The 55,258-nt window shown below is 68.9% G+C and carries 53 protein-coding genes, 1 pseudogene and 1 riboswitch (1 of these 55 cut by a window edge); of the genes and pseudogenes, 22 read left to right on the forward strand and 32 right to left on the reverse strand.

The window, feature by feature from the left end:
* Window positions 1–416: 416 nt before the first annotated feature.
* Window positions 417–2,183, reverse strand: coding sequence for a phosphoenolpyruvate--protein phosphotransferase (ptsP, locus tag VFY73_RS29105; protein WP_329725093.1), 1,767 nt, complete (start codon window positions 2,181–2,183; stop codon window positions 417–419).
* A 307-nt stretch (window positions 2,184–2,490) separates the two neighbouring features.
* Here ptsP and VFY73_RS29110 point away from each other — a divergent pair, with 307 nt between their 5' ends.
* The gene (locus tag VFY73_RS29110; RefSeq protein ID WP_414654564.1) at window positions 2,491–3,246 is read left to right on the forward strand and encodes a GNAT family N-acetyltransferase; all 756 of its coding nucleotides are present in this window, start codon (window positions 2,491–2,493) and stop codon (window positions 3,244–3,246) included.
* 25 nt (window positions 3,247–3,271) lie between these two features.
* Here the strand turns inward: VFY73_RS29110 and VFY73_RS29115 are convergent, their stop codons facing one another.
* From VFY73_RS29115 to VFY73_RS29125, 3 genes are read right to left on the reverse strand one after another with little or no spacing between them, the layout of a single operon-like run.
* Window positions 3,272–3,541, reverse strand: coding sequence for an HPr family phosphocarrier protein (locus tag VFY73_RS29115; RefSeq protein ID WP_329725095.1), 270 nt, complete (start codon window positions 3,539–3,541; stop codon window positions 3,272–3,274).
* A complete protein-coding gene (locus VFY73_RS29120) occupies window positions 3,510–3,971 on the reverse strand; it encodes a PTS fructose transporter subunit IIA (protein WP_329725096.1) in 462 nt (153 codons plus the stop codon). Before VFY73_RS29120 ends, VFY73_RS29115 begins: the two co-directional genes overlap by 32 nt.
* Before the next feature lie 28 nt (window positions 3,972–3,999).
* Entirely contained in the window at window positions 4,000–4,512 is a 513-nt protein-coding gene (locus VFY73_RS29125; RefSeq protein ID WP_329725097.1) for a hypothetical protein, read from the reverse strand.
* On the opposite strand from VFY73_RS29125, the gene VFY73_RS29130 reads away from it, so the two are divergent.
* The 3 genes from VFY73_RS29130 to VFY73_RS29140 all read left to right on the forward strand — a co-directional run bounded on the left by VFY73_RS29130 (window position 4,505) and on the right by VFY73_RS29140 (window position 6,731).
* Window positions 4,505–4,669 (forward strand): hypothetical protein, encoded by a 165-nt coding sequence (locus VFY73_RS29130; protein ID WP_329725098.1) that lies wholly within the window; start codon window positions 4,505–4,507, stop codon window positions 4,667–4,669. The two genes, VFY73_RS29125 and VFY73_RS29130, sit on opposite strands and share 8 nt — an antisense overlap.
* Window positions 4,662–5,369: an alpha/beta hydrolase gene (locus VFY73_RS29135; RefSeq protein WP_329725099.1), complete on the forward strand. Its 708-nt coding sequence runs from the start codon at window positions 4,662–4,664 to the stop codon at window positions 5,367–5,369. The genes VFY73_RS29130 and VFY73_RS29135 overlap by 8 nt, the downstream gene beginning before the upstream one ends.
* Window positions 5,370–5,600: 231 nt before the next feature.
* Window positions 5,601–6,731 carry a hypothetical protein gene (locus VFY73_RS29140; RefSeq protein WP_329725100.1) on the forward strand — a complete coding sequence of 377 codons (1,131 nt, stop codon included), beginning with the start codon at window positions 5,601–5,603 and terminating at the stop codon, window positions 6,729–6,731.
* A gap of 45 nt (window positions 6,732–6,776) precedes the next feature.
* Here VFY73_RS29140 and VFY73_RS29145 read toward each other — a convergent pair whose 3' ends face one another.
* Entirely contained in the window at window positions 6,777–7,475 is a 699-nt protein-coding gene (locus VFY73_RS29145; protein WP_329725101.1) for a DUF4197 domain-containing protein, read from the reverse strand.
* A gap of 13 nt (window positions 7,476–7,488) precedes the next feature.
* On the opposite strand from VFY73_RS29145, the gene VFY73_RS29150 reads away from it, so the two are divergent.
* Window positions 7,489–8,004 carry a TlpA disulfide reductase family protein gene (locus VFY73_RS29150; protein WP_329725102.1) on the forward strand — a complete coding sequence of 172 codons (516 nt, stop codon included), beginning with the start codon at window positions 7,489–7,491 and terminating at the stop codon, window positions 8,002–8,004.
* Between the two features lie 75 nt (window positions 8,005–8,079).
* Here the strand turns inward: VFY73_RS29150 and lipA are convergent, their stop codons facing one another.
* Together lipA and lipB are read right to left on the reverse strand one after the other, a co-directional pair.
* Entirely contained in the window at window positions 8,080–9,084 is a 1,005-nt protein-coding gene (lipA, locus tag VFY73_RS29155) for a lipoyl synthase (RefSeq protein ID WP_329725103.1), read from the reverse strand.
* A gap of 10 nt (window positions 9,085–9,094) precedes the next feature.
* Window positions 9,095–9,778, reverse strand: coding sequence for a lipoyl(octanoyl) transferase LipB (gene lipB / locus VFY73_RS29160; protein WP_329725104.1), 684 nt, complete (start codon window positions 9,776–9,778; stop codon window positions 9,095–9,097).
* A gap of 97 nt (window positions 9,779–9,875) precedes the next feature.
* Between lipB and VFY73_RS29165 the strand changes: the two genes are divergently transcribed.
* Window positions 9,876–10,541, forward strand: a complete 666-nt coding sequence (locus VFY73_RS29165) for a tetratricopeptide repeat protein (RefSeq protein ID WP_329725105.1) — start codon at window positions 9,876–9,878, stop codon at window positions 10,539–10,541.
* Window positions 10,542–10,551: 10 nt separating this feature from the next.
* Here the strand turns inward: VFY73_RS29165 and VFY73_RS29170 are convergent, their stop codons facing one another.
* The 7 genes from VFY73_RS29170 to VFY73_RS29200 all read right to left on the reverse strand — a co-directional run bounded on the left by VFY73_RS29170 (window position 10,552) and on the right by VFY73_RS29200 (window position 15,723).
* Window positions 10,552–10,827, reverse strand: a complete 276-nt coding sequence (locus VFY73_RS29170; RefSeq protein WP_329725106.1) for a YbeD family protein — start codon at window positions 10,825–10,827, stop codon at window positions 10,552–10,554.
* 86 nt (window positions 10,828–10,913) lie between these two features.
* On the reverse strand, window positions 10,914–11,813 hold the full coding sequence (locus VFY73_RS29175; RefSeq protein WP_329725107.1) for an aminotransferase class IV: 900 nt from the start codon (window positions 11,811–11,813) through the stop codon (window positions 10,914–10,916).
* A gap of 67 nt (window positions 11,814–11,880) precedes the next feature.
* Window positions 11,881–13,041 carry a D-alanyl-D-alanine carboxypeptidase family protein gene (locus VFY73_RS29180; RefSeq protein WP_329725108.1) on the reverse strand — a complete coding sequence of 387 codons (1,161 nt, stop codon included), beginning with the start codon at window positions 13,039–13,041 and terminating at the stop codon, window positions 11,881–11,883.
* 55 nt (window positions 13,042–13,096) lie between these two features.
* Window positions 13,097–13,720, reverse strand: coding sequence for an alpha/beta hydrolase (locus tag VFY73_RS29185; RefSeq protein ID WP_329725109.1), 624 nt, complete (start codon window positions 13,718–13,720; stop codon window positions 13,097–13,099).
* Window positions 13,721–13,739: 19 nt separating this feature from the next.
* A complete protein-coding gene (locus VFY73_RS29190) occupies window positions 13,740–14,066 on the reverse strand; it encodes a (2Fe-2S) ferredoxin domain-containing protein (RefSeq protein ID WP_329725110.1) in 327 nt (108 codons plus the stop codon).
* Between the two features lie 58 nt (window positions 14,067–14,124).
* Window positions 14,125–15,267: a VanZ family protein gene (locus VFY73_RS29195; RefSeq protein ID WP_329725111.1), complete on the reverse strand. Its 1,143-nt coding sequence runs from the start codon at window positions 15,265–15,267 to the stop codon at window positions 14,125–14,127.
* Between the two features lie 15 nt (window positions 15,268–15,282).
* Entirely contained in the window at window positions 15,283–15,723 is a 441-nt protein-coding gene (locus VFY73_RS29200) for a CopD family protein (RefSeq protein ID WP_329725112.1), read from the reverse strand.
* Between the two features lie 288 nt (window positions 15,724–16,011).
* Between VFY73_RS29200 and hemB the strand changes: the two genes are divergently transcribed.
* Both hemB and VFY73_RS29210 read left to right on the forward strand, forming a co-directional pair.
* Entirely contained in the window at window positions 16,012–17,010 is a 999-nt protein-coding gene (gene hemB / locus VFY73_RS29205) for a porphobilinogen synthase (RefSeq protein ID WP_329725113.1), read from the forward strand.
* A 23-nt stretch (window positions 17,011–17,033) separates the two neighbouring features.
* Complete coding sequence (locus VFY73_RS29210; RefSeq protein ID WP_329725114.1) at window positions 17,034–18,137, forward strand: magnesium transporter CorA family protein; 1,104 nt, start codon at window positions 17,034–17,036, stop codon at window positions 18,135–18,137.
* A 99-nt stretch (window positions 18,138–18,236) separates the two neighbouring features.
* Here the strand turns inward: VFY73_RS29210 and ybeY are convergent, their stop codons facing one another.
* Together ybeY and VFY73_RS29220 are read right to left on the reverse strand one after the other, a co-directional pair.
* A complete protein-coding gene (gene ybeY, locus VFY73_RS29215; protein ID WP_329725115.1) occupies window positions 18,237–18,701 on the reverse strand; it encodes an rRNA maturation RNase YbeY in 465 nt (154 codons plus the stop codon).
* Window positions 18,698–19,678, reverse strand: a complete 981-nt coding sequence (locus VFY73_RS29220) for a PhoH family protein (protein ID WP_329725116.1) — start codon at window positions 19,676–19,678, stop codon at window positions 18,698–18,700. Before VFY73_RS29220 ends, ybeY begins: the two co-directional genes overlap by 4 nt.
* 61 nt (window positions 19,679–19,739) lie before the next feature.
* On the opposite strand from VFY73_RS29220, the gene ruvA reads away from it, so the two are divergent.
* Window positions 19,740–20,312 carry a Holliday junction branch migration protein RuvA gene (ruvA, locus tag VFY73_RS29225; RefSeq protein ID WP_329725117.1) on the forward strand — a complete coding sequence of 191 codons (573 nt, stop codon included), beginning with the start codon at window positions 19,740–19,742 and terminating at the stop codon, window positions 20,310–20,312.
* 45 nt (window positions 20,313–20,357) lie between these two features.
* Here the strand turns inward: ruvA and VFY73_RS29230 are convergent, their stop codons facing one another.
* Window positions 20,358–20,804, reverse strand: a complete 447-nt coding sequence (locus VFY73_RS29230) for a copper chaperone PCu(A)C (RefSeq protein WP_414654559.1) — start codon at window positions 20,802–20,804, stop codon at window positions 20,358–20,360.
* Window positions 20,805–20,970: 166 nt separating this feature from the next.
* Window positions 20,971–21,354: a DUF2946 family protein gene (locus VFY73_RS29235; protein ID WP_329725119.1), complete on the reverse strand. Its 384-nt coding sequence runs from the start codon at window positions 21,352–21,354 to the stop codon at window positions 20,971–20,973.
* Between the two features lie 62 nt (window positions 21,355–21,416).
* On the opposite strand from VFY73_RS29235, the gene ruvB reads away from it, so the two are divergent.
* From ruvB to VFY73_RS29265, 6 genes are all read left to right on the forward strand, one after another.
* Window positions 21,417–22,490 (forward strand): Holliday junction branch migration DNA helicase RuvB, encoded by a 1,074-nt coding sequence (ruvB, locus tag VFY73_RS29240; RefSeq protein ID WP_329725120.1) that lies wholly within the window; start codon window positions 21,417–21,419, stop codon window positions 22,488–22,490.
* Between the two features lie 164 nt (window positions 22,491–22,654).
* Window positions 22,655–23,206 (forward strand): hypothetical protein, encoded by a 552-nt coding sequence (locus VFY73_RS29245; protein WP_329725121.1) that lies wholly within the window; start codon window positions 22,655–22,657, stop codon window positions 23,204–23,206.
* A gap of 143 nt (window positions 23,207–23,349) precedes the next feature.
* On the forward strand, window positions 23,350–23,937 hold the full coding sequence (locus VFY73_RS29250) for a sigma-70 family RNA polymerase sigma factor (protein ID WP_329725122.1): 588 nt from the start codon (window positions 23,350–23,352) through the stop codon (window positions 23,935–23,937).
* A 69-nt stretch (window positions 23,938–24,006) separates the two neighbouring features.
* Entirely contained in the window at window positions 24,007–24,549 is a 543-nt protein-coding gene (locus VFY73_RS29255) for a carboxypeptidase-like regulatory domain-containing protein (protein WP_329725123.1), read from the forward strand.
* Window positions 24,488–27,400: a CHAT domain-containing protein gene (locus VFY73_RS29260; RefSeq protein ID WP_329725124.1), complete on the forward strand. Its 2,913-nt coding sequence runs from the start codon at window positions 24,488–24,490 to the stop codon at window positions 27,398–27,400. Before VFY73_RS29255 ends, VFY73_RS29260 begins: the two co-directional genes overlap by 62 nt.
* 111 nt (window positions 27,401–27,511) lie before the next feature.
* Window positions 27,512–28,828, forward strand: a complete 1,317-nt coding sequence (locus tag VFY73_RS29265) for a S8 family peptidase (protein WP_329725125.1) — start codon at window positions 27,512–27,514, stop codon at window positions 28,826–28,828.
* Window positions 28,829–28,898: 70 nt separating this feature from the next.
* On the opposite strand, the gene VFY73_RS29270 is transcribed toward VFY73_RS29265, so the two are convergent.
* The 4 genes from VFY73_RS29270 to VFY73_RS29285 all read right to left on the reverse strand — a co-directional run bounded on the left by VFY73_RS29270 (window position 28,899) and on the right by VFY73_RS29285 (window position 32,696).
* Window positions 28,899–29,285, reverse strand: coding sequence for a hypothetical protein (locus VFY73_RS29270; protein WP_329725126.1), 387 nt, complete (start codon window positions 29,283–29,285; stop codon window positions 28,899–28,901).
* Between the two features lie 134 nt (window positions 29,286–29,419).
* Entirely contained in the window at window positions 29,420–30,535 is a 1,116-nt protein-coding gene (locus VFY73_RS29275) for a sterol desaturase family protein (protein ID WP_414654560.1), read from the reverse strand.
* A 74-nt stretch (window positions 30,536–30,609) separates the two neighbouring features.
* Window positions 30,610–31,932 (reverse strand): HAMP domain-containing sensor histidine kinase, encoded by a 1,323-nt coding sequence (locus VFY73_RS29280; RefSeq protein ID WP_329725127.1) that lies wholly within the window; start codon window positions 31,930–31,932, stop codon window positions 30,610–30,612.
* Window positions 31,932–32,696 (reverse strand): response regulator transcription factor, encoded by a 765-nt coding sequence (locus VFY73_RS29285; protein ID WP_329725128.1) that lies wholly within the window; start codon window positions 32,694–32,696, stop codon window positions 31,932–31,934. The genes VFY73_RS29280 and VFY73_RS29285 overlap by 1 nt, the downstream gene beginning before the upstream one ends.
* A gap of 156 nt (window positions 32,697–32,852) precedes the next feature.
* On the opposite strand from VFY73_RS29285, the gene VFY73_RS29290 reads away from it, so the two are divergent.
* Both VFY73_RS29290 and VFY73_RS29295 read left to right on the forward strand, forming a co-directional pair.
* Entirely contained in the window at window positions 32,853–33,287 is a 435-nt protein-coding gene (locus VFY73_RS29290; RefSeq protein ID WP_329725129.1) for a DUF2147 domain-containing protein, read from the forward strand.
* The gene (locus VFY73_RS29295) at window positions 33,284–34,453 is read left to right on the forward strand and encodes a cytochrome c biogenesis protein DipZ (RefSeq protein WP_329725130.1); all 1,170 of its coding nucleotides are present in this window, start codon (window positions 33,284–33,286) and stop codon (window positions 34,451–34,453) included. Before VFY73_RS29290 ends, VFY73_RS29295 begins: the two co-directional genes overlap by 4 nt.
* Before the next feature lie 56 nt (window positions 34,454–34,509).
* On the opposite strand, the gene VFY73_RS29300 is transcribed toward VFY73_RS29295, so the two are convergent.
* The 4 genes from VFY73_RS29300 to VFY73_RS29315 form a co-directional block, all read right to left on the reverse strand.
* Complete coding sequence (locus VFY73_RS29300) at window positions 34,510–35,148, reverse strand: histidine phosphatase family protein (protein WP_414654561.1); 639 nt, start codon at window positions 35,146–35,148, stop codon at window positions 34,510–34,512.
* A gap of 150 nt (window positions 35,149–35,298) precedes the next feature.
* Window positions 35,299–35,619 (reverse strand): DUF1840 domain-containing protein, encoded by a 321-nt coding sequence (locus VFY73_RS29305; RefSeq protein WP_329725132.1) that lies wholly within the window; start codon window positions 35,617–35,619, stop codon window positions 35,299–35,301.
* 68 nt (window positions 35,620–35,687) lie between these two features.
* Window positions 35,688–37,805 carry an EAL domain-containing protein gene (locus VFY73_RS29310; protein WP_329725133.1) on the reverse strand — a complete coding sequence of 706 codons (2,118 nt, stop codon included), beginning with the start codon at window positions 37,803–37,805 and terminating at the stop codon, window positions 35,688–35,690.
* Window positions 37,805–39,106 carry an HD-GYP domain-containing protein gene (locus VFY73_RS29315; protein ID WP_329725134.1) on the reverse strand — a complete coding sequence of 434 codons (1,302 nt, stop codon included), beginning with the start codon at window positions 39,104–39,106 and terminating at the stop codon, window positions 37,805–37,807. Before VFY73_RS29315 ends, VFY73_RS29310 begins: the two co-directional genes overlap by 1 nt.
* A 235-nt stretch (window positions 39,107–39,341) precedes the next feature.
* On the opposite strand from VFY73_RS29315, the gene pcaF reads away from it, so the two are divergent.
* On the forward strand, window positions 39,342–40,544 hold the full coding sequence (gene pcaF / locus VFY73_RS29320) for a 3-oxoadipyl-CoA thiolase (protein ID WP_329725135.1): 1,203 nt from the start codon (window positions 39,342–39,344) through the stop codon (window positions 40,542–40,544).
* Window positions 40,545–40,551: 7 nt separating this feature from the next.
* Here the strand turns inward: pcaF and VFY73_RS29325 are convergent, their stop codons facing one another.
* Both VFY73_RS29325 and VFY73_RS29330 read right to left on the reverse strand, forming a co-directional pair.
* The gene (locus VFY73_RS29325) at window positions 40,552–42,570 is read right to left on the reverse strand and encodes a putative bifunctional diguanylate cyclase/phosphodiesterase (protein ID WP_329725136.1); all 2,019 of its coding nucleotides are present in this window, start codon (window positions 42,568–42,570) and stop codon (window positions 40,552–40,554) included.
* Window positions 42,571–42,774: 204 nt separating this feature from the next.
* Entirely contained in the window at window positions 42,775–43,689 is a 915-nt protein-coding gene (locus VFY73_RS29330) for a helix-turn-helix domain-containing protein (protein WP_329725137.1), read from the reverse strand.
* 98 nt (window positions 43,690–43,787) lie between these two features.
* Here VFY73_RS29330 and pobA point away from each other — a divergent pair, with 98 nt between their 5' ends.
* From pobA to VFY73_RS29345, 3 genes are all read left to right on the forward strand, one after another.
* The gene (gene pobA / locus VFY73_RS29335) at window positions 43,788–44,960 is read left to right on the forward strand and encodes a 4-hydroxybenzoate 3-monooxygenase (RefSeq protein ID WP_329725138.1); all 1,173 of its coding nucleotides are present in this window, start codon (window positions 43,788–43,790) and stop codon (window positions 44,958–44,960) included.
* Between the two features lie 248 nt (window positions 44,961–45,208).
* Window positions 45,209–46,273 carry a homocysteine S-methyltransferase family protein gene (locus VFY73_RS29340; protein WP_329725139.1) on the forward strand — a complete coding sequence of 355 codons (1,065 nt, stop codon included), beginning with the start codon at window positions 45,209–45,211 and terminating at the stop codon, window positions 46,271–46,273.
* Window positions 46,270–46,803, forward strand: coding sequence for a cysteine hydrolase family protein (locus VFY73_RS29345; protein ID WP_329725140.1), 534 nt, complete (start codon window positions 46,270–46,272; stop codon window positions 46,801–46,803). The genes VFY73_RS29340 and VFY73_RS29345 overlap by 4 nt, the downstream gene beginning before the upstream one ends.
* 19 nt (window positions 46,804–46,822) lie before the next feature.
* Here the strand turns inward: VFY73_RS29345 and VFY73_RS29350 are convergent, their stop codons facing one another.
* Window positions 46,823–48,028, reverse strand: coding sequence for an HD-GYP domain-containing protein (locus tag VFY73_RS29350; protein ID WP_329725141.1), 1,206 nt, complete (start codon window positions 48,026–48,028; stop codon window positions 46,823–46,825).
* A gap of 188 nt (window positions 48,029–48,216) precedes the next feature.
* Window positions 48,217–48,882: a hypothetical protein gene (locus VFY73_RS29355; RefSeq protein WP_329725142.1), complete on the reverse strand. Its 666-nt coding sequence runs from the start codon at window positions 48,880–48,882 to the stop codon at window positions 48,217–48,219.
* A 93-nt stretch (window positions 48,883–48,975) separates the two neighbouring features.
* Window positions 48,976–49,091: riboswitch (S-adenosyl-L-homocysteine riboswitch) on the forward strand.
* A gap of 72 nt (window positions 49,092–49,163) precedes the next feature.
* Between VFY73_RS29355 and metH the strand changes: the two genes are divergently transcribed.
* The gene (gene metH, locus VFY73_RS29360) at window positions 49,164–51,941 is read left to right on the forward strand and encodes a methionine synthase (RefSeq protein ID WP_329725143.1); all 2,778 of its coding nucleotides are present in this window, start codon (window positions 49,164–49,166) and stop codon (window positions 51,939–51,941) included.
* A 56-nt stretch (window positions 51,942–51,997) separates the two neighbouring features.
* Here metH and VFY73_RS29365 read toward each other — a convergent pair.
* Window positions 51,998–53,107 (reverse strand): annotated as a pseudogene (locus VFY73_RS29365) (capsule biosynthesis protein); the annotation flags it as partial.
* Window positions 53,108–53,500: 393 nt separating this feature from the next.
* Window positions 53,501–55,258: the 3' portion of a capsular polysaccharide biosynthesis protein gene (locus tag VFY73_RS29370; RefSeq protein WP_329725144.1), read on the reverse strand. Its footprint extends 369 nt past the window's final position; 1,758 of the gene's 2,127 nt are visible here — the last part of the coding sequence; its start codon lies beyond the right edge, outside the window; the stop codon is at window positions 53,501–53,503.

Raw genomic sequence — 55,258 nt, forward strand, 5'->3', positions numbered from 1 at the left:
CTTCAGTTCGATCTTGAATTTCGCTCAAAGAATTGAAGTGAACTTCACTTCCATGAGCATTTAAAGTCTTGCGACTCGCTTGTAAACAAGCAAGCACTCGCCTTCAAACACCCACGCTTATCGGCTGTTAGTTTTTAAAGAACTTGTCGTCGGCTTCTGCTTTCGACTCGTTGCAGATCAGTGATCAGCAAAGAAGGAAGATTTTGACTTGTTTTTAAAACCTTGTCAAGCGCTCAACCTTTCGCGCTTTTCGCCGCACCTTTCGGTTTGGCCGCTGATTTTGCGAATCGACCGAAGCCTTTTGCTTGTCAGCGTCTGCCTGCGTTTGCGAGCAGCGAAGCCCACGACTATAGCAGTCTTTCAAACTGCATTGCAAGGGCGTTGCGGAAATTTGTTGAATCGCCCGCCTGCCCTGCTCAGTTCGGGCGCGACTTCAACAGCGCAACGCACGCTTCCTGCGGCGAGTCTGCTGCCAATACGGCGCCGATCTGCGTCCGCAGTGCCCGCACGTCGGCGCGCAACACGCGCTGCTTGATGGATGCCACCTGCGCCGGGTGCATGGAGAAGCTGCGCAAGCCCATCGCCAACAGCAGCTCGGTGAATGCCGAATCGCCTGCCATTTCGCCACAGACGCTGACGCCCTTGCCGGCCTCATTGGCGCAGGCGATGGTGCGTTCGACGAGTTGCAGCACCGCTGGGTGCCACGGGTCGTATAAGTGAGCAACCGCCTCGTCCGCACGGTCGATGGCCAGCGTGTACTGGATCAGGTCGTTGGTCCCGATCGAGACGAAATCGAAGTGCCGCATCAGGCTTGGCATCATCAGTGCAGCAGCTGGCACCTCGATCATGGCGCCCAGTTCGACCTCGGTGTAAGCCACGCCATCCGCACTTAGCTGTGCCTTGGCGCGGTCCACCGCCTGCAAAACCTGTTGCACCTCGCTCATGTGCGCCACCATCGGCACCAAGATACGCACCCTGCCGAAGGCGCTGGCGCGAAGGATCGCTCGCAGCTGCCGGCCGAACATCTCCGGCTCGGCCAGGCTCCAGCGGATTGCCCGCAGGCCCAGCGCCGGATTCAATGAGTGCTCATGACGCAGCTCGTGGGCCGACATCCGGTCCAGCGGCTTGTCGGCGCCTACGTCGACGGTGCGGATCGTGACCGGCATGCCCGCCATCGCCTGGACGACTGCGCGGTAGGCCTCGAACTGCTCGTTCTCGTCGGGCAGTTGCCCGTTGCGATTCATGAAGAGGAACTCGCTGCGGAACAGGCCAACGCCGACAGCACCGGCTTCGATCGCCGCCGCCGCGTCTGACGGCAGCTCGATGTTGGCCAGCAGCTCGATCACCTGACCATCCAGCGTGACCGATGGCGTGTGCCGCAGCCGGTTCAACTTGGCCCGTTCGAGCTCGATCTGGCGTTGGCGGAAGCGGTATTCCTCGAGCACGATCGGCGACGGGTTGACGATCAGCACCCCCGTGTCGCCGTCGATGATGATCCAGTCGTCCTGGCGCACGATGCGGCTGGCCTCGCGCGCACCCACCACGGCCGGAATGTCCATGCTGCGGGCGACGATCGCCGTGTGCGAAGTCCGCCCGCCGACATCGGTGACGAAACCGGTGAACACGCTGCGCTTGAACTGCAGCATGTCGGCTGGGGAAATGTCGCTGGCCACCAGGATCAGCGGATCCTCGCCAGCGAAGTCTCGCGCGCCGCTTCCAGCCGCCTGGCCATTGGGCGCCGTCTGCCGAGCCAGCGCCTTCAGCACGCGTTCCACGACCTGCTCGAGGTCGGCCTTGCGTTCGCGCAGGTATTCGTCCTCCATCTCGTCGAACTGGCGCGCGATCACCTCCAGCTGGGCCGACATCGCCCATTCGGCGTTGTAGTGACGCTCGACGATCCATTGCTTGGTGGCGTCGGACAGCATTTCATCGTGCAACAGCATCAGGTGCACATCCAGCAGCGCCACCAGCTCGGCATGCGCTTCTTCGAGCACTTCGCTTTTCAGCGCGCCCAGCTCGGCCGCCACCTCGTTGCGCGCGTCGCGCAGGCGGGCCACTTCGGCCTCGACCTGGTCGGTGTCGATGAAGTAGTGCGCCACGTCGACCCGGCTGGAGGCGACCAGCACCGCGCGGCCGATCGCGACGCCGCGCGACACGGGCTGACCGAAGACCTGGATGCTCATGGCTTCACTGTAGCAGCCGGTCCTTCAGCGCGTGGGTGGTCTTCGCCGCTGTCACAGCAGCGTCACCCGCCGGTCATGCACGGGTCATCGCGAAGCCCGAGCATTTGCGCCAACGCCAAGGAAAGACGCTGTCATGAAAGAACTGCCGAACCCCACGCTGCCGCTGCTCAGCCTGATGGACTTCCGCTTCGGCCGCGCCCGCCGCGCCATGCCGAGCGACGCACACGGCGCGCGCGAAGGCCGGGCCTCGCGCGACATCAACGTCGGCACCACCTGGCGCGCCGGGGCCGACACGCTTGCGCCGACCATGCCCACCCCGTCCCGCGAGCCGGACTTCGAAGTGCGCTGGGCTCGTCACGCCGACGAGGTGCGCGCCGCGCAACGCCTGCGGCACGCGGTGTTCGTCGGCGAGATGGGCGCCCGGCTGACGCTGCCGCCCGGCGCCCCCGCCGGTCACGACGTTGACCTGTTCGACGACTTTTGCGAGCACCTGCTGGTGCGTACGCCGGCGACCGACGACGCGCCGGCCCAGGTGATCGGCACCTACCGGGTGCTGACACCCGCCGCCGCGCGCCGCGCCGGCGGCTACTACAGCGACACTGAATTCGACCTCACCCGCCTGCGTCCGCTGCGCGACCGCATGGCCGAGCTGGGCCGCTCGTGCGTGCATCCACAGTTCCGCTCGGGCGGCGCGATCCTGGCGCTGTGGGGCGCGTTGGCGGAGTTCATGAGCAGCAATAGGCTCGACACGATGGTCGGATGCGCCAGCATCGGCATGCGCGATGGCGGCCATACCGCGGCCAGCCTGTGGGTGCGGCTGCAAGCCAGCCACCTCGCGGGTCTGGAATACCAAGTTCGCCCGCGCCTGCCGCTGCCGGTGGACGAGCTCGACCAAAGCCTGGACGTGGAACCGCCAGCTCTGATCAAAGGCTATTTGCGCTGCGGCGCCAAGGTGCTGGGAGCCCCCGCCTGGGACCCTGACTTCAACACGGCCGACCTGCCGCTGCTCCTGCGCTTGTCGGACCTGCCTGCGCGTTACCGCAAGCACTTCCTCGGTGCCTGAGCGACAGCCTGCCCGGAGGCTGCCTTTACTGGCCTTCGCCGAACTTGTCGTCGATCAGTGCAACGATGGCGTCCATCGCCTGCTGCTCGTCGGCGCCTTCGGTCTCGATTTCGACCTGGCTGCCCATACCGGCAGCCAGCATCATGACGCCCATGATGCTCTTGGCGTTCACACGACGGCTGTTGCGGCTCATGAACACCTCGCACTGAAAACCGCCCGCCAGCTTGGTGAGCTTGGCCGATGCGCGGGCGTGCAGGCCCAGCTTATTGCTGATGGTGACGGTGCGTCGGATCATTCGGCTGCGAGTTTAGTGGCTGGTCCTGCGGTTTCTGTGGCGACGCCGGCATGACCCCCTGCGAGCCGCCCACGAGCGCGCGCTCGACCAAGGTGTCGATCGGCTGCTGCGCATAGGCCAGCGCCCGCCACAGCATCGGCACGTTCAGGCCCACGACCAGGCGCACGCTGCCACCATCGGCCACCCGCTGGGCAGCGTTGCACGGCGTCGCGCCGAACACGTCGGCCAGGATCAAGACCTCGCCCCCCACCACGCCGGATGCCGCCTGGGTGACCGCGGTGCGGATTTCCTGTTCCGCCGTCTCCGCCGACCAATCGGGCCAGACGTCCACGATCACCAGCGCCTCGCTGCGCTCGGCAAACACATGTCGGGCGACGGCCTGAAAGGCAGTCGCCAACGGGGCGTGCGCAACGATCACCAAACCGGCCATGGCGTCATTATTGGCGATGCGCCCGGGTTCACGGCGCGAAGCGCAGCCCGTCGAAGAACGGGGTGCTCGCGCGCTCGTCGGCACGGGTTCCGATCACAGTGGCCTGGATCACCCAGGTGCCACGTGCGAACACCGCCGTATCCAGGCTGAGTGGCGAGCCGTCGGGGCGCTGGCTGTTCAGTTGCCAGCGGCCTGCCGCCTGTTGGGGCGTTGCGCCGATCAGGCCCCAGCCGGTGGGGGGTGCCGTCACCGTGGGGCTGGCCAGCTTGCCGAGGCTGGCATCTCGCAGCGCCGACAGGGCCGGGCCGACGGCGGCAGGGTCCTTCACGTCCGCCACACTGACCGCGAACGTACCGCCCCCGGCCTCGCAGGCCTGCATCTTCATCGTCACCGCCGCGCCGGCCAACTCGATCTGGCGGCTCTGGCCGACGGGCCGACAAGGAAACATCGCGGCCAGGCCGGGCCCATCGATCTGCGCCTGGCGCCAGTCCAACGCCGGTGAGCAGGCCAACAGCCAAACCGCTGCGCCCGCCGTGGACACGCCCCTCGCCCAAGCCGCCCGCCGCAAGGTGTTCCAGGCGTTCTGCAGAGAAAAAGAAGTGGCGACAGCGTGCATTCGGCGCATTATCTCGGCCGACCCGTCACGCCACCAGGCCAGCGGGCAGTTGTTGAATGACAAGGAGGATGCCGATGGCTGATGTGGTTCTGGTCCACGGAGCGTGGCACGGCGCCTGGTGCTGGCGCAGGCTGTTGCCCGGCCTATGGCAGGCAGGGCACCGGGTCTTCGCGGTCGATCTGACCGGCCTGGGCGCGCGGCGCCATCTGTTTCGGCCCGACATCGGCTTGACCGACCACATCAACGACGTGGTCGCCACCCTGGAAGCCGAAGAGCTGCAGCAAGCGGTCGTGGTGGGCCACAGCTATGCCGGGATGGTCATCACCGGCGTCGCCGACCGGTGCGCCGCCCAACTTGCCGCGCTGGTCTACCTTGACGCCGTGGTGCCGGAAAGCGGCGAAAGCTGGTCCTCCACCCACACCGCTGCGACCCAGGCCGAGCGTCGGGCCCAGATCGCCGAGCACGGCGGGCTGGTGCCGCCAGACCCGTCGGCCTTCGGCTTGCAAGGCGCCGACCGCGACTGGGTCCTGCGCCGCCAGAGTCTGCATCCGGGCGCCTGCTATGACGAGCCGTTGCACTTCAATGCCGCCCGCTGGTCCGGCCTGCGTCGGCATTTCATCGATTGCCAGTCCCCCGCCTTGCCGACCATTGCCGCCAGCCGGCAGCGTGCCCAGACCCAGCCGGGCTGGCGGCTCGACAGCCTGCAAACCGGCCACGACGCGATGATCTCGGCCCCCGACGCGCTCGCTTCTTTGCTGTCGACGCTGTTGACGGTCGACTGAAGCGCGAACAAATTCACGAATGACAGCAGCTCGGCGCCCTTCCCCCCGACAACCGTGGGATGGACCCAGCCGTCACAAACAGACACCATTCAAGGCAGGAAATCACGCCCCGGTTGAACCGATCGGGCTCTCCGCTGCCAAATATTTCTCGGCCGGCTCGCCGGTCGCCAGGGAGGGTCCGTGATCGGCGAACACATTGCCATGAACGCGCCAGACAGACTCCCTTCCACCATGCGTGCCGCGAATCCGACCTGGCCGCCCGAGGGCCAGGAAGAACACTACCGCGCGCTGATCGCCCAGATCGGCAGCGAAATCGGTGTCTCACTGTCGAGTGCGCTGGAGCGAGTGACGGCGCTGGCCACCACCGGCAAGATCGACCGCCCCGGCCTGAAGGCACTGCGCGACGAGATCGAGCTGGCCCGGCGCATCGGCATGATGGGCCAGCAATTGGCGCGCTTTGCATCGGGCCGCATCCGCCAGTCTCCCGAAGCCTTGAGCCTGACGCAGATGACGCGCGACGTGCTGGTGCAGCGCGGTCGAGAGATCAGCGCCCGCGGCATCGACGTGCGGCAGGCCATGCGCCCGATCGACGTGATCGTCGACGCCACCTTGCTGCACGCGCTGCTGCAGGCGCTGGTCGACTGGACGATGGAACACGCCCAGGCCAACCTCGAATTCCGCATCGACCTGCGGCCCTGGCCGCCCCACGCGCGGTTGAGCTGCCACTTCAGCCATCGCCCGCCGGCCGAGGTCAATGGCGACGCGTTCACCCACACCGACGGCGACACGCCGATCGACCAGCTGGACACGATGAGCTGGCGCCTGGTGCAACAGATCGCCTGGGCCCTGAAGCTCGGGCTCGAACGGGTCGATGGCCCTGAAGGCATCGCCGCGGTGACGATCGAGTTCCCGCAGACGGTGACCGACCAGATGGAAGGCGTCACCGCGATCGAGATCGACCAGGGCTTTGGTGTCTCGGACAACTCCAAGCCGCTGGCCGGGGCCCAGGTGCTGGTGCTGGCAGGCCGGCGCGATCTGCGCTCGGACATCCGCGAAGCCACTCGCCACATGGGCCTGGTGGTCGACTTCGTCAGCTCGGTCGACGAAGCCGAAGAGTTCTGCCGCGACGCGCTGCCGCAAGCGGTGATCTACGAATCGGCGCTGGCCGGCCAGCGCTTCGACCGTCTGCGCAGCAGCATCGAAGTCGATGTGCCGCACTTCGTGTTCATCGAGATCGCGCAGGAGGGCAACACCTTTGCGCTGTCCAACGAAGGTGACCGCCAGCACGCCACGCTGGGCCGAGAGGCGGTGCTGGCCTCGCTGCCGTCGGCGTTGATCTTCGAGTTGTCACGCACGCTGTAGACCGACTGAAAGGGCGGCAGGCCGCCGCCCCGCCCTCGGCTCGACTCAGCCTTGGCCAAACACCTTGCTGAGGATCTCGCTGCCGGTGCCTACCGGGTCCTTGCGGATCTTCTTCTCCTCTTCGCCGATCATCCAGTACAGCCCGTCCAACGCCTTGCGCGTGACGTAGAGTTGGATATTCGCGTCTTCCTTCTTCATCAGCCCCAAGCCACTGGCCTTGCCGGCCACGGCGTTGTATTTGTCGGCCAGCGACACCTTTTCGGTCGCCTCGGTCACGATCGGCAGGAACTTCTCGCTCAGCGGCACCCGGGTCTTGCTGGAAAAGTACTGGGTCACCGAGGTGTCGTTGCCACGCACGATCTTCACTGCGTCGGCCACGCTCAGCGTCTTCACCGCATCGAGCAGCAGCACCTGGGCCTCGGGCACTGCAGCTTCGGCGGCCCGGTTCATCGCGGTGACGAGTTCGTCGACTTTTTTCTGCTGGCCGGTGAACTTCAGGATCTGCGCCGCGTCTTTCATGAAACCCGGTAGCGGAATCATCACCTTCGGGTTCTTCAGGAACCCGTCCGTGCGGCCCAGCAGGCTGACCGCCGAAGTGGCACCGCGCTCAAGGGCGGTCTTCACGCCCAGCGAGGCGTCCCCCTCGCTGAGCCACCCGCCCACCGCAGCGCGAACCGCCGGGCTGAGCCCCAAGCCTGCCCACAGCAAGCTGCCGGACACCGTCGTAAACTGCCTGCGCTGCATCGCCTGATCTCCCATGGACTTTGAACGCCGCCGCCATCTTGCACGCTCCCTGAGTCTGGTGGCAACCGCCCCGCTGGCTTCGCTGGCCTTGAGTGCCTGCTCGGCTCGCGAACGCGCGCCCGACGTCGGGTACACGCTGCTGAACGGCACCACGGCCCAACTCAAGGCCCAACAAGGCAAGGTAATGTTGGTCAACTTCTGGGCCACCAGTTGTACGACCTGTGTCGCCGAGATGCCGCAGATCGTCTCCACCCACGAGAAGTTCAAGGGCCGTGGCTACGACACGCTGGCGGTCGCGATGAGCTACGACCCACCAGCCTACGTGGCCAGCTTTGCCGAACAGCGAAAGCTGCCTTTCGGCGTGGCGATCGACAACACCGGCGCCGTGGCCAAGGCGTTCGGCGAAGTGCGGCTGACACCCACCACCTTCTTGCTCGACAAGAAGGGCGGCATCGTCAAGAAGTACGTGGGTGCGCCAGACTTCGCCGCGCTGCACGGCCTGATCGAAGACCTGCTCAAGGAAGCCTGAGCCCCAACGGGCGCGATGCGCCCATCTCACCAATCTCACCAGTACAGAGCCGAGCGTCGGCTCAGGCGTTGAGGGTCAAGCGCTGGCGGCAACCGCGCCGGTGACGCCGGCCTCATGCGCCTGCTGGTCGGCGTGGTAACTCGAACGCACCATCGCGCCGACGGCGGCGTGGCTGAAGCCCATCTTCTGCGCCTCGGCCTCGTACATCTTGAAGGTGTCCGGGTGCACGTAGCGGCGCACCGGCAGGTGGTGGCCCGAGGGCGCCAGGTACTGGCCGATGGTCAACATGTCGACACCGTGCGCGCGCATGTCGCGCATCACGTCGAGGATCTCTTCGTCGGTCTCGCCCAGGCCAACCATCAGGCCGCTCTTGGTCGGCACGTGGGGCACCGCGTCCTTGAAGCGCTTGAGCAGGTTCAGGCTGAACTGGTAGTCGGAGCCCGGGCGCGCTTCCTTGTACAGACGCGGTGCGGTCTCGAGGTTGTGGTTCATTACGTCCGGCGGCGCGGCCTTCAGGATGTCCAGCGCGCGGTCCATGCGGCCGCGGAAGTCGGGCGTCAGGATCTCGATCTGGGTCGCCGGCGACAGCTCGCGCACCTGGCGGATGCAATCGACGAAATGGCCGGCGCCGCCGTCGCGCAGGTCGTCGCGGTCGACGCTGGTGATCACCACGTACTTCAGTTTCAGCGCGGCGATCGTCTTGGCCAGGTTGATCGGCTCCTCGGCGTCCAGCGGGTCGGGCCGGCCGTGGCCGACGTCGCAGAACGGGCAGCGGCGCGTGCACTTGTCGCCCATGATCATGAAGGTCGCCGTGCCCTTGCCGAAGCACTCGCCGATGTTCGGGCACGAGGCTTCTTCGCAAACCGTGTGCAGCTTGTGCTCGCGCAGGATCTGCTTGATCTCGTAGAAACGGGTCGTCGGCGAGCCGGCGCGCACACGGATCCAGTCCGGCTTCTTCAGCACCTCGGCCGGCACGATCTTGATCGGGATGCGCGCCGTCTTGGCCTGAGCCTTCTGCTTGGCGTTGGCGTCGTAGTCGGCGCCGGTCTTGGCTTCGTGGGTGGTGTTCAGCGTGGCCATGGGATCCAGTTCAGCGGCTCAGGTGCACGGACAGCCGCTCGGCCAACTGGCGCGCGACAACTTCAGGGTTTGCACGGATGCCCAGTGTAACGAGGTCGACCGTCCGCAGGCCTGCGTAGCCGCACGGATTGATGCGCTCGAAAGGCTCCAGATTCATGGCCACGTTCAATGCGACACCGTGATAGGTGCAGTGGTTGCTCACTTTGACGCCCAGCGCCGCAATCTTGCCCAGCCCATCGAACGGGTCCTGTCGCGGCCCCGCCGGCAAGCCGGCCTGCAGCGGGTCGGCCAGGTTGACGTAGATGCCCGGCGCCCCCGTGACCCGAAAGCCGATCACGCCCCAGGCGTCGAGCGTCTGGATCACCGCCGCCTCGAGCCGGAAGACGTATTCCTTGATGTAGATCCCGAGCCGCTTCAGGTCGATCAGCGGGTAGGCCACCACTTGGCCGGGGCCATGAAACGTGACTTGGCCGCCCCGGTTGCTGGGCACGACCGGGATGTCGCCTGTCGCCAGCAGGTGCTCAGGCTTGCCGGCGATGCCTTGGGTGAACACCGCCGGGTGCTCGACGATCCACAGCTCATCTGGCGTGTCGCGCTGCCGCTCGGCGGTGAAGCGACGCATCGCGTCGTAAGTTTTGTCGTAGGGCTGCCGACCCAGGAACTGCAGGCGCGGCGCGCGAAGCGTGTCGTACATGGGCGAATTGTCGGCCAGGCCCGGGCATTGCCCCGGCCCCCAGCGTGGCCGGCCCTTCGGCGTATGGTGGGATCCGGGCCAGCCAGGAAGTAGAGCGATGAGCAAGTTTTCGATCGGGTTGCTGTTGGCAGCCACCGTTCTGACCGGCCCTGCGGCCGCGGACGAGATGAACCCGGCCGAGCGACATGCGGCCCTTGGCGAAGCGGTCGTGATGTACCAACGGGGCGACCACGAAGGCGCCGAGTTGCGCTTCACTGCACTCGTGGCGGCGGGCGAACCAGCCGCGGCCCACAACCTGGCCGTGATGCACCTGCGCGGCGAATTGCCCAACGCCAGCGTCGCCCGGGCCCGCGAGTTGCTGATGCAGGCGGCCGGTCAGGGTTTCGTCACCGCGCAACTCGCCCTGGGCGAGTTGTACGAAAGCGGCCGGCTCGGTGCGCCGGATCTGCCGCAGGCGCTGGCGTGGTACGAACGCGCCGCGCTGTCCGGCAGCGTCGACGCCCAGGTCGCTGCCGGCACGGCCTATTTCATGGGCCGGGGCACGCCGGTGGACGCTGCGCAGGCGGTGCATTGGTACCGCCAGGCGGCCAACGGCGGCGATGTCGGCGCCCAGTACATCCTCGGCTCGATGTACGAGAAGGGCGATGGTGTCTCAGCCGACCTGCGGCTGGCGCGCTACTGGTACGCCGCCGCCGCGCGACAGGGTGACGAAGCGGCACCGGCCAAGCTCAAGGACATCGACGCGCGGCTCACCGCGCAGTGACCCCACGTGGTTACAGCACGACTTTGACCATCGGATGGGTCGACAAGGTGCGGTACAGCTCGTCGAGCTGTTCCCGGCTGGTCGCCGTCACGGTGATTGTCACGCCCAGGTAGTTGCCGGCCTTGCTGGGGCGCGTCTCGACGGTGCTCGCATCGAAGCCCGGATCGAAATGCAGCGCGACCGCCACCACGGCGTCGACGAACCCTTCGACGTGCGCACCCATCACCTTGATCGGGAAGGCGCTCGGGTATTCGATCAACGATTGTTCGGGTGGGATCTCGGGCATCTCGAATCGGACTCAAATGGCGGGCTCGGGCGACAGGAACGTTGGGGCACCTTGTCTACCTTCAACCCTGCGGCCAGGCCACTCACTCAGATCGACTGCTCCCGCTTGGCCCGCTGGTAGGCCTCGTACAGCCGGCCGTAGACGGGGCCCGGTTTGCCGCGCAACGCGCCATGGCCGACGAGATCGCCATCGAGCTTGGTGACGGCCAGCACCTCGCGGCCGGAAGAGCTGAGCAGCAACTCGTCGGCGGCGCGCACGTCGGCCTCGCTGATCGGGCGCAGGTTGTAGGCAATGCCCTCTTCCTCGCACAGCTCGCGCAGCAGCGCAACACGGATGCCCTCGAGCACATGCTCGTTCATCGGCGGGCCCAGCAGCGCGCCCTCGTGCACGACCCAGACATTGCTGGACGAGCCCTCGGTCAACCACGGCCCGCCATGCGCGCCTTCGCGGAACAGGATGGTCTCGGCCGCGCCTTGGTCCACCGCTATCTGGCGCGCCAGCACGTTGCCCAGCAACGAGGTCGCCTTGATGTCGCCACGCTCCCAGCGGAAGTCGCGCGCACTCACGCACGCCACACCCTGGTGGCGCGCTTCGGCCGGCACCGGCTTGTACGGATTGCTCATGATGAACACCGTCGGCGCGATGTCGGTCGGCATCGCATGATCACGCATCGCGACGCCACGGGTGATCTGGATGTAGAGCATCTGGTCTTCCGCCGGCTGAGCGGCGATCACGCGCCGGACGCGCTCCAACCAGTCAGCCGGGCTGCGCAGCCCCGGCGGCGGCGCGATGCGCAGCTTGTCCAGGTTGCGCGCCAGGCGTGCCATGTGGTCGTCGAAGCGAAACAACCGGCGGCCATAGACCGGGATCGCCTCGTAGAGGCCATCGCCGAAGATGAAGCCGCGGTCGAGCACGCTGACCTTCGCCTGCGACAGCGGCAGCAGCTCACCGTTCAGATCGCACAAGGTGTCAGGCAGGGCGCTCATCAGGACCTCCAGGGGCGGGACCAGTGCAGGAACCAGCGATGCGGGATTTCCCGCACACCTGCGGAGATTACTTGATCCACAGGCGAATGGCATCCCAGGCACGGCCCCAAATGCCGGCCTGGGGCACCTCTTCGGCCACCACCAGCGGCAGCGCCGCCACCGGCGCGCCGCCTGCCGTGGTCACCTTCAGCGTGCCGACGCGTTGGCCCTTGGTCAGCGGGGCAACCAGCGGGTCGGTGCGTTCGATCGTCGTCTTCAGCTTGTCGCCTTCGCCGCGCGGCACGGCCACGAACAGCGGGCCTTCGCCGACCAGCCTGGCCTCGTTGACCTGGCCTTTCCACACCGGCACCGTGGTCACCGGCTTGCTGTTGTCGAACAGGCGCACCGCATCGAACGCGGTGTAGCCCCAGTTCAGCAGCTTCTGGCTCTCGTTGGCGCGGGCCTGCATCGAGTCCGTGCCCATCACGACCGACAGCAAGCGCCGTTTGCCATTCGGGAAATCGCGCTGAGCCGACGAGACCAGGCAGTAGCCGGCCGCGTCGGTGAAGCCCGTCTTCATGCCGTCGACGCTTGGGTCGCGGCGCAGCAGCAGGTTGCGGTTGTCCTGCCGGATATTGTTGAAGCTGTATTCCTTGATCGAGTAGTAGGGATATCGATCCGGGAAGTCCAGGATGATGTGCTGCGCGATCACCGCCAGGTCGCGTGCGGTGCTCGAGTGGCCCGGCTCGGTCAGGCCGGTCACGTTCTTGAACGAGGTGTTCTTCAGGCCCCAGGCCTGCGCCTGGCGGTTCATCATCGCGACGAAGTTGTCGACCGAGCCGCCGACGCCTTCGGCCAGCGCCACCGACGAATCGTTGCCTGAGACGATGATCGTGCCGCGCAGCAGCTCATCCACCGTCGGCGTCATCTTCGGGTCGATGAACATCAACGAACCGCCGCCCTTGCGCTCTGCCCACGCGCGCTCGGACACTGGCAGCCGTTGCTCCAACGTCAGCTTCTTGTCGCGCAGCGCGACGAAGGTCAGGTAGGCCGTCATCAGCTTGGTCAGCGATGCGGGCTCGGCCGGTGCGTCGGCATTGCGCTCGGCCAGCACCTGGTTGGCCGTCATGTCGATCAGCAGATAGCCGCGGGCGGCGATCTCGGGCGGCTGCGGCGCCTGCGCGGCGGCATGCAGGCTGAAGGCGGCAGCCGCGGCGGCGAGGCAAAGGGAACGGAGGAAGCGGGTCATCGAAACGGTCACAGGGAACGAGATGTAGGAAGGGAGTCGCCCGCGGCGCCGGGGTTCACCGGTGCCAGTTGCGGACGATGATGGATTTCAACAGCGTCAGTTGGCCGTGGAAGAAGTGCCCGACGCCAGGCATCACGATCACCGGCAGGTGCTGCGGGCGGGCCCAGTTCAGCGTCGCGGTCAGCGGCACCACGTCGTCGACCTCGCCGTGCACGACGATGGTGTCGGCCGGCACCGGCGCGACCTCGAAGTTCTGCGTCGCCGGCCCCACCAGCACCAGCCGCTCGGCCGGCGCACCAGTGTCGGCCAGGCGTTTGGCGGCTTGTGACGTGACGTAAGCACCGAACGAGAAGCCGCCAAGTGCCAAGGGCAGCGCGGGCTCGCGCTGCGCGGCGATCACGGCCAGCGCATCGTCGATCTCGCCGCGGCCTTCGTCCCAGTGGCCTTCGGACGCGCCGGTGCCGCGAAAGTTGAAGCGCACGGCGCGGTAGCCCAGTTGGACGAAGGTGCGCGCCAGCATCTGGGCGACCTTGTTGTCCATCGTCCCGCCGTGCTGCGGGTGCGGGTGGCAGATCACCGCCACGCCGCGCACCGGCGTGTCGGCCGGCGGCAGGTCGATCGCGATCTCGATCGCGCCAGCCGGCCCGGGGATGCTCTGCCGCAGGGTGTTGCTGTTCATGCGGTCGACGTGGCCCGGTTCAACGGCCGACGTTCGGCGGCAGCAGCAAGCGCTCGACCGGCTGGCCGTTCTTCAGGTGCGATTCGACGATCTCGTCGATGTCGTGCTCGTCGACGTAGGTGTACCAGACCCCTTCGGGGTAGACCACCGCGACCGGCCCGCCGGCGCACCGGTCCAGGCAGCCGGCCTTGTTGACACGCACGCCGCCGGGCCCGGCCAGCCCCGCCGCCTTCACCTGCGCCTTGCAGTGCGCGAACCCCTCCTGCGCGGCATGCTGCATGCAACTGGCTTCGCCGTTGTCGCGCTGGTTCAGGCAGAAGAAGACGTGGTGCTTGTAGTAGCTCATCGCTGAATTGTAAAAGTCGGCTTCGTGCGCACCGCCGGGGCCCACGCGCCACGCGGGGTCATGCGCCGCCGGTCGCATCGCGCGAGCCGAGGTGCGCGGCCAGCCACAGCAGCGCCGCCACCGGCCAGAGCCAGCCCAGCCACTGCGCCAGGCCGTGGAAATGGATGAAGCGGCCCTGTTCCCAGCCCTGCAGGCTCAGCGCGAAATAGGGGTCGGACGGCGCTTGCGCGACCAGCATCAGGCTGGCCGACAGCGTGGCCACGCCGAGCACCGCCGCCAGACTGCCCGGCGCCCGCACCAGCAGCGCTGCCAGCAGCAGCCCCAGCGCACATGCCGGCGCGACCACCGGCGTCAGCCAAGCCAGCGCATGCACCGGACCAAAGTTCAGCGCGGCCGACAACGTGGTCGTGGTCAAACCGAGTACCGCAGCGCCCAGCGCCATCGCCATCCGGCGCCAGCCCGGCCGGGTGACGACAAAGGCCAGCAGGCACGGCCCCAGCAGGCCCAGCGCGATGCCCAGCGCCTCCGGCAACGCGGATGGCTGACCCACGGGCGGTGGCGAGGCCTCCAGCCACGCCAGCAGGTCTTCGGCGCCTCGCACGTCGACCAGCAGGTCCATCAGCCCGTCCTGCAGCCGGGCCCAGCTGGGTCCCAGCCCCAACGGCATCGGGGTCGGGAACAGCAGCCCCAGCGGCCAGGCCAGCAGCAGCGCCAATGCACCGCCGCTGCGGCGGATGAACCAACGGTCGCGTGCCTGTTGCCAACGGTCGACCCAGCCCAGGCGCAACGCCAGCGCCGACAGCGTGGCGCCGGCCACCGCACCAGCGGTGTTGAGCGCCCAGTCGAGCCGCGACGGGAACCGCAATGGCAGGAACTGCTGCGTCAGCTCCATCACGAACGACAGCAGCGAAATCACCGTCACCGCGAACAGCCAGCATGGGGCGGACCGCCGGCCACCCCGCACGCCGGCCGCATGCACCAACGCCGCGATCGGGATGTAGCCCAGGTAGTTGGCCCAGATGTCGAACTTGTAGCGCCACGGCGGCAGCGGCAACACGAACAAGTCCCACGCCGACAGGTCCGCTGGCCAGCGCCAGCCGGTGAACGGATACAGGCTGGCATAGGCCACGACACTGACCGCCAGCCAGGCCAGTGGCAAGGCCGAGCTGTGGTGACGCCGCGCGCCGTTCGAGGCTGGCACCGCGACGCTCCTGCGTCAGAACGGCTTGACCACCACGAGCACGACGATCAGCGCGAACATCAGCACTGACACCTCGTTGAACACCCGGAACCAGCGCTCGCTGCGGCGGTTCTTGAGCTGTTCGAACTTGCGCAGCAGTGACAGGCAGGCGTGGTGGTAGCCCATCACCGCCAGCACCAGCACCAGCTTGGCATGCAGCCAGCCCTGGCCCGGGCCGCGCCAGGCATCGAAACCGAGCCACAGCCACAGCCCCAGCAGCAGCGCCGGGATCATCAAGATCGTCGCGAATCGGTACAGGCGGCGCGCCATCAGCAGCAGGCGCTCGCGCTCGGCGTGGCTGTCGCCCGGCACGCTGGCCAGGTTGACGAAAAATCGCGGCAGGTAGAACAGGCCCGCAAACCAGCTCGCCACGAAGACGATGTGCAGGGCCTTGATCCAGAGGTACAAACCAGTCATGCGACCGATTATGGCGGTGCACAAAAAGAAAGAGCCCCGACCAGGGGCCGGGGCTGAAAAGCCTTGACGCTGTCATCACGTAAAGGCACCTGCTCAGGGAGGAAAAGCAGGGAGAAACACCCTCACGGGCATCGCTCAAGAACAACTTTAACACCGCAGGGCGGCTCTGTACCATAGGCGTCCGCCACAATTTTTGGCACCCGGCAGCCTCCGTTCACAGGGCTGCACGCCTCTTGGACGGGGGTGTATCAGCCCCGCCGCAACACTTTTCTTTGCTGTCCCTCATTCATGCTGCCTGCCTACCCTGCCAGCCGCCCACGCCGCCTGCGCCGTGATGCCTTCAGCCGTGCGCTGGTGCGAGAAAACGTTCTCACGGCCGCCGATCTGATCTACCCGGTGTTCATGCTGGACGGCGAGGACCGCGTCGAAGACGTGGCCAGCATGCCAGGCGTGCAGCGCCTGAGCGTGGACCGTCTGTTCGCGCAGGCCGAAGCCTGCCTGACGCTCGGCGTGCCGGTGATGGCGCTGTTCCCGGTCATCGACCCGAGCCTGAAGACGCCCGACGGCCGCGAAGCCACCCGGCCCGACGGCCTGGTGCCGCGCGCGGTGCGGGCGCTCAAGTCACGCTTCCCCGAGCTCGGCCTGCTGACCGACGTGGCGCTCGATCCGTTCACCAGCCATGGCCAGGACGGCCTGCTCGACGCCAACGGCTACATCGTCAACGACGACACCGTGGCAATGCTGCGCGAGCAGGCGCTGGTGCAGGCCGAGGCGGGTGTCGACATCGTGGCACCGTCGGACATGATGGACGGCCGCATCGGCGCGATCCGCTCGGCGCTGGAGGCCAAGGGCCACATCCACACGAAGATCATGGCCTACAGCGCGAAGTACGCGAGTGCCTTCTACGGCCCGTTCCGCGACGCCGTCGGCTCGGCCAAGAACCTGGGCAAGAGCGACAAGAAGACCTACCAGATGGATCCCGCCAACAGCGACGAGGCGCTGCGCGAGGTGGCGCTGGACATCGCCGAAGGCGCCGACATGGTGATGGTCAAGCCGGGAATGCCGTATTTGGACATCGTGCGCCGCGTGAAGGACGAGTTCCGCATGCCGACCTTCGCCTACCAGGTCAGCGGCGAGTACGCGATGGTCAAAGCCGCCGCTGCCAACGGCTGGCTGGACCACGACGCGGTGATGATGGAATCGCTGCTTGCGTTCAAGCGCGCCGGTGCGGACGGCGTGCTGAGCTACTTCGCACTCGACGCAGCACGGCTGCTGAAATCGGCTTGACGGTCCCTTCACGAAGAGCCGCGATGCGCATCTTCCACATCACGGCCGACAACTTCCACGAGCTGGACGAGCTGCCCGCGGCGCTGCCGCCGCAGGGCTTCATCTGGGTCGGCAGCGGCCGGCGTGAATTCGAGGTGCAGCGCACCGAGGTCCAGGCCGCGTTGCAGCGCTGGACCGGCGCCGCGCTGGTCGACCTGCATGTCAGCGACCTGCTGAACAATCAACTGCCGTCGCACTTCGAGGACACGTCCTGGTACGACATGCTGGTGTTCCGCCGCCTGGCCACCACGCCGAGCGGCAAGAGCTTGTTCGTCGATGACAGCCATGGCACGCTGGCGTCGGCGCAGAAGGCACTCGATGCGATCGACACCAGCCCGGTCGGCTTTGCCTTGTTCGACCGAGTGCTGTTGACGATCCACCCGACCGACTGCATGGTGCGCGAGTTCTTCGCCCAGCGGCTGACACAACAGGCCGCCGAAAGCGACCTGCGCGGCGCGGGGCGGCTGCCATCCGGCCCGGCGGACCTGATGCTGCGCATGGTCAACCACATGGTCGACAGCTACCTCGACCTGCGCCGCCTGCTGACGCGCCAGCTGACGACGCTGCAGACCGAGCTGCTGAACCCCAAGGGCCACTTCCACGACTGGCAGGTGCTGCTGGGCAGCCGCAATGCGCTGCACATGCTGGAAGACACCTGCGAGGACCAGCGCGCGGCGATGCAGGAATGGATCGACGCGCTCGACGAATGGCCATCCGAGGCCGACGCGAGCGCCAAGCGCGAGCGTGAGCTGTTGCGCGTGCGTTCACGCGACGTGCTGGAGCACATCGAACGCGTGCTGACCCATGTGCGGCGGCTGGAGTCGTCGGCCGAGGCCGCGGTTCAGATGCACTTCTCTGCGCTGAGCCACCGCACCAACGACATCATGCGCACGCTGACCGTGCTGACCGCGATCTTCCTGCCGCTGAACCTGATCACCGGGATCTTCGGCATGAACTTCGACGCCTTGCCGCTGACGCATGCGCGCACCGGCTTCTGGATCGCCCTCGCCATCATGGCCTCGGTGGGCATCGGCCTGGGCGCCTTCTTCTGGCGCAAGCGGTATCTCGGGACGCACGTGAGGCCATAGCGTGCCCCACGGTCCCCAAGGGGACTCGCGCAGCGACCGGCCAAGCCGGATCGCGCACGCCATTTGAAGGGCGGCGGCTCCTGACGGAGCGCCTCGATGTCAACGACGTCGCTGACGATAGGGGTCCTTCAAGCCCAGGCCGAGCAGGATTTCGGTCTCGCGGGCTTCCATTTCCTCGGCGTCTGCGTCGCTGGTCTCGTGGTCCCAGCCCTGGGCGTGCAGGGTACCGTGCACGAGCAGGTGGGCGTAGTGGTCGGCGATCGGGACGCGCAACTCGCGTGCTTCGCGCGCCACCACCGGCGCACACAGGATCAGGTCGGCGCTGACCACCGGCTCTTGCGTGTAGTCGAAGGTCAGCACGTTGGTCGCGTAGTCCTTGCCGCGAAACTCGTGGTTGAGTTGGCGGCCCTCGTCTTCGTCGACGATGCGCACGGTGATCTCGCCCGGCGCCTCAAGCGCCGAGCGCACCCAGCGCGCCACGCGGTGGCGCGGCAGGTGCTCGCGGTGGCGCGGGTCGGCGAATTGCAGGCTCAGGCTCAGCGTGGGTTTGGCGACACGGCTCATGTTCCCGCCCCATGCGCACCGTCGCGCGGGCCCTGGTGCGCTTCATAGGCCTCGACGATGCGGGCCACCAGCGGGTGGCGCACGACGTCGGTCGAGTTGAAACGGGTCATCGCGATGCCCTTCACACGCTTGAGCACCTCGGCCGCGTCGACCAGCCCGCTGGGCATGCCGCGCGGCAGGTCGATCTGGCTGATGTCGCCATTGACCACCGCCTTCGAGCCGAAGCCGATGCGGGTCAGGAACATCTTCATCTGCTCGGGCGTCGTGTTCTGCGCCTCGTCGAGAATCACGAACGAATGGTTCAGCGTGCGGCCACGCATGAAGGCCAGCGGCGCCACTTCGAGCAACCCCTTCTCGAAGGCCTTGGTGACACGATCGAAGCCCATCAGGTCGTACAGCGCGTCGTACAGCGGGCGCAGGTAGGGATCGACTTTTTGGGTCAGGTCGCCCGGCAGGAAGCCCAGCCGTTCACCCGCCTCGACCGCCGGCCGCGTCAGCACGATGCGCTGCACACCGCTGCGCTCCAGCGCATCGACCGCGCAGGCCACGGCGAGAAAGGTCTTGCCGGTGCCGGCCGGGCCGATGCCGAAGGTGATGTCGTGCGACAGGATCTGGCGCAGGTACTGCACCTGGTTTGGCGTGCGGCCGACCAGGTCGGCACGGCGCGTGTGCAGCACGATCTCGCCGTCTTCACCAGGAACCACGGGGGCCTTGGCCGGGTTGCGGCGCAGGTCGTCCAATGCCAGTTGCAGGGTCTCGGCATGGATCGGTTTCTTGGCCCGTTCGTACAGCGATTCGAGCAGCGCCAGCGTGCGCTCGGCGTCACGCTTCGAGCCGTCGATCTTGAATGCGCCCTGGCGCCGGGTGATCGCCACCGGCAGCACCGCCTCGATCGCGCGCAAGTGCTCGTCCACCGCGCCGCACAGGTGCGACAGGCGGGTGTTGTCGAGCGGGGAGAAGGTATGGCGGAGGATCAAGCCAGGCTCGTGCTGTAGACGCGAAAGCCGGGGATTGTCGACCAAACGATAATCCCGCGCCATGATCGGCCGCCTCTCGGGTTTGCTCGCGGAAAAATCCCCGCCGCTGGTGCTTGTGGATGTCAACGGCGTCGGCTACGAAGTCGATGTGCCGATGAGCACCTTCTACAACCTGCCGGGGTTGGGTGAACGCGTCACGTTGCTGACGCACCTCGTGGTGCGCGAGGACGCGCACCTGCTGTACGGCTTTCAGACCGCGTCGGAGCGCAGCACCTTCCGCGAGCTGATCAAGATCTCCGGGGTGGGCCCGCGCACCGCGCTGGCGATCCTGTCCGGGCTGTCGGTGGCCGAGCTGTCGGCCGCGATCTCGCGGCAAGAAGGCGCGCGGCTGCAGAAGGTGCCAGGCATCGGCAAGAAGACCGCCGAACGCCTGCTGCTCGAGCTCAAGGGCAAGCTCGGGCCGGACCTCGGCGCGCCGGCGGCACAGGTGACCACCGACGCGCAGGCCGACATCGTGCAGGCGCTGATGGCACTGGGCTACAACGAAAAGGACGCCGCGGCAGCGCTGAAGAAGCTGCCGCCCGATGTCGGCGTCAGCGACGGCATCAAGCTCGCGCTGAAGTCGCTGGCCTGATCCAGACCGTCCCGGCAGGCACCCGCCGCCGCGCCCTTCAGTGCCTCACTGCCCCAGAGCCTTGATCGGCAGCTTCAGCTCCAGCGTCTCCTTCTTGCCGTCGCTGCCCTCGATGGTCAAGGTCAGCGGCAAGGTCTCGCCACCCTTGAGCTGCTGCTTCAGGCCCATCAGCATCACGTGGTAGCCGCCGGGCTTCAGCTCGACGGCCTTGCCAGCCGGCAGCTCGATGAAGGGCACGGCGTTCATCTTCATCACGCCCCCTTCCATCTTCATCTCGTGGACCTCGGCCATGCCGGCCAGCGGTGAAGAGACGCCGACCAGGCGGCCGCCGTGCGACGACGTGAGCTGCATGAAGGCGCCCGAGCTGGACTGGCCAGCCACGGTGCCGCGGGCCCAGGCGTCGTTGACCGTCGTGGCGGCCAGCGCCGGGCCAGCCAGCGAGACCAGCGACACCATGGCGCACAAGGGGATCAGGGAGAGTTTCATCGACATCTTTCTCGAAAGGGGTTCCGAACCTGGTTCAGAAGGCAAGAGTCCCGGCGGGTTCGCGATACCCCGCCGGATGCCGTTGACCTGTTGGTTAACGGGCTCCTGCATCAAGGCGTGGACAGATCATCGGGCGCCGGGGCTGCGCTCAAGCAGCGCCGGTCGCGCCGGTTCAGGCGAGACGAAAAGGGGGTGCGCGTGCTTGCGCTGCAGCCCACGCGAACAGCGGACATGGCGCGTTCAGGAACGGCGGGGGCGGCTCGGCGAGCGGCAGGGCCCGCAGCGGCGCAGCCCCCATCGGCGCGGGCGCGAGGCCCTGGCCAGCCAGCCCGCAAAAGGCGCAATGGTCCAGGTGGAGCGCCGCGCTTGGCGTCGGCTGTTCGTCCGTGCCCACAGCCCGCGGCTTCGGGCCCTGCGGCGTGCAGATCTCGGCCCAGGCCGAGCCACCTTGCGCGGCAGCCAGCCAGCGCGACACGGTCGGCACCAATGCCAGCGCGAAGATCGCGACGAAGGCGATCCAGCACAGCCGGATTTGGTGGCGTCTGAGGGTCTGCACGGCGGGCCGGATTGTAGGGGCGACCCTCTGTCGGGCGGCGCCACAGCCGCGATAATGGCTGTATGTCCATCCAGACCGATGACTTCGGCTTGCCCGAGCGCGCGGCCACCCGCGTGGTCACCGCCAGCGCCGCCTCGCCGCAGGAAGAAGCGCTCGAACGCGCGCTGCGGCCCAAGGGCCTGGCCGAGTACGTGGGCCAGGCCAAGGCACGTGAGCAGCTGGAGATCTTCATCGGCGCGGCCAAGAAACGCAGCGAGGCGCTGGACCACGTGCTGCTGTTCGGCCCGCCAGGCCTGGGCAAGACGACACTGAGCCACATCATCGCCAACGAGCTCGGCGTCAGCCTGCGCCAGACCAGCGGCCCGGTGCTCGAGAAGCCGAAGGACCTGGCGGCGATCCTGACCAACCTCGAGCGCAACGATGTGCTCTTCATCGACGAGATCCACCGCCTCTCGCCGGTCGTCGAAGAAATCCTCTACCCCGCGCTCGAGGACTACCAGATCGACATCATGATCGGCGAAGGCCCCGCCGCGCGTTCGATCAAACTCGACCTGCAGCCCTTCACGCTCGTCGGCGCCACCACCCGGGCCGGCATGCTGACCAACCCGCTGCGCGACCGCTTCGGCATCGTCGCGCGGCTCGAGTTCTACACGCCTGAAGAGCTGACGCGCATCGTCACGCGATCGGCCGGTTTGTTGAACGCACCGATCGACCCGGCCGGCGCGCTGGAGATCGCGCGCCGCTCACGTGGCACACCGCGCGTCGCCAACCGGCTGCTGCGCCGCGTGCGCGACTACGCCGACGTCAAGGGCAGCGGGCGCATCGACAAGACCATCGCCGACCTCGCGCTGAAGATGCTCGATGTCGATCCGGTCGGCTTCGACGTGATGGACCGCAAGCTGCTCGAAGCCGTGGTGCACCGTTTCGACGGCGGCCCGGTCGGGCTGGACAACGTGGCCGCGGCGATCGGCGAAGAGCCCGGCACGATCGAAGACGTCATCGAGCCCTACCTGATCCAGCAGGGCTACCTGCAGCGCACGCCGCGTGGGCGCGTGGCCACGCTGATGGCCTACCGGCATCTCGGCATCGCACCACCGCAACGCGGTGGTGACCTGTTCGACGCCTCCGGCGCCTGAGGCGACAGATTTCCCCCGCGTTGTCATCCCACCGTTTGGGGACGGTGGATGGCCTCCTGCGCCCGCCCTTTTCCGTCTTTGGAGGTGAGCCGCCGTGCACCGGGTCCGCGGCGGCTCCGGCCGCCGGCCGATCCATTCGACCCGGTCCACGAGGAACCACCACCATGAGCCGCAAGCTGTCATCGCTTCAACGCGCCCTTGTCGCGACCATGTTCTCGATCGGGCTGCTGCCGGCCGCGCACGCCTACCCCTGGACCAGCGCCGGATCGACCGGCACACCGGATGAAGACGCGCTGGCCACCGACCTCACACCGGGCAAGATCACGATGAACTTGCCCTATGCGACGCTGAAGGCCACGCAGGCGTCGATGAGCGCGACGATCCGCTACAACGTCACCGCCGTCTTCGACAAGAGCTACATCTTCACGCCGTACCTGCAGATGCGCTTCCTCGACAGCGGCGCCACCACGCGGGTCTACGCGGTGCTCCGGGCCTACAACACCACCAACGGCAACGGCCGCGTGCTCGCCACGCTGGACAGCAACAGCTTCCCCGCGTCCGCCGCTTACCAGACACAGATCTCGTGTACGCCGAACAACCAGTGGATCAACGACTTCGTCAACGAGGTCTACTACGTCGAGGTCACGCTGAGCCGCACCAGCACGGCGGGTTCGGCGGTCGTGGCCGCGCTGCGCATCGACGAGTGCGTCTGGTAGCGCTCAGGCAGGCACGTCCATCCGGCGCCGGCTGATCCTTCGGCCGGCGTCGCCCCCCCGCGTCGCATTTGACCCATGTCAACCCCAGGCGAACGCGGGCACGCCGTGACGGCTCACAATCGTCCGGCCAATGCAAGGGATGAATGGCCGACGCTTCCGACGACCACGCCGACGACGCCACACTGGCGCGCCGCTGCCGCGACGGCGATGCCGGCGCCTGGCCACTGCTGGTGGCGCGCTACCAGCGCCTGGTCTATGCGATCGTCACCCGCATGGGGCTGGACGAGCATGTCGCGGCCGATGTCTTCCAGGCCGTGTTCGAGAAACTCGTGCGGCACCTGCCCAGCCTGCGCGAACCCGAGCGCCTGCAGGCCTGGATCGTGACCACCGCCAAGCGTGAAGGTCTCGCGGCACGCCGGCACGGGCAGCGTCAGGTCTCGATGACCCGGGCCGATGAGGGCGACGACAGCCAGGGCACCGAAGAATGGGACATCGCCGACGACAACCCGGGGGCCGAACAGCAACTGGACGAGCTGCAGCAGCTGCACCGCCTGCGCCTGGGGCTGGACCGGCTCGACGAACGCTGCCGCGAGTTGCTGCTGCTGGTCTTTCGCGACGACGATGACCGGCTGGGCTACGACGAGGTGAGCCGGCGCCTGAACCTGCCTGTGGGCAGCATCGGCCCGACCCGCTCGCGCTGCCTGGGCAAATTGCGCAAACTGCTGCCCTGATCGCCGGCGCTTGTATCTGGCCGTTCTCAACGCCCTCTGTCTCGCACACCCGCCCTGCACACCCACGCCATGAACGACCCGCTGCCCCCCTTGAGCGATGCCGAGCTGCTGGCCCGGCTGCCGGCGGCCGCCGCGCTACCCGATGCTCCAGCCGATTGGCAGCGCCGGGCGCTGGCGGCCTGGCGCGCGCCGGCCGGCCTGTCGCTGGCGCAAGCCGTCGACGCGCTGCGTCAACGGGTGCTGGCGGTGCTCAGCTTCGACAGCTGGGCCCAGTCACCGCTGGCGGCCGGCTTGCGCTCCACCGGCTCGGCCACGCGCCAACTGGTGTTCAGTGCCGAGGGCCGCGACATCGACCTGCGCATCTCGCCCGCCGGCGAGTGCTTCACGGTCACCGGCCAGGTGCTGGGCCCCGACGACAACGGCGCGGTCGCGCTGGCATCCGAGCAGCCACCCGCCACCGTCTACGAAGCGCCGCTGGACGCACTGGGCGAGTTCCGCCTGGCCGACGTGGCACCGGGCCGCTACCAGCTGAGCCTGTTGCTGGCTGGACATGAGATCGTGTTGCCGCCGTTCGAGGTCGGCCACTTGCCCAAGGACGGCCGCGCTGGCTGACCCCGTCACCCCCACCGAGCGGGCACAGCGCCTGCTCGACGAAGGTGCGGCCACCCCACCGGCGCTCGACCTGGCGCTGGCCTGGGCGCTGAAAGACGCTTGCTACGCCGCCTGGAGCACCGCACCCCGCCGCGCCGCACAGGCGGCCGAATTACTGAACCAGGGGCTGCGACAAATACCGGCCACCGTGACGGCCCCTGCGCAAATGGAGATCGCAGCGCTGGCCGCGTGGACCCACGGCATCGCATTGATCACGCAGGGTCGGATGGCCGACGCGGTGGCGGCCTTCGACGACGCGCGCACCCGCTTCGACCAACTCGACCAGCCGGGCCTGGCCGCCCAGACCCAGGTGCCCAAGATCATGGCGCTGGCGATGCTGGGCCGGCGCGAGGGGGCTGCGGCCTGCGCCGAGCGGACCCACGCGGCCTTCGTGGCCCAGGGCGACGTGCGAGCCGCCAGCAAGGTCAGCCTGAACCTGGGCAGCCTGCACCTGCGCCACGATGACTACCCGCAGGCCGCACGTCATTACCGTGAGGCGGCGCGGCTGTTCGCCAAGGTCGAGGACCACGAGCATTCGGTGATGGCCGACATCGGCCTGGCCGATGCATTGACCGGGCTCGGTGACCTCGACGAAGCCGAGCGGATCTGCACCCGCGCCCGCGCCCGCGCCGCCGCGCATGGGCTGCCGGTGCTGCAGGCGATGGTCGACGAATCGGCGGCCTTGCTGGATCTCTCGCGCGGCCGATTTGGCGCGGCGCTCGCCGGCTTCGAGCGCGCCCGCGCCGGCTACGAGCGGCTGGCGATGCCGCAGCACCTGGCGATCGCTGAAAAGCAGCTGGCCGACGCCTACCTCGAGCTGCGCCTGCTGCCCGAGGCCGATGCGCTGTTCGCGCAGGCGTTGCAGAAGTTCGACGCGCTGGCGATGCCGAATGACAAGGCTTGGACGCTGGCGCAACGGGGCCGCGGCCAGGCCCTGGGCGGGAACGCGGTCGCGGCCGCGGCGCATTTCGACGCCGCGCTCGCGCTGTTCGAAGCGCAAGACAACCAGGCCGGCCTGGCCGCGGTGGCGCTGGCCCGCGCCGAATTGGCCGTGGCGCAGCAAGATCCCGTGGACAGCCTTCGCTGGGCCGACTTGGCCGTCGCTGCGCATGCGTCGGCGGGCTCGGACGACGGTGCCGTCCGCGCAGCGCTGGTGCGGGCGCAGGCGTTGGCAGTGGCGGGCCACGCAGCGCAGGCGCGCGCGGCCTTCGGCGCCACCCTCGCCCAGGCCCGCGCCAGCAGCCGGCTGTCGGCCGAGGTGCGCAGCCTCGTCGGCCTGGCCTCGGCCGAGCAGGCCCTGGGCCACGACGACGCCGCCCGCATCGGCTTCGAATCGGCCGTGGCCCTGTTCGAAGAGCTGCGCCTGGCCCTTCCAGGCGACGAGGTGCGTCGAGTGTTCCTCGCCGACCACCTGCGCCCGTACCGCGAGTTGCTGCGCTATGCGCTGCAAGACCACGCGCGAGCGGCCACGCCTGCGACAGCGGCCGCAGTGCTGCGTGCTGCCGACCGGGCGCGCGCGCGCACGCTGAGCGAGCGGCTGGCAGGCGGCGTTGGCGACGCAGCGGCCGTCGACGAATCAGCCCAGGCGCTGCGGGCCCGCGTCAGCTGGTTGTCGCGGCGCGTGCAGGGGCTGGAAGACGACGACGACACGCCATCGGTCACGCTGGTCGACGAACTGCGCGAGAGTGAACAGCGCCTGCTCGAGCACGTGCGCCGCCAGCGTCTGGCAGGTGTTGTCGCGCCCGCCCAGGCGGCCGCGGGCCACCCGCTGGATGTGGACGCGGTGTGTGCCGCCCTGGCCGACGACGAGGTGCTAATCGAGTACGCCCGGCTCGACGACGAGTGGCTGGCCTGTGTGTTGAAGCGCGACGGCATCACGGTGCAGCGCCAGCTGGCCGGCTCGGCCCTGCTGATGCAGGCGCTGCAGGCGGCACAGTTCCAGCTCGACGCCTTGGGCCACGGTGCGACGCCGATGGAAGCCCACCTGACGGCGCTGACGACGCGCTGCGGCATCCGCCTGCAACAGCTGCACGCGCTGGTCTGGGCGCCGCTCGCCGCCAGCGTCGGCGATGCGCGCCGCGTGCTGCTGGTCGCACCGGCGCCTCTGGGCAGCATACCGTTCGCCGCGCTGACCGATGGCCAGCGAACGCTGGCCGAACGCCACCAGTTGGTCTGGCTGCCCAGCGCGAGCGCTGCCTTGCGGCACGCTGCCGGGCAAGAAAATCGGTCACCGCGCCGCGTGCTGGTGGTCGGCGAATCGGTGCGGCTGCCACACGCCGGCGACGAGGCACGCGCCGTGGTCGCAGCCTTTGCGGCGGCCGACGCCGCCACCGAGTTGCGCCTCGACGGAGACGCCACGGTCGATTTCATGCGCAGCCGAGCGGCCAACGCCGACCTGCTGCACCTGGCCTGCCATGCGCAGTTCCGCGCCGACAGCCCGGGCTTTTCGGCGCTTCACCTGCACGATGGCGCGCTGACCGCCGAGCAGGTCGAAACGCTGCGGCTGCACGCTCGGGTGGTGGTGCTCAGCGCCTGTGAAACGGCCGGCCGCGAGCCGGGCGCCAGCGCGTCACGCGGCGACGAGTGGGTCGGCCTGGTGCGGTCCTTCCTGCTGGCCGGCGCGGCGCAGGTGATCGCCAGCCTGTGGCCGGTCGACGACCGCGTCACCGCCCGCTTCATGGCCGGCTTCTACCGCGCGCTGGCCCAGGGTTTGGTCCCGGCCGCAGCGCTGCGCCAGGCGCAGCTGACATTGCGCGAGCAGCACCCGCATCCCTTCCACTGGGCGGCTTTCGCCCTCTACGGCGGGGGCTGACAGCGCCGCGACAGGCCGGCGCGTTACGCTTGATCTCACGCGCCCCCGATGTATCTGCCAGGCCGCAGCGCGCTCTGTTGCGCGTCGCCACCCTGCCGCGAAGGTGTTTCCATGAAGTCTCAGCGTCCGTCGATCGCCGCCCCGTCCTGCCTCGCGTGGAGCCTGTCGCTCGCCCTCGCCACGTTGGCGCCCGCTGCGTCGGCCAAGGGGCCGAAGGATCCCTACCTCGACGCCGAGGTGCTGGTACGCCTGCACAGCACCGCCGGCCTGGGCCCGCTGCTGGCCAGGCACCGGCTGACGGTCGTGGCGCAATCGGGTGCACGGCCGCTCTACCGCCTCGGCCTGATGGCCGGCGACAGCGTCGTCGCCAAGGTCAAGGCACTGGCGTTGGAGCCGGAAGTGATCGCGGCCGAGGCCAATGTGCAGCCGCGGGCGCCCGAAGCACGCAAGAACGCGGTCTGGGCGATCGGCAGCGAAGTCGAGTACCGCGAGCAGTGGGCGCCCGAGGCGATCCACCTGGCCGAGGCGCAGCAGATCACGCAGGGTGCGGGCGTGCGCGTTGCGGTGCTGGACACCGGCGTCGACCTGGCCCACCCAGCCCTGGCCGGCAGGCTGCTGCCGGGGCGCGATTTCGTCGACGGTGACAACGACCCGTCGGAGGTCGGAGACCGCTCGAACGCCGGCTTCGGCCATGGCACGCACGTCGCCGGGCTGGTCGCTCTGGCGGCGCCGGCCGCGAAGATCATGCCGGTGCGAGTGCTCGATGCCGAGGGCCGCGGCAACGTCTGGATGCTGGCCGATGCATTGGCCTGGGCCATCGACCCCGACGGCAACCCGGCCACCGACGACGGCGCCCATGTCGTCAACATGAGCCTGGGCACGCTCGACCGCACCCGCATCGTCGACGCCCTGATGACCTTGTCGGCCTGCGCGATCCCGAAGCCGGGCGCCAAGCCCGACACCGACTACACCGACCCCGGCTATGACGCCGACAAGGCGCGCTGCACAGCCCACGGCGGTGCGGTCATCACCGCCGCTGCCGGCAACGAGGGCAACGAACAGGCGAAGGAGTACCCGGCGGCCGAAGGCGTGTACGGGCTGCTGCCTGTCGGTGCGAGTGCCGAAAACCAGCGCATGGCCGGCTTCAGCAACCGCGGCTCCTGGGTCGACGTGGCCGCCCCCGGCGACTTCATCACCAGCACCGTGCCGGGCGGTCGCTATGGCACCTGGAGCGGCACCTCGATGGCCGCACCGATCGCCGCCGGCGTGGCTGCGCTGGTACGGGCCCATGTGCCCCAGCTCAAGCCCGTCGACGTGACGAAACGAATCGAGAACTCCGGCGCCCGGCTGTGCGGTGCCACCAACATCGTGCAGATCAACGCCCACGCCGCGCTGCGCAACAAGGCGTCGCGCGATCTCTGCAACTGACCCCGCCGGGCGGCGTCAAAAAAGGCGGCCCGCGGGTCGCCTGAACTTCTGGAGCAAGGGCTTCGCCGAATCACTGCCGGCGGCAGATCACCGTCTTGCTCGCGACCAGGTGGCCGGCCTGGTTGTACAGCGCCCCGGTGGCCTGGTCGTTGACGATGAAGTTCTTGGCGATCGGCGTCGCGCCCTGCCTGATGTCGCGCTTGTTGCTGTCGAAGTCGAACTCGACCTCATCGCCGACGGTGTGCTCCAGCGGGCTTTGTGCACGGTTGCCCCCCGAGCTGAACACCGCCGAGTAGCTGCCCGCCGCGAGGTTCCTGCCGTCGACCGAACCGCGGGAGCGGTCGGAACGGGTTTCGCATTTGACGCGCAACTCCACCGCACTGGCGTCGAACGCCGCCAGGCTCAGGGTGGACAGCGCGCCCAGCAGGGCCAGCGTGCGGGTGAAGGTCTTGGACATGGGCTTTTCTCCGGGTCTGTGGTTGAAGAGACCGAGGCGTCGTTTCGCTCCGGTTCACCACAGAGGCGAGCATGGCCAGCCAGATACATCGCCCGCCGCGCGAAAGTGCTGCCGTCGCGCGCCGCGACGTGGGTTCAGGCTTGGGTTTCGGGGCCGGCCCAGCCGGCTGGCGCACCACCGGCGGCCGGGTGGGCCGGCGTGCAGACCTGGCCGGCCGCCCACAGCAGCGTGACCACCGCCAACGCGCCGGCCAGCAGCTGCCACACCCCCAGCGTGTGCGCGAACCACAGCAGCACCAGCGTGCCGACCATCGCGGCCAGGAACAGCGCCAGCGCAGCGGCCTGGCGCGCCGGCGTCAACGGCAGCTCGTAGGGCCGGCGCTGCAGGTCGAACGGCTCGCCGGGGAACATGGCCGCCACATCAGCCGGCCGCCAACCGGGTGACGCGAACCAGCGCCTGACCTTGTCGGCCCACGACCTCGTGTGCCAGCTGTCGCGTGCCAGCTCGGCATAGAAGCTCAGGTTGGCCCACAGCGGGTTCCAGCTGCGCAGCGGCTTGATCGTGCCGTAGACGCAGGGCTCGGCGTCATCTTCCTCGACGAAGCTGCCGAACAGCCGGTCCCAGACGATCAGGATGCCGCCGTAGTTCTTGTCCAGATACTTCCCGTTGACGGCGTGGTGCACGCGGTGGTTGCTGGGTGAGCAGAACCACCGGTCGAACCAGCCCAGCTTGCCGATCTGCTGGGTGTGGACCCAGTACTGGTACAGCAGGTCGATCAGCGCGACGACGCCGAACACCAGCGGCGGAAAGCCCAGCAGCGCCATCGGCAGGTAGAACAGCCAGCCGGCGATCCAGCCGCTGCTGGTCTGGCGCAGTGCGGTCGACAGGTTGTAGTCCTCGCTCTGGTGGTGCACCGAGTGCGCAGCCCAGAACAAGGCCATCGTGTGGCCGAAGCGGTGCAGCCAGTAGTAGCAGAAATCGTAGGCCAGCAGCCCCAGCACCCAGACCCACCAGGCGTCGGCCGGCAGTTGCACCAGCGCCGCGTGCTGGTAGACCCAGGCGTAGACGCCGATCACCGCGAGTTTCGTGAACAACCCGGTGACCTGGCTCATCATGCCCAGCCCGATGCTGTTGATCGCATCGGCCAGCCGGTAGGTGTTGCGGCCACGGCGCCAGCCGACGACGAACTCGATCGCGATCAGGCCGAGGAAGACCGGCGTCGCCAACACAATGACCTGGGCGGACTGCATGATCCGCCGATCATGCGGCAAAGCCGGTCTGCCGGCGCGGCCGACCTGGGGAAAGCCCGGTCCAGGATGTCACGTCAGCGGCCTGCCGCGAGGGGCAGGCTCAGCCCGGCGCACAGGCCGCCGCCTTCGCGCGGCGCCAGCCGCAGCGTCGCGCCCAGCGCATCGGCCAGCCGCTGCGCGATCGCCAGCCCGAGCCCGGTACCGCCGTGCTCGCGGTTGCGCGAGGATTCGAGCCGGGCAAAGGGCCGCAGCGCCTCGGCCAGGCGCTCGGGCGCGATGCCGGGGCCACGGTCCAGCACGGTGATGGTGATGGCGCCGTCGGCCACCTCAAGCGCCAGCTCGGCCGCACCGGCGAACTTCAGCGCGTTGTCGAGCAGGTTGGTGATCACCCGGCGCAGCGCCTGCGGCCGGGTCACCAGCACCGGCGCATCGGCAGGTGGCGCGCCAGCCGTCCAGCGCACCGCGCGCCCGGCATCGGCAAAGTCGCACACCAGCGTGTCGAGCAGCGCGCCCAGGTCCACCGCCTGCGCCGGCTCCTGCACGGCGTGCACGGTCGCCGCGAGCGCGAGGCCTTCTTCGACCAGGTGCTGCATCTCGCCCAAGTCGGCCTGCAGCTTGTCGCGCAAGACCCCGTCGGGCAGCAGTTCGCAGCGCACGCGCATGCGCGTCAGCGGCGTTCGCAGGTCGTGCGACACCGCGGCGAGGATCTGCAGCCGCTCGCCCATCTGGTCAGCGATGCGCTGCCGCATCCGGTTCAGCGCGCTCGCCGCGTGGCGCACTTCGCTCGGCCCGGCTTCGTCCACCGGCGGGGCGGCGGGGTCGTCGCCAAGGCGGGTCGCCGCGTCAGCCAGCCGCGCCAGCGGCCGCGTCGCCACGTGCACGGCCGCTGCCACGGCAAGCCCCAGCACCAGCAGTTGCAACAGGCCTGTCAGCAACGCCTCGACGCGCAGCCCACGCACCGGTGGCTGCAGCCACAGCGTCAGCGGCGTGCCATCGGCCAGGCGCAGCGCAAAAAGCGTGCTGCCCGCCCCTTCCGGCGCCGGGCTGACGGTCTGGACGCGGGACGGGCCCAGCTGCGCCGCCAGCGCCGTCGCCAGCGCATCGGGCGAGCCGGCCTCGGCGCCCGGGGCCGGTGGTGCTTCAAGGCGGAAGCGGTAGTTCGGCCGCGACAGGCGCTCCAGCCACTCGGCCCGCTCGGCGGCGGGCAGGCGGTCGAGCACCGCGAGCGACGCGCCGACATCACGGCTGACGTAGGCCAGCATCATCGCGTCGGTCATCGCCGCACGCTCGCGCATCGCCGACCACCACGACAGGCCGTAGGCCAGCGCGAGCCCGGCAACCAGCAGCGCGGCGATCCGCCCCGCCAGCGAAGACCACCAGGACCACCAGGCGCGCATCAGCCCTCGCCCCCGAAGGCTTGCACGTCGGCGCAGAACACGTAACCCTCGCTGCGCACCGTCTTGATCAGCCGCGGCTCGGGCGGCGTGTCGCGCAGGCGCTGGCGCAAGCGGCTGACCAGCAGGTCGATCGAGCGGTCGAACGGATCGGCCTCCCGCCCTTGCGTCAGGTTCAGCAGCTGGTCACGCGACAGCACGCGGTGCGGGTGCTCCAGCAGCACACGCAGCAGCCGGTACTCGCCGCCGGTCAATGAGACCAGCGTGCCGGCAGCGTCGGTGAGCTGACGCGCCACCGTGTCGAGCTGCCAGCCGTCGAAGACATAACGCCGTGCCGACACGGCACCCCGCAGCGCTGGCGGCAGTGCCCGGGTGCGTCGCAGCACCGAGCGCACACGGGCCAGCAGCTCGCGCGTCGCGAACGGCTTGGCGAGGTAGTCGTCCGCGCCCATCTCGAGGCCCAGCACGCGGTCCGCCTCGTCGCTGCGGGCGGTCAGCATCACGATCGGCAGTTGCACCGCGCCGCGACTGCGAAGCTCGCGGCACAGCGCGAGGCCGTCTTCGCCCGGCAGCATCACGTCCAGCACCATCAGGTCGATCGACGACCCGGCCGGCCCGGCCAGGCATTGGCGGGCTTCACGCGCAAGGGCCGCGGTGCTGACGCGGTAGCCGGCCTGCTCGAAGTAGTCGCGCAGCAGGCCGAGCAGCTGCCGATCGTCGTCGACGAGCAGCAGGTGGTCGGGGCGGTCGGATGGGCTCGTGGTCACGGTGGACGGATGGTGCCGGCGGGCTGGCGCTGGTTTGTATCGCAGTTTGTCTGCGGCGGCGCGTGATACCGGGTCGCGACAAAAACGGCCCGGCCGGACAAGCCGGTGATACGCGCAGCCGCTGCAATGGCGCCTTCCCCACCGACAGGAGATGAGATGCGTCGTTCGATCTTCACGCTGGCCGCCCTTGCGCTGGCGCTTCCCGGCGTCTTCGCCGGCCCTGCCGACCCCCGCGGCCACTACCTGACGGCCAGCGGCAACCTCGAGGTCGAGGTCGCCCCTTGCGGCGAGGCGCTGTGCGGCATCGTCAGCAAGGTGATCGCCAACCATTCGATGAGCCGGCCTGGCGAGGCGATGCAGGCGGCCGACGACCGCCCCGCGCTGGGCATGAAGATCCTGCTCGACTTCAAGCCCGACGGCGACAACGCCGGCACCTGGCAGGGCCGGATCTACAACCGCGAGAACGGCAAGACCTACGACTGCCGCATGACGCTGGACGAGGCCGGCAACCTGCAGCTGAGGGCCTACGTCGGGTTGCCGCTGTTCGGCAAGACCCAGGTCTGGCAGCGCCTGACGGTCGCCGCGCCATGAAAGAGCTCGTCCTGGCGCTCGGCGCCGGTATTGCCACCGTCGCCAGCCCCTGCATCCTGCCGATGCTGCCGATCGTGATCGGCGCCTCGGCCGGCCAGGCCGACAGGCGCCGGCCCTTGTTCGTCGTCGGCGGTTTCGTCGCCTGCTTCGTCGGCGCCGTGCTGCTGTTCGGCGCCTCGACGGACGCGTTGGGGCTCGATGCGAACACGTTGCGCCAGCTTGCCGCCGTCGGCCTGCTGATGGCCGGCGTGTTGATGGCCTGGCCGGTGCTGGCCGACCGGGTGATGACGCCGCTCGGCGCGCTGGCCGGCCCGGCGCAGCGCCTGGCTCAGCGCGCCGGCACCGGCCCGCTGGGTGGTCTGCTGCTGGGCGCCACGCTGGGGCTGCTGTGGGCCCCTTGTGCCGGCCCGGTGTTGGCCGCGATCCTGGCGCTGGTGGCGGGGGCCCAGACCGGCGAGGCCGCACCGCGGCTGGCCGCATTTGCCCTCGGCGCGGGCCTGCCGATGCTGGCCATCGCCTACGGCGGCCAGGCCACGACGACGCGGGTCCGCGCGCTGGCCCGTCATGCAGGGCGCATCCGCCGAGGCTTTGGTGCGCTGGTCATGGTCACTGCGGTGGCGATGCTGACGCACTGGGACGTGCGCCTGACTGCGGCCCTCACCTCGGCCTGGCCGGCGGCGGAAGCCCATGCTGCCGACGCGCCCGTCGCGGCCGGCGACCTGGCGCCCGAGTTCAGCGGCATCGACGCCTGGCTCAACAGCCCGCCGTTGACGGTGCAGGGGCTGCGCGGCCAGGTGGTACTGGTCGACTTCTGGACCTACGGCTGCATCAACTGCGTGCGCACGCTGCCGGCCCTCAAGCGTTGGCATGAACGCTACGCATCGCAGGGGCTGGTGATCGTCGGGGTGCACACGCCGGAGTTCGCGTTCGAGCGGCCGCTGGCCAACTTGCGCGATGCGGTCGCGCGCCACCATATCGCCTACCCGGTCGCACAGGACAACCGCTACGCGACCTGGACGGCGTTTCGCAACCGCTATTGGCCGGCGCTGTACCTGATCGACCGCGAGGGTCGCATCGTCTATCGCCACTTTGGCGAGGGCGACGAAGCCGCGGTGCAAGCGCGCATCGAGGCGGAGCTGGCGCGCCCCTTACCGGCAGGCCGGTGAGCGCTCAAGAAACGAAGGGCCGCCCCCGAGTTTCTTGATCCCGCGGGGGCCTGCCGTCACAGCTCGTCGAGCGCCGCGTCGTCGTTCAGGTGCTGGGTGTCGCCCCAGCCGACCAGCGTGAATCCTTGCGGCGTGTAGAGCAGCCGGTTGACACCGGTGTTGGCCAGCTCCCAGGTGCGCGGCGCGTTCAGCTCGACGCGCGACGCGGCGCGGTACAGGCAGTCGAGCACACCGCCGTGCGTCACCAGCAGCAGCGTGCGGCCCGGGTGGGCCTCGGCCAGGCGGCTGGCGGTCGCGACACAGCGGTCGTAGAAGCCTTGCAGCGTCTCACCGCCTTCGGCGCCGAAATCGGGCTCGCGACGGCGCCAGCGCGCGCTTTCTTCCGGCCACAGCCGCTCGACCTCGGCGTAGGTATGGCCCTGGAAGATGCCGAAGTGGCGCTCGCGCAGGCCGGCATCGGTGTTCAGGGCCAAGCCGGTGCGGTCGGCCACCGCCTGCGCGGTGTCGCGGGCACGCACGAGGTCGCTGCAGACGATCGCGTCGAGGTCTTCGCCGGCCAGCGCTTCGGCCAAGCGACGGGCCTGCTCCTGCCCGACGGCGTTGAGCGAGATGTCGGTCTGGCCTTGCAGCCGCGAGTCGACGTTCCAGGCCGTCTCGCCGTGGCGCACGGCGAGAATTCGCGTCACGTCATCCACGAGTGTCCTGTCTCAGCAATACGTGTCATCGAGATTCGACCAGATGGTGATGACGGTGCGTCCGGATGGCTGGGCAGATACCCAGCGTATCTGCCCTGATGGCCGGGCGCGCGGGCACGCCATCTGGCCACGTATTGCTGAGCCAGGACACTAGACGCCCCAGGTCACCGGCTCGTCGGCGGCCAGGGCACGCTTCATCAGCTCGACCAGGGGCCAGGCGCGCTGGCGCAGCGAAATCGCATCGCGGCTGCCGGCGGCAGCGTCGTCGGGCTTGTCATCGCCGGCCGCGGCACGCGCCGCGTCGTCGGCGGCCACCGCATCGGCCAGGGCCTGGATGGCGGCCGGCATCTGGGCCGGTTCGATGATGCCCTTGGGCGTGACGTCCTTGCCGATCAGGCCGAGGACACGCTCGCCTGTCGGGCCGAGCATGATGACGTCGCCCCCGGCTTTGCTTTTGAACTTGTAGATCATGGCCCGCCGATCATCGCACGGGCCGCGAGGCAGCAAAGGCAACGCGGTCAAGCGCGCGCGAAGCCGGTTCAGGGCCTGGCGCGCGCCAGGCCGCCCGAGGCCTTCTTTTCGTGGGCCAGCCGGGCCAGCACGCTGGCCGCGTCGAGCGGCCGGGTGCACAGGAAACCCTGCCAGCCGGTGACGCCCAATGTCAGCAGCGACTGGCGGTGGGTCTCGGTCTCGACGCCTTCGGCATAGACCGCCAGGCCGCAGGCGCGCGCAGCGCCGGCCAGGGCCAGCGCCAGGCCGGCCTCGGGCGTCGCCCCCTTGGCCAGGCCGTGCACCAGCTCGCGGTCGAGCTTGACCGCATCGAGCGGGAAACGGCGCAGCAGGTTCAGGCCCGCATCGCCGCTGCCGAAGTCGTCGAGCACCAGCTGGACACCCAGTTCGCGCAAGGCCTTCAGCTGCGAGCGGACCAGCTCGGGGTCGGCCTGCAGCGCCGCTTCGTGCACGTCGAGCTCCAGCAACTCAGCCGGCCAATCGGCCACTTGCAGCGCCGCGGCGACGCGGCGCGCCAGGCCCGGCTGCTGGCATTGCCAGGAACTGAGATTCAGCGTGACACGCCAGACAAAGCCGGCCGCACGCCAGCGGGCGGCCTGGTGCAACGCGTGTTCGAGAGCCCAGTCGTCCAACGGACCGGCCAGGCCGGCACGGGCGGCCAGCGGCAGGAACTGCGCCGGCGGCAACAGGCCATGTTCACCGTCATGCCAGCGCAGCAGCGCCTCGATCGACTGGACGCGACCGCTGGCCATGTCGACGCGCGGCAGGTAGCGCAGGCGCAGCGATTGGCCAGCGCCGCCTTCGCGCAACGCGCGCTGCAGGCGTGCCAGGCGCGGGCCGTCGTCGGTCGCGTCGAAGGCATGCACACGCCAGGCCGACCCGCCGGCGTGGCGAGCCCATTCGAGCGCCTTCTCGGCGTGTTCGAGCAGATCCTCGGCGCTCAGCCCGGCCTGCGGGTAGGCGGCGACGCCGATCGACACCATCAGCCCGGCGGTGGCCAGCAGCCCGCCGCCGGTCGCAGCCCGGCCCTGATCGACGAGCCGGCGCGCCAGCGCCTCGGCCGAGGCTTCGCCGCATTGGCGCAGCAGCACGCCGAAGCGCGCGCCGCCAAGGCGGCCCATCGGGTGTTGCACCGGCACATGGGCCCGCAGCCCTTCGACGATGTCGCTCATCGCGCGGGCCTGGGCGTCGCCCTCGAGGGCGAACAAACGGTCGCGATCGAACTCGATGCACAGCAGCGCCATCGGCGTGCCGTCGCGACGCGCGGTGCCGACCGCATCGTCGACCTGCGCGACGAAGCCGTTGCGCTCCGGCCAATGGCTCAGTTCATCGCGCAGGCCACCGCGCAGCACCCGCGGCGCGCCGCGGCGATGCGGGTTCAGTTCACGGAAGGAGTAGACACGGCCGATCGGCCGGCCCCGGCTCCACTGCGGCTGGATATGGCGCTCGAGCTGTGCCCCATCGAGCAGGTGCACGGTGTCGACGGCCGACAGCAGCGCGTGTGCCTCGATTTCCGCCAGGCGCGCCTGGTACGCCGCCGGGGCCACGGTCTGGCCGCTCATCCAACGGTGGATCGCCTCGTCGTCGCGCTCGACCAGCGCCGATTCAGGCAGCGCCCACAGCGTCGCGAAGCGGCGGTTGAAGGCCTGGATGCGACCGTGCAGGTCGGTCACCAGGATGCCGTCGGCGGTGGCTTCGAGCGTCGCGCGCAGCTCGGCCAGCAGCGAATCCCGGTCGCGCTCGGCGCGGTACTCGCCGCTGCGGTCGCGCAGCAGCACGAGGTAGCCGCCGACGCCCCTGCGGCCGGCGCCCAAGGTACCGATCGGCACGACGCGGCGGTGCACCCAGGCAGCGCGGCCGTCCGGGCGGGTCAACTCGGTTTCGCTGTCCAGTGCGCCAGGCGCACCACCGCGCACGTCGGACCAGAAGGCGACGTCTTCGAGCGTCGGCAGCAAGGTGTCGGCGCGGCGGCCGACCATCGCGGCCGGCTCGAGCCCGAACCAGGCGGCAGCCGCCTGGTTGGCGTGCAGCACACAGGCATCGACCGCGTCGACCAGCCAGGCCGGGTCGTCCAGGCTGTCGATCAACTGGGCTCGGGCGCTCGCCTGGCCGGTCAGCCAGGCGATGCCGGCATCGGCGCCGCTCATCACAGCTGCTCTTCGACGGTCGGCGTGGCCGACACATCGAAAAAGTAGGCGACGCGCTGCCGCGGGGCCAGCACCTCGGCGGCGCGCGCCGGCAGCTGGCTGGGCCGCAGGCTGCGGCGAATGCCGAGGTCCGGGCAGTCTTCCAGGTTCAGGTGCAGGCCATGCGAGCGCGCCGTGTCGTGCACCCGCACCTGCGGCTTCAGCGGCCGGGCCGAGTTGACCGAGGTGACCATCGCGTAGCGGTCGTCCGACAGCTGCACCAGCGAGCCGGGCGGGTAGATGCCCATCATGTGGATGAAGCCGTTCAGGATCGTCGCGTCGAACTTGTTGCGCGACTGCGCGAACATGCGCGACAGGGCCTCGTGCGGCGTCAGCGATTTCGACGGCGTGGCCGCGTTGCACAGGTTGTCGTAGTAGTTGACGAGGGAGACGATGCGGGCGCCAACCGACATGCGCTCGCCCGTCACGCCCTTCGGGAATCCGGTACCGTCGGCCAGCTCATGGTGCTGGGCCACCACCAGCAGCGCACCGGGTGGCAGGCTCATGCGGCGCCCCTGGCTGATGCCGTGCCCGACATGGTCGCGGTACAGCGAAGTTTCGGCGGCGGTGAAATCGTCGTGCGGCAGCCGCATGCGGTCGGGCAATGCGAGTTTGCCCATGTCGTGCAGCAGGGCGCCGGTGCCCAGGTCGGCCATCTCGGGCCCGGCCAGCTTCAGCGCCCGCGCCAGCAGCAGCGAGACGACCGTCACGTTGATCGCATGGGCCGAGTGGCGATCACCGGTCGGTTCGCCGAGCACGCGCACGCACAGCTCGGCGTCGATGAGCATCTTGTCGAGCAGGGCCCGGGTCAGCGCCTGGGCGCCTTCACGCGCACGCTCGGGTTCGCCGGCCAGCGCATCGTTGACACGGCGCAGGTCGCGGCAAGCTTCCTGGTACTGGCGTTCGCACACGCGCAGCGCGGCGGCTTCAGCCTCGGCACGCGCTTCAGCCTGGCGGCGGGCGCGGGTTGCCGGATCTTCGGCCGGCGTGATCATCACGATCGGTTCGGCCGTTGCTGGCGCCTGGCCCGTTGTCGGGGCGTCGGCGGCGCCTGCCGCGTTGGCGGCGGTGGTCTCGGCCGGCGAGTCGCTGCGCTCGGGGCTCCAGCGCAGCCTCTTCAGGCCGAGCGAGCGTATCGTGTCGATCTGCTCGGCGCTGCTGATCTTGAAGCTCGACAGCGGGAAAGGGTGCGACATCCACCCGCCATCGAGGTGGATGAACATGCCGACGCGCAAGTCCTGCGGTTCAACGGTGCTGGTCATGTCGCAAAGTCCCTGAATTCCTGGCGGTGTTGCCGGTGCTGTGTGTTCTCGCGGAACGCCGGCGCCCCCGGTTTCCAAGGGCACTCAGCCACAACATCGGCACCGCATCCGTCCAACTTGAGCGGTATGGGCGAGAGGCCACTCGCATCTGCTTGCATGGCACGCGCTAGCATCGCGCCGACGTTTTCGAGCCTTTTGTCCCATTTGTCACAGCGGCCCTTTCGCCGCCCACACCATGACCCACGCCTACATTTGCGACGCGATCCGCACTCCTTTCGGCCGCTACGGCGGCGCCTTGTCGGCGGTGCGCGCCGACGACCTCGGCGCGGTGCCGATCCGCGCATTGATGGCCCGCCACCCGAATCTGGACTGGGCCGCCGTCGACGACGTGCTCTATGGCTGCGCCAACCAGGCCGGCGAAGACAACCGCAACGTCGCCCGCATGGCCGCCCTGCTGGCCGGACTGCCGGTCGAAGTGGCCGGCAGCACGATCAACCGGCTGTGCGGCTCGGGGCTGGACGCGGTCGGCTCAGCCGCCCGGGCGATCCGCGCCGGCGAGGCCGAGCTGATGATCGCCGGCGGCGTCGAAAGCATGAGCCGGGCCCCCTTCGTGATGCCGAAGGCGGCCACGGCTTTTGCGCGCGAGAACGCGGTCTACGACACCACGATCGGCTGGCGTTTCGTGAACCCGAAGATGAAGGCGCAGTTCGGCATCGACTCGATGCCCGAGACGGCCGAAAACGTGGCCGCCGACTTCGGCATCTCGCGCCAGGACCAGGACAAGATGGCGCTGGCCTCGCAGCGCAAGGCCGTGGCGGCACAGGTGCGCGGCTTCTTCGACGCCGAGATCACGCCGGTGACGATCACGCCGAAGAAAGGCGACCCGGTCATCGTCAACAAGGACGAACACCCGCGCGAGACCTCGCTCGAATCACTGGCCAAGCTCAAGGGCGTGGTGCGCCCCGACGGTACGGTGACCGCCGGCAACGCCTCGGGCGTCAACGATGGTGCCTGTGCCTTGCTGCTGGCTGGCGAAGCCGCCGCCGCGCGCCACGGGCTGGCGCCGCGCGCCCGCGTGGTCGCGATGGCCACCGCCGGCGTGCCGCCGCGCATCATGGGCATCGGCCCGGCGCCGGCCACGCGCAAGGTGCTGGCATTGGCCGGGCTGTCGCTGTCGCAGATCGACGTGATCGAGCTGAACGAGGCCTTCGCCGCGCAAGGGCTGGCGGTGCTGCGCCAGCTCGACATCACCGACGACGACCCGCGCGTGAACCCGAACGGCGGCGCGATCGCGCTCGGCCACCCGCTCGGCGCTTCGGGCGCACGGCTGGTGACGACAGCGATCAACCAGCTGTACGCCAGTGGCGGCAAGCGCGCGCTGTGCACGATGTGCATCGGCGTCGGCCAGGGCATCGCCCTGGTGCTCGAAAAGGTCTGAGCGGCCGTCAGGCCTGGGTGGCCGAGGCCGCCGCGGCCGTGGTCAGCAGCGCCGCCGCCGGGGCCTCGGCCACGGGCTCGGCGGGCGGCCCCGCCTCGTGGTTCAACTGGTCCCCCGGCTTCGGGCGGGCCAGCAAGAAACCCTGGAACTCGTCGCAGCCCTGATCCCGCAGGGCCTGCAGCTGCGGATGGGTTTCGACGCCCTCGGCGTTGACGCGGATCTCGAGCGAGTGCGCCAGCGAGATGATCGACTTGACGATCAGGTTGACCTTCTCGTCGCTGCCCAGGTGCTGGGTGAACGCGCGGTCGATCTTGACCTTGTCGAACGGGAAGCGCCACAGGTAGGCCAGGCTCGAGTAGCCGGTGCCGAAATCGTCCATCGCGATCGACACGCCCATCGCCGACAACGCCCGCAACGTGCCCAGCACCTGCTCGGTGTTGCTCATCAGCAGCGATTCGGTGATCTCGATCTCCAGCCGAGTGGCCAGCAGACCGGTGTCGTCCAGCGTCTTGGCGATCAGCTCGACCAAGTCATCGTGGCGGAACTGCGCGGCCGACAGGTTGACCGCGACCGCCAAGTGCGCGGGCCAGGTGGCCGCCTGGGCGCAGGCGGTGCGCAGCACCCAGCGGCCGAGCGGGCCGATCAGGCCGGTGTCTTCGGCCAGTGGAATGAACTCGGCCGGCGATACCGGGCCGCGCTCGGGGTGGTGCCAGCGCAGCAGCGCTTCGTAGCCGGTCAGCGTGCGGCCGTCGGCGCCCCACAGCGCCTGGTAATTCAGGCTCAGTTGGGTGCCGCTGCCGATCGCTTCGCGCAGGTCGCGTGTCAGCTGGCGGCGCGTCTCGAGCTTCTCGTCGAGCGAGGCGTCGTAGAAGCTGAAGGTCGAGCGGCCCGAGGCCTTGGCGCGGTACAGCGCCAGGTCGGCCTTGTGCATCAGTTCTTCGTCGTCGTCGGAGTCGGTGCCGAAGATCGCCGCACCGACGCTGCAGCCGCAGATCACCGTCTGCCCGCCCAGTTCGTAGGGCCGACCGAGCGACTCGACCGCCCGCTCGGCCAGGCGCGTCACCGCATCGGGGCCGTCGACCCCCGTCTGCAGCAGTGCGAATTCGTCGCCGCCCAGGCGGGCCACCACGTCACCATGGCGGACCAGGTCACGCAGGCGCGCCGCCACCTGGCGCAGCACCTCGTCACCGGCCGAGTGCCCCAGGCTGTCGTTGATGTCTTTGAAACGGTCCAGATCGATGCACAACACCGCGAAGTTGGGCCCGCCGCACGCCTGCCGCCAGGCGGCCTGGCGCAGGCTTTCGGCGAAGCTGGCGCGGTTGAGCGAGCCCGACAGCGGATCGTGCCGCGCCAGGTAGCGCATGCGCTCGTCGGCCAGGCGGTCACGCCGCCACTGGCGCCAGACCACCGCACCGACGATCGCGCCGGCCACCGCCAGCAGCGCGAACACCGTGGCCGCCACGCGCATGAAGGCCTGGTTGATGCGCTGTTCACGTTCGACCTGGTCGACATAGACCTCCACCACCCCCATCACCCGTCCGCCGCGCAGCACCGGCACGTACGCCTCGCTGTAGGTGGCCGGACGATCGCCGTGGGGGTCGCGCTGCAGTTCGATCACCGGCGCACCGCTGAGCATCAGCTGGCGCACGTCCTCATCGCCCGCGGCATCGTGGTGATCCTTCTCGGCGGCCAGCCGGCCGGACGACCCGGGCGACAGATCGTCGGACACCAGCACCGGGTGGCCCTCGCGGTTGTAGAGCTTGAAGCGGAACACCTCCTGCACCTGCAGGAAGTTGTGCAGTTGCCGGCGCGCGCCCTCGCTGGCGCCACGGCCTTCGAAGATCGCGTCGAGGTCGGGCACCGAGGCTTCGACCAGCCGGGCCCAGGCCATCGCGCTTTGCTCGGCGTCGCGCTCGAGCAGAAAGCCGGCGCTGCCGCGCAGCAGCACGGCCAGCACCACGCCGGCCAGGCCCAGGCCAGCCAGGCAAGGCAGCAGCATTCGCCACTGGTTGGACAGGAATTTCATCGACGGCTCTTTCGACACCCGGCTTTGGGAAAGAGGCCCGGCGTGTGGAACAACGACCCGCGCGGCTGGTTTTGCGCGCTCATCGATCCGTTTTCGGCGCCGATCGACCGGTGTTGAGGGTGACATTGGCGCCACGGGCGTGGCGTTCGCCGCGGATTCGGATGCTGCGCAGCCCTCAGGCCGGCGCGCCACATGCGCCGTCGATCAACCCTGGTGCGCCCGGCGGCGCCAGGCGGTGGGCGACAGGCCGCACAGGCGCTGGAAGAAGCGCGTGAAGTAGCCGGGGTCGGCAAAGCCGAGGTCCATGCCGATGCGCTTGATGCTCTGGTTCGTGTAGGCCAGTTGACGCTGGGCCTCCAGCGCCACACGGGCGTGCAGCAGGTCCAGCGCCCCCTTGCCCAGTTGGGCCCGGCAGATGCGGTTCAGCTGGGTCGTGCTGATGCCCAGCTCGGCCGCCAGCGACGCAACGCTCGGCTGCAGCCGGAAGCGCGCGTCGACCAACGCCCGGTAGCGGGATAGGTGCTGGGGCGCTTCGGTGGCCAGGCCATCGGCCGGCCCGGGCAACGCCCGCGCCAGCGCCAGCAGCAGGCGAGCCAGCTCGGCGTCGATAGCGGCATGGCGCCAGCGCCGGTGGCCGGCGAATTCACCGGCCAGTGCCGCCACCGCATCGGTCACCTGTGCCGGACTGCCCCAGGCACACGGCGCCGTATCGCTTCCCCAAGCCAGCACGGTGGGCCGCTCGAACAGCGGCCACAGGCCAGGCTCGGGCGTCAACAGCTGGCGCACATGCAATTCCTGCACAGTGACGATCCAGCCGTCGATGCCCGGCTCGAAGACGAAACCGTGGGCGGTGGCGGCCGGCACCGTCACCGCAGCCGGACCGGCCAGACGGTGGCGCCGGCCGTCGAGCTGGGCCTCGGCGTGGCCATGGGCCATGTACAGAATTTGAAACAGCAACTCATGCCGATGCGGGCGGATCTCCCATTCGTGCAAGCGACTGCGGGCCGAAATCGTCTCGACATGCAGTCTCTCTCCCACCGAGCCCGTACCGGCTTCACCGTAGAGCTGGTAGGCCGGCAACGCGGTCGCCTCGCGGCGACCCAGGGGAGATGAAGCCATGTTCGAATTGTGCAAGGTTTGGCCGCAATCCTCCATTGAGGCCGGACCGGCACCGGCCTACGCTGACTGTGTTGTTTGTGGTGGTGGAGGGCAAGACCATGCGAACCCAGGTCGCGATCATCGGTGCCGGCCCAGCCGGGCTGCTGCTGGGCGCTTTGCTGCACCGGCAGGGCATCGACCATGTCATCGTCGAGCGCCAGACGCCCGACTACGTGCTCGGCCGCATCCGCGCCGGCGTGCTGGAGCAGGTCACGGTGGACCTGCTCGACGAAGCCGGCGTGGGCGAACGCATGCACCGCGAAGGCCTGCCGCACAACGGGTTCTCGCTCTGCTTCGACGACCGCCATCACCGCATCGACCTGCACGCATTGACCGGCCAGCGGGTCATGGTCTATGGCCAGACCGAGGTCACGCGCGACTTGATGGACGCCCGCCGCGCCGCCGGGCTGACCACCATCTACGCCGCCGAGAACGTGCACCCCGAGGGTTTTGCAGGCGCCACGCCGGCGCTGCGCTACGCCCTCGAAGGCATGCCGCACCGGATCGAGGCCGACTTCATCGTCGGCTGCGACGGTTTCCACGGCGTGGCCCGCGCCAGCGTCCCGATCAAGGCTTTGCAGACCTACGAGAAGGTCTACCCCTTCGGCTGGCTCGGCGTGCTGGCCGACGTGCCCCCGGTGCACGACGAACTGATCTACGCCAACCACTCGCGCGGCTTCGCGCTGTGCAGCATGCGCAGCAAGACGCGCGTGCGCTACTACGTGCAGTGCTCGCTCGACGATCACGTCGAGGATTGGAGCGACGAACGCTTCTTTGCCGAGCTGAAGCGCCGCCTGCCCGAAGCCGACGCCGCCCGCATGATCGAAGGCCCGTCGATCGAGAAAAGCATCGCGCCGCTGCGCAGCTTCGTCGCCGAGCCGATGCGCTTCGGCCGCCTGTTCCTGGCCGGCGATGCGGCCCATATCGTGCCGCCGACTGGCGCCAAGGGGCTGAACCTGGCCGCGTCCGACGTCGGCATGCTGAGTCGCGCGCTGGCCGAGCACTACCGCGGTTCGGACGCCGGCATCGACAGCTACTCGCAACGTGCACTGGCCCGCGTCTGGAAGGCCGAACGCTTCTCGTGGTGGTTCACCTCGCTGATGCACCGCTTCCCCGAGGCCGGCGAGTTCGGCCGCAAGATGCAGCATGCGGAGCTGGACTACTTGGTGCAGTCGGAAGCCGCGATGAAGGCGATGGCGGAGAACTATGTCGGGTTGCGGCTGGACGCTTGAGGCGCGGGTTGGTGTTGGCAAGCGTTGGCGAGTTCGGAGCGCGCGGGAAGGCGGGGCCTCGGGGGCTCTCGTTAGACGTTCACCCCCAAGGCCCCGCCTCCCCGCGTGACCACCGTGATGCCCCGGCCAATGCGCTCGTGGGATCAAGGTAGCCGCAGATCAACGAGCGCATTGGCACCCCACCGTCCGCCGCGCCAACAACCGCATGCCACCAGGGCTTTCCCCAGGTCTTTCTACAATCGACCCCCATGAAGCCCACCCCCGCCTACACCCGCGGCGCCGCGCTGCCCGCGATCCTTGCCCAGCGCATTGCCATCATCGACGGGGCCATGGGCACCATGATCCAGCGCTACAAGCTGGGCGAGGCCGACTTCCGCAACGAGTCGCTGAAGGACCATCCGAAAGACCTGAAGGGCAACAACGACCTGCTGGTGCTGACCCGGCCCGACGTGATCCAGGAGATCCACGAGCAGTACCTGGCTGCCGGCGCCGACCTGATCGAGACCAACACCTTCGGCGCGACCTCGATCGCGCAGGAAGACTACGGCCTGGGCCACCTGGCGCGCGAGATGAACGTCGTCGCAGCCAAGATCGCGCGGGTGGCAGCCGACAAGTACAGCACGCCCGACAAACCCCGCTTCGTCGCCGGCGCACTCGGCCCGACACCGCGCACCGCCAGCATCAGCCCCGACGTCAACGACCCTGGCGCCCGCAACGTCACCTTTGATCAACTGCGTGCGTCGTACCGCGAGCAGGCCGAAGGGTTGCTCGAAGGCGGCGCCGACCTGTTCTTGGTCGAGACCATTTTTGACACGCTGAACGCCAAGGCCGCGATCTTCGCGCTCGACGAGCTGATGGAAGAGACCGGCCAGCGCCTGCCGGTGATCATCTCCGGCACCGTCACCGACGCGTCGGGCCGCATCCTGTCGGGCCAGACGGTCGGTGCCTTCTGGCACTCGGTGCGGCACGCGCGGCCGCTGGCGATCGGCCTCAATTGCGCGCTCGGGGCGGCCCTGATGCGCCCGTACATCGAAGAGCTGTCGCGCCTGGCCGACGACACCTTCATCAGCTGCTACCCGAACGCCGGCCTGCCCAACCCGATGAGCGACACCGGCTTCGACGAGACGCCGGAAGTCACCGGTGGGTTGATGGAAGAGTTCGCCAAGAGCGGCTTCCTGAACATCGCCGGCGGCTGCTGCGGCACCACGCCCGACCACATCGCGGCGATCGCGAAGCGCGTCGGCGCCTACCGGCCGCGGCATCGCCACGACCCGCTGCTGACCCGCTTGGTGGCCGAGGGCGCCGACGCATGAAAACCGCCCTGCTGGTGATCGATGTACAGCGCGGGCTGTTCGAAAGCAGCCCCGCCCCGTTCGAAGGCGAAACCGTCGTGCAGCGCATCAATCTGCTCGCCGAGCGAGCCCGCGCAGCCGGCGCGCCGGTGGTGTTCATCCAGCATGAGCGCGCGGAGAGCCCGCTGGCGCATGGCAGCGACAAGTGGCAGCTCGACCAACGACTCATCGTTCAGCCGGATGACGTGAAGGTGCGCAAGTCCACGCCCGACTCCTTCTTGCATACCGAGCTGGCCGGCCTGCTGGCGGGCTGGGGCGCCGAGCACCTGGTGGTGTGCGGTTATGCGACCGAGTTCTGCGTCGACACCACGACCCGGCGCGCGGCAGCGTTGGGCTTTGCGGTGACGATCGCGGCCGATGCCCACACCACGCATGACAAGCCGCACGCCAGTGCCGAAACGATCCGCACGCACCACAACGCGACGCTGCCCAACCTGACCAGCTTCGGGCCGAAGATCCAGGCCGTACCGACCTCGGACATCAGGTTTTGACGGGCAGTTGAAGCGGGTCTCAGACCAGCTTCTGCAACTGTTCCAGGTTCGGCTGCACCCGCACGTCGCCTGACGGCACGCCGCCCTCGACCTTGTACTTCGGCAGCGCCGTGTGCCGCACCGCCGGCACCGCCAGCGGCATGCCCTCGCGGTTGACCAGGCTCACGACCGTCAGCGGGGCCTTCGGGTTCGGCTGGCGCTTCATCACCAGCGCGACCTCGCCGCAGGCCAGCTTGACCCAAGCCCCGGGCGGATGCAGGCCGGTTTCGGCCAGCAGGGCCTGACCGGCCTCGTCCGGGTGGCCGCCTTCGTCGAAGAACGCCGCCTGTGCGGCGGCCTTGGCCGACAACGCAGCGCGGTTGCGCCGCGCACTCAGGCGCGCAGCGTAGCGGTCGGCGCGCTGGATCAGGCGCGCCAGGCGGATCGCCGGTTCGAGCTTGTCCAGCGGGCCGCTGGGTGCGTCGTGGTGGTGGCGCATCGCATCCAGCCACAGTGGGTCGTCGACGCCCGCGGCCTGCAGCAACTCGACGCCACGCTGCGCGTGCAGGTGGACCTGGTTGCGCTGGACCGGATTCAAAGGCTCCGCCTGGCGCACCAGCGCCTGCTGCAACACGGTCATGCCGACGTTCATCGACAGGGCCGCGCGGGTCAAAGGGCGGCGCCACTCGGGTTGCCAGCCGGGCAGGCGCGGACCGGCCAGCGCACACAGCAGCATCACGAGGATCGCGTGGTGGGTGCTGTAGTCCTCGGGCTGGCGGCCGGCCAGGTGGATGAAGCGCAGCAGCGTGGCGTCGACCTGGCGGTCGAGTCGGTTCAGCATCTCCTGCGCCAGATCGTCCACTCGCGGCACCCAGCGCGTCGCGCCGGTGTCACCCAGCAGCACGCGGGCACGGCTTTCCAGATCCGGCCATTCGAGCGGACGCTCGGCCAAGGGCATCGGCTCGGTCGCACGTTGATCGAATTCGGGTCGCAGCGCCGCAATGGCACCCAAGGTGGCGCCGCCGGTGCGCAACATCTGGTCGACCTGGGCGTTCAGCTGACGCTGAGCGAAGTCCTTCTCGCCCTCTTCGATGAACAGTGCGCGGGCCAGCAGATAGCCCAGTTGCTGCTGGTCGGCGATTGGCGAGCCGCGGTGCACCAGCACCTGGCCGTTGATGTCGCGCAGCGAGAACGGCAGCGGGTAGCCGGGCTCCAGGCCGTCGGGGGTGATGGGGACAAGTTTCATGGTGGCAGGCAGGCCCGCGCGACCACGAGGCGGCGGGGCTTCCGGGTGTCATCGGCCAACCACCGCCCATCTTGAGGCGAAAAGTGATGTCAGCGCCCACTTGGCGGATTTCGTTGCCCGTCGGTGACCCTTCAGCGCCCCAGGGCTCGGCAAGCCGAGCCGGCCATCCACGAACTCGGGATGAGCGGTCAGTGTGCCGCGCCACTGCCTCCATTGGGCGGCGGCAACACGCGGCCGGCCGAGGTGGGCGCCAGCGTGCCGTCGTCCAGCTTGCGCAACCCCGCCGGCGGCGCCACCAATCGGAACAGCATCTGGTCGTCAGCCGGAGGGCTGGCCGACGCGATGCGCCAGTTCGGCACCCCTTTGGTGGCCAGGTGGCTGCGCACGGCGGCCAGCCGCTCGGCCGACCGGGGACCGGCCGGTGCCGCGGCCTGCAGCTTGGCGGCCGGCTGGCGTTTCAGGCTTTGCGACAACTTGTCGAGCACCGCCTGCAGCGGCGGCTTCGGCCCGGGCGCAACGGCCGCCGGGGTCGTCGAGGCCGGGGCTGCGTCGAACGCGTACTTCATCGGCACGCGCAACACCACGCTGCCATCGGGCTCGCCCGCCACCTGCACCGGCGTGCCGGCGAACAATTCGGTCAGCCAGCGGGCCTCGCCTGCCAAGGGGGCATCGGGCGGCAGCGTGGGTTTGGCCGTCGCGGCCGGCGGTTCAGAGGTCGAAGACGCAGCCGCACCTGGCGCGGACGGCGCAGAGGTCCGGCAGGCCTGCAAGCTGGCCAACAACACGACGGCGGCGCTCAATGAGAGCCGGCGCATCGACAACGCGCAGGGCATGCGCAGCCCGAGGGTATCCATGCTGCCATTGAAGCAAACCGGGCGCCTGACAAAGTGCACGGGTTGTAACAGCGGTCAAGCCTCGTAAGCCCTTGCTTGCGTAGAATTCGCGCACCGTCCGAGGAGCGTTGCGACGGCGTGGTCTTTCTTGCCGAAAGCCATGCCGCCAGGCTCGGCACGGGCACGCTGGCGCGTCCAAACGCCGCGTGCGGCAACGGCGCTCACCCGGGTCGCACGCGACCGCCGTGGGTGAGCCGTGGCGATCGACCGGCCCTTCGTCTTTGAGACCGCTGATTACCGCCATGACCGACCGCTCCGCGCCCTTGCCCTCCGAACCTTCCGCCGTCGCGCCGCCGCCGATGCGCTTGTCCGGGTTGGAGCCGGTCGCGATCGGCGCCGGCTCGCTGTTCGTCAACGTGGGCGAGCGCACCAACGTGACCGGCTCGAAAGCCTTCGCCCGGATGATCCTGGCCGGCGAGTACGAGCAGGCGTTGGCGGTCGCGCGCCAGCAGGTCGAGAACGGCGCCCAGGTCATCGACATCAACATGGACGAAGCCATGTTGGACAGCCAGGCGGCGATGGTGCGCTTTCTGAACCTCGTCGCCGGCGAGCCCGAGATCGCGCGTGTGCCGATCATGGTCGATTCGTCGAAGTGGAGCGTGATCGAGGCCGGCCTGAAGTGCCTGCAGGGCAAGGGCATCGTCAACTCGATCTCGCTGAAGGAAGGCGAGGCCGAGTTCAAGCGCCAGGCCACGCTGGTGCGCCGCTACGGTGCCGCGGCAGTGGTGATGGCCTTCGACGAAAAGGGCCAGGCCGACACCTTTGCGCGCAAGACCGAGATCTGCGCGCGGGCCTACCGCATCCTCGTCGACGAGGTCGGCTTCCCGGCCGAAGACATCATCTTCGACCCGAACATCTTCGCGATCGCGACCGGAATCGAAGAGCACGACAACTACGCGGTCGACTTCATCAACGCGACGCGCTGGATCAAGCAGAACCTGCCCGGAGCGAAGGTCTCGGGCGGCGTGTCGAACGTCTCCTTCAGCTTCCGCGGCAACGAGCCGGTGCGCGAGGCCATCCACACCGTCTTCCTGTACCACGCGATCCAGGCGGGCATGGACATGGGCATCGTCAATGCCGGCATGGTCGGCGTCTACGACGACCTCGACGCGACCTTGCGCGAGCGTGTCGAAGACGTCGTGCTGAACCGCCGGCCCGACGCCGGCGAACGCTTGATCGAGATCGCCGAGACCGCCAAGGGCGCCGCGAAGGACGACTCGCAGCGCCTGGCCTGGCGCAATGCCGGCGTCAACGAGCGCCTCTCCCACGCGCTGGTGCACGGCATCACCGACTTCATCACCGACGACACCGAAGAGGCCTGGCAAGCGATCCGGGCCAAGGGCGGCCGGCCGCTGCACGTGATCGAAGGCCCGTTGATGTCGGGCATGAACATCGTCGGCGACCTGTTCGGTGCCGGCAAGATGTTCCTGCCGCAGGTGGTGAAAAGCGCGCGGGTGATGAAGCAGGCCGTGGCGCACCTGCTGCCTTACATCGAGGCCGAGAAAGCCGCGATGATCGACGCCGGCGGCGAGGCCAAGCCGAAGGGCAAGATCGTCATCGCGACGGTCAAGGGCGACGTCCACGACATCGGCAAGAACATCGTCACCGTCGTGCTCCAGTGCAACAACTTCGAAGTCGTCAACATGGGCGTGATGGTCCCGTGCCAGGACATCCTCGAGAAAGCCCGTACCGAAGGCGCCGACCTGATCGGCCTTTCCGGCCTGATCACGCCCAGCCTCGAAGAGATGCAGCACGTGGCGGCCGAGATGCAGCGCGACGCATGGTTCCGCGACAAGCAGATGCCGCTGCTGATCGGTGGCGCGACGACCAGCCGCGTGCACACCGCGGTGAAGATCTCGCCGCACTACGAAGGCCCGGTGGTCTACGTGCCGGACGCATCGCGTGCGGTCGGCGTGTGCTCGGAGCTGCTGTCCGACGAACGCTCGCAGGCCTACCTCGCCGAGCTGCGGGCCGACTATGACCGCGTGCGCACGCTGCACGCCGGCAAGAAGGCGACGCCGCTGGTCACGCTGGCGCAGGCGCGGGCCAACAAGACGCCGATCGACTGGAGCGTGCCGCCGGCGGCACCGCGCTTCATCGGTCGGCGCGTGTTCAAGCACTACGACCTGGCCGAGTTGGCCGCCTGCATCGACTGGGCACCGTTCTTCCAGACCTGGGACCTGGCCGGCCCCTACCCCGCGATCCTGCAGGACGCGGTGGTCGGCGAGGCGGCGCGACGTGTGCTCGCCGATGGCCAGGCGATGCTGAAGAAGATCATCGACGGCCGCTGGCTGCAGGCCCATGGCGTGATGGGGCTGTACCCGGCCAACACGGTCGATGACGACGTGATCGAGGTCTACGCCGACGAGTCGCGCGAGCAGGTGCTGCTGCGCTGGGCACCGCTGCGGATGCAAAGCCAACGCCCAGTCATCGACGGTGTCGCCCGGCCGAATCGCTCATTGGCCGACTTCATCGCGCCCAAAGGCGCGCAGCCCGACTACATCGGCCTGTTCGCGGTGACCGCCGGCCTCGGCGCCGACAAGAAAGCGGCGCAGTTCGAAGCCGCTCACGATGACTACAGCTCGATCATGCTGAAGGCGCTGGCCGACCGGTTGGCCGAAGCCTTTGCCGAGCGGCTGCACCAGCGCGTGCGCACCGAGCTGTGGGGCTACGCCGCCGACGAGCACCTGTCGAACGAGGAGTTGATCGGCGAGAAGTACCGCGGCATCCGCCCGGCGCCGGGTTACCCGGCCTGTCCGGACCACGGCGTCAAGGGCGCGATGTTCCGCGTATTGGCCTGCGACGAGATCGGCATGGGCCTGACCGAAAGCCTGGCGATGACGCCAGCGGCGAGCGTGAGCGGGTTCTACCTCGCCCACCCAGCGTCGACCTACTTCAACGTCGGCCCGGTCGGTGCCGACCAGCTGGCGGCCTGGGGGGCGGCGCTGGGCATTTCCAACGACGAGGCACGGCGGCGGCTGCTGTCGGTGATCGACGGCAGCCCGGGCGCTTCGGCGTAGAAGCTGGCGTTGAGCTGCGTTTCGCGCACGAGGTAGGTGCGGAAACGCTGGAACAGCTCGACATCGACCGGGCCCGGGTCGGCCCAGAAGCTGTCGAGCGGCCCCGGGTGGACCAGGCCCTCGATCGCGTACATGCACTCGCCCAGCGTGATCACCGGCGTGCCGTGGTACAGCGCCTGCAGGCCGGTGGTGCTATTGACCGTGACCACGCCGGTCGCATGCTTCAGCAGCGTCGGCAGGTGCTGGTCATGGATGTAGTGCACCCGGTCGGTGATACCCAGGCGTTCGGCCTCGGCGGCGATCAGGCGGGTGTAGTCGTTGTAGGGCCGGTCCAGCGGGTGGTGCTTGAGCACCAGCAGTTGATCGGCCGGCGCATGCTGCGCAAACGACACCAGCACCTCATGGATGAAGGTTCCGACGTCCTTGTAGTGCGAGTGGCGGCGGATCTGGCTGTCGTTGTAGACCTGCAGCGGCACCAGGAAGAAGCGCTTGTGCTGTTCCGGTGCGGCGAGGAAGTCCTGCATCTCGCGCTCGGTGAAGCGGTACCACCACTTGCGCCAGGCGCCGTGGGCCCACTTCAGGCCTTGGCGGACCGGCGCGATCGAGCGGTGGTGGCGGTAGTGCGGGTAGCGTGGGTGGCCGATCGAGCGGGCCACCGAATAGGCGATCGCGACGGAAGCCACCACACTGAAGCTCTGGCCTGTCGGCTGCGGTGTCGGCAGCGGTTCGATGTTCAGGTCGCGGTAGAAGGCCGGGTCACGCGGCAGCGGCGACGCGGCGTTGACACCGCCGACTTCCAGCGTGACATAGTCCGGTCGCACATAGCCTTCTTCGAACACGAAGACCGTGACGCCAAGCGCGCGGGCCTGTTCGATCGCGGCCTGGTGCATCTGGCGCGACTGCCCGAACAGCACGATCGCGTCCAGCCGCAATTCAGCGATCAGGCGCCGCAACCGGGCCGGCCATTGGTCCAGCGGGTCGCGGTACTGGATGACCTGATCCCCGTGAAAGAACCAGTCGTCGCCAGCGTTGAAATTGACTTTCCAGACCTGCTGGCCATGTGCACGCAGCGTGCCGGCCAGTCGCTCAAAGAACGACCCCATCGGGCCCTGCAACATCAGCGTGCGACGCTGGCAGAGCAATCGATCGAGCGAGGTGGGGATCATCTAAAGGACAACGGAGTCAACATCACCGCCGCACCAAAGGTGGATTCACCCAGAGGCTGCGGCGCACAAATCGATCGGACTAAGCAACCCGCGTTCCCGCGGAATCACGCGCACATGCCACTGTGACGATCCACTGTGACACTCTAGGGAAAGACCGGGAACGTGACGATCCCACGAATGGGTGGCACTTGTGGCGAATTTGATCTTTCTTGACGAATTCGCCTGCCCCAGCCTGCCCCCCGGCTTCATACGGGGTGCAGCGGCGGATTCTGCCGCGCCGACAAAGGCCGACGCTCGCGGAAGTTTCTACAGCCGCGTACTGCAACAACTGCTTTCGCTTTTCCGTATTTCCGCAGATCTGGCCGACTTGGCGGCGGTTCCCGGTGGCAGGCCTCAAGCCGCCTCGCCGCTCCACCAGCGCCGCAGCGCCACCACGTGGCGCAAGGTCCAACGCCACGCGCGCCGACCGGTCGAGACGTTTCGCTGCCCGGCGGCGCCTTCCTCGCGCCAGGCCTGCAGCTCGGTCAGCGCCCGCTCGGCCGTCGTGAAGTGCCCGGTCACCCGGCTGACGTAGCTCGGGTACAGCAGCAGCACACCCGCCACCAGCGCGTCCAGCGTCAGCCGCCGCGTGCGGCGCGGGATCGCCACGCGGTCCTGGGTCAGGCCCCAGCCGGCATAGAACGGGCAACCCCAGCAGACCACCGACTTGCCGCGCAGCAGGGCTTCGAACCCGGCGAGCGAGGTCAGCACATGCACTTCGTCGACCTGGCGCAGCACCTGGTCCATCGGCGCGTCGATGACGACCTCGTCGCACAGCGCGGCGGCGGCGCCTTCGCCCCTGCCTGCTTCGCGCAGCTGGGCCACGACATCGGGGTGCGGCTTGTAGACGAGGTAGGCATCGGGCCGCTCGGCACGCACGGCCTTCAGCAATGACATGTTCGTGCGCAGGCCCGGCGCGCCCAGGCGGATCGACGCGTCGGCCTCCACCTGGCCGGCGACCAGCACGACCGGCTTGATCGTCGCCGGACGCTGCCAGCGGGCCTGGCCGACGTTGTACTTCGTCAAGCCCGCAGCGAGGATGCGCTCACGCAGCACCCGGGCCCGCTCGCAGGTCGCCTCGTCGAACTCGGCTTCGGCCAGCAACCGCTCCAACGCCGACGGCGCGGTCGCGTCGTAGTACATGCCCTGCCGGTCCATCACCCACGACAGCGGCCGCACCAGATCGGCCCCCAGGCCGACCGAGCGCAGGAAGCCATCTTCCAGCCGCACGACCAGCGGTTGCGCCTGCCCACCGACCGCCGCGGGCGGCACCGGCCGCCGGCCCCACAACGCCAGGCCGGCCCCGGGCGGGACCGGCCGATTGGCGCTCTGGAAGCGCAGGTCGCTGCCGGCGAAAAACGCACGGGCGATCGGCTTCTTCCAGCGCGAAAAGCCCACCGCCACCATCTGCGCCGGAAAGCGCTCGCGCATGCGCCGCTGCAGCGCCATCCAATCCAACAGACGTTCGGGTTCGCAGCGCTGGCCGGTCTCCGGGTCGAGGTAGCGCGGATAGTCGATCAGCGCGGCGTGGCACAGCGCCGCCAAGCCGGCTGCGCTGCGCCGGTCGGGCGCCCCCAGTTCGTCACGTGTCAGGCCCCAACCAGCGTAGAACGGCATGCCGAAGCAGCGCAGCGGCCGCCCCCACAGCAGCGCCTCGAAGCCCATCTGCGACGTGACGGTGTAGACCGCACCGGCCCGCTCGAGCAGCCCGCAGGGGTGGGCCGGACTGGCCAGCAACTGAACCCGCGCCGCCGCGCCAGGCGACAGCTGCGCGAAGTGGCCGCGCTTGCGGCCGGCCACCACATCGGGGTGGACCTTCAGCAGCACGCGTGCGGAAGGGTGCTCATCCAGCGCCGCCTCCAGCATGCGGGTGAAGCTCGCTGGCGTCGCGCTGCCGTAGGCAATGGATGCATCGCCGAAGGTCTGGTCGATCACCAGCACATCGCCGTCGCGCACCAGGCCGGGTGCTTCACGCGCCTGGTTGTACTTGGACACGCGGGCTTCGCGCCAACGCGCAGCCAACGCCAGTGCGCGGGCTTGCTGCCCTTCGGTCAGTGGCGCTGCCACCAACTGCTCCAGCCGCGACGGGCCACCGGCGTCGTAATAGATGCC

This window comes from Ideonella sp., assembly GCF_036277275.1.
Lineage (GTDB): Bacteria > Pseudomonadota > Gammaproteobacteria > Burkholderiales > Burkholderiaceae_C > Ideonella.

Excerpts from the sequence above, each read along its gene's own strand:
- lipA (WP_329725103.1), bottom strand. The coding sequence starts at position 9,084 with ATGGCCACGCTGAACACCACCCACGAAGCCAAGACCGGCGCCGACTAC.
- VFY73_RS29345 (WP_329725140.1), top strand. The coding sequence starts at position 46,270 with ATGAAAACCGCCCTGCTGGTGATCGATGTACAGCGCGGGCTGTTCGAA.
- VFY73_RS29265 (WP_329725125.1), top strand. The coding sequence starts at position 27,512 with ATGAAGTCTCAGCGTCCGTCGATCGCCGCCCCGTCCTGCCTCGCGTGG.
- VFY73_RS29185 (WP_329725109.1), bottom strand. The coding sequence starts at position 13,720 with ATGAACAGCAACACCCTGCGGCAGAGCATCCCCGGGCCGGCTGGCGCG.
- lipB (WP_329725104.1), bottom strand. The coding sequence starts at position 9,778 with ATGTACGACACGCTTCGCGCGCCGCGCCTGCAGTTCCTGGGTCGGCAG.
- VFY73_RS29110 (WP_414654564.1), top strand. The coding sequence starts at position 2,491 with ATGCCCACCCCGTCCCGCGAGCCGGACTTCGAAGTGCGCTGGGCTCGT.
- metH (WP_329725143.1), top strand. The coding sequence starts at position 49,164 with ATGACCGACCGCTCCGCGCCCTTGCCCTCCGAACCTTCCGCCGTCGCG.
- VFY73_RS29305 (WP_329725132.1), bottom strand. The coding sequence starts at position 35,619 with ATGATCTACAAGTTCAAAAGCAAAGCCGGGGGCGACGTCATCATGCTC.
- VFY73_RS29295 (WP_329725130.1), top strand. The coding sequence starts at position 33,284 with ATGAAAGAGCTCGTCCTGGCGCTCGGCGCCGGTATTGCCACCGTCGCC.
- pcaF (WP_329725135.1), top strand. The coding sequence starts at position 39,342 with ATGACCCACGCCTACATTTGCGACGCGATCCGCACTCCTTTCGGCCGC.
- ruvA (WP_329725117.1), top strand. The coding sequence starts at position 19,740 with ATGATCGGCCGCCTCTCGGGTTTGCTCGCGGAAAAATCCCCGCCGCTG.
- VFY73_RS29355 (WP_329725142.1), bottom strand. The coding sequence starts at position 48,882 with ATGGATACCCTCGGGCTGCGCATGCCCTGCGCGTTGTCGATGCGCCGG.
- VFY73_RS29350 (WP_329725141.1), bottom strand. The coding sequence starts at position 48,028 with ATGAAACTTGTCCCCATCACCCCCGACGGCCTGGAGCCCGGCTACCCG.
- VFY73_RS29190 (WP_329725110.1), bottom strand. The coding sequence starts at position 14,066 with ATGAGCTACTACAAGCACCACGTCTTCTTCTGCCTGAACCAGCGCGAC.
- ruvB (WP_329725120.1), top strand. The coding sequence starts at position 21,417 with ATGTCCATCCAGACCGATGACTTCGGCTTGCCCGAGCGCGCGGCCACC.
- VFY73_RS29140 (WP_329725100.1), top strand. The coding sequence starts at position 5,601 with ATGCGTGCCGCGAATCCGACCTGGCCGCCCGAGGGCCAGGAAGAACAC.
- VFY73_RS29290 (WP_329725129.1), top strand. The coding sequence starts at position 32,853 with ATGCGTCGTTCGATCTTCACGCTGGCCGCCCTTGCGCTGGCGCTTCCC.
- VFY73_RS29210 (WP_329725114.1), top strand. The coding sequence starts at position 17,034 with ATGCGCATCTTCCACATCACGGCCGACAACTTCCACGAGCTGGACGAG.
- VFY73_RS29150 (WP_329725102.1), top strand. The coding sequence starts at position 7,489 with ATGGACTTTGAACGCCGCCGCCATCTTGCACGCTCCCTGAGTCTGGTG.
- VFY73_RS29325 (WP_329725136.1), bottom strand. The coding sequence starts at position 42,570 with ATGAAATTCCTGTCCAACCAGTGGCGAATGCTGCTGCCTTGCCTGGCT.
- VFY73_RS29250 (WP_329725122.1), top strand. The coding sequence starts at position 23,350 with ATGGCCGACGCTTCCGACGACCACGCCGACGACGCCACACTGGCGCGC.
- ybeY (WP_329725115.1), bottom strand. The coding sequence starts at position 18,701 with ATGAGCCGTGTCGCCAAACCCACGCTGAGCCTGAGCCTGCAATTCGCC.
- VFY73_RS29175 (WP_329725107.1), bottom strand. The coding sequence starts at position 11,813 with ATGAGCGCCCTGCCTGACACCTTGTGCGATCTGAACGGTGAGCTGCTG.
- VFY73_RS29270 (WP_329725126.1), bottom strand. The coding sequence starts at position 29,285 with ATGTCCAAGACCTTCACCCGCACGCTGGCCCTGCTGGGCGCGCTGTCC.
- VFY73_RS29245 (WP_329725121.1), top strand. The coding sequence starts at position 22,655 with ATGAGCCGCAAGCTGTCATCGCTTCAACGCGCCCTTGTCGCGACCATG.
- VFY73_RS29315 (WP_329725134.1), bottom strand. The coding sequence starts at position 39,106 with ATGACCAGCACCGTTGAACCGCAGGACTTGCGCGTCGGCATGTTCATC.
- VFY73_RS29115 (WP_329725095.1), bottom strand. The coding sequence starts at position 3,541 with ATGATCCGACGCACCGTCACCATCAGCAATAAGCTGGGCCTGCACGCC.
- VFY73_RS29275 (WP_414654560.1), bottom strand. The coding sequence starts at position 30,535 with ATGCAGTCCGCCCAGGTCATTGTGTTGGCGACGCCGGTCTTCCTCGGC.
- VFY73_RS29200 (WP_329725112.1), bottom strand. The coding sequence starts at position 15,723 with ATGACTGGTTTGTACCTCTGGATCAAGGCCCTGCACATCGTCTTCGTG.
- pobA (WP_329725138.1), top strand. The coding sequence starts at position 43,788 with ATGCGAACCCAGGTCGCGATCATCGGTGCCGGCCCAGCCGGGCTGCTG.
- VFY73_RS29145 (WP_329725101.1), bottom strand. The coding sequence starts at position 7,475 with ATGCAGCGCAGGCAGTTTACGACGGTGTCCGGCAGCTTGCTGTGGGCA.
- VFY73_RS29135 (WP_329725099.1), top strand. The coding sequence starts at position 4,662 with ATGGCTGATGTGGTTCTGGTCCACGGAGCGTGGCACGGCGCCTGGTGC.
- VFY73_RS29330 (WP_329725137.1), bottom strand. The coding sequence starts at position 43,689 with ATGGCTTCATCTCCCCTGGGTCGCCGCGAGGCGACCGCGTTGCCGGCC.
- VFY73_RS29165 (WP_329725105.1), top strand. The coding sequence starts at position 9,876 with ATGAGCAAGTTTTCGATCGGGTTGCTGTTGGCAGCCACCGTTCTGACC.
- VFY73_RS29280 (WP_329725127.1), bottom strand. The coding sequence starts at position 31,932 with ATGCGCGCCTGGTGGTCCTGGTGGTCTTCGCTGGCGGGGCGGATCGCC.
- hemB (WP_329725113.1), top strand. The coding sequence starts at position 16,012 with ATGCTGCCTGCCTACCCTGCCAGCCGCCCACGCCGCCTGCGCCGTGAT.
- VFY73_RS29260 (WP_329725124.1), top strand. The coding sequence starts at position 24,488 with ATGAGATCGTGTTGCCGCCGTTCGAGGTCGGCCACTTGCCCAAGGACG.
- VFY73_RS29120 (WP_329725096.1), bottom strand. The coding sequence starts at position 3,971 with ATGGCCGGTTTGGTGATCGTTGCGCACGCCCCGTTGGCGACTGCCTTT.
- VFY73_RS29310 (WP_329725133.1), bottom strand. The coding sequence starts at position 37,805 with ATGAGCGGCGCCGATGCCGGCATCGCCTGGCTGACCGGCCAGGCGAGC.
- VFY73_RS29340 (WP_329725139.1), top strand. The coding sequence starts at position 45,209 with ATGAAGCCCACCCCCGCCTACACCCGCGGCGCCGCGCTGCCCGCGATC.
- VFY73_RS29230 (WP_414654559.1), bottom strand. The coding sequence starts at position 20,804 with ATGTCGATGAAACTCTCCCTGATCCCCTTGTGCGCCATGGTGTCGCTG.
- ptsP (WP_329725093.1), bottom strand. The coding sequence starts at position 2,183 with ATGAGCATCCAGGTCTTCGGTCAGCCCGTGTCGCGCGGCGTCGCGATC.
- VFY73_RS29170 (WP_329725106.1), bottom strand. The coding sequence starts at position 10,827 with ATGCCCGAGATCCCACCCGAACAATCGTTGATCGAATACCCGAGCGCC.
- VFY73_RS29180 (WP_329725108.1), bottom strand. The coding sequence starts at position 13,041 with ATGACCCGCTTCCTCCGTTCCCTTTGCCTCGCCGCCGCGGCTGCCGCC.
- VFY73_RS29255 (WP_329725123.1), top strand. The coding sequence starts at position 24,007 with ATGAACGACCCGCTGCCCCCCTTGAGCGATGCCGAGCTGCTGGCCCGG.